General features: G+C 70.0%; 50 protein-coding genes (1 of these 50 running past the window's edge). 26 read left to right on the top strand and 24 right to left on the bottom strand.

Annotation, left to right across the window (positions count from 1 at the left end; translation table 11 throughout):
• Positions 1 to 327: 327 nt before the first annotated feature.
• The 7 genes from J7E96_RS23900 to J7E96_RS23870 all read right to left on the bottom strand — a co-directional run bounded on the left by J7E96_RS23900 (position 328) and on the right by J7E96_RS23870 (position 7,915).
• On the bottom strand, positions 328 to 1,335 hold the full coding sequence (locus tag J7E96_RS23900) for an NEW3 domain-containing protein (protein WP_215133718.1): 1,008 nt from the start codon (positions 1,333 to 1,335) through the stop codon (positions 328 to 330).
• A gap of 28 nt (positions 1,336 to 1,363) precedes the next feature.
• A complete protein-coding gene (locus J7E96_RS23895) occupies positions 1,364 to 2,803 on the bottom strand; it encodes a Gfo/Idh/MocA family protein (protein WP_215133717.1) in 1,440 nt (479 codons plus the stop codon).
• A 218-nt stretch (positions 2,804 to 3,021) separates the two neighbouring features.
• The gene (locus J7E96_RS23890) at positions 3,022 to 3,849 is read right to left on the bottom strand and encodes a VOC family protein (RefSeq protein ID WP_215133716.1); all 828 of its coding nucleotides are present in this window, start codon (positions 3,847 to 3,849) and stop codon (positions 3,022 to 3,024) included.
• A 74-nt stretch (positions 3,850 to 3,923) separates the two neighbouring features.
• A complete protein-coding gene (locus J7E96_RS23885) occupies positions 3,924 to 5,402 on the bottom strand; it encodes an aminotransferase class I/II-fold pyridoxal phosphate-dependent enzyme (RefSeq protein ID WP_215133715.1) in 1,479 nt (492 codons plus the stop codon).
• 47 nt (positions 5,403 to 5,449) lie between these two features.
• The gene (locus tag J7E96_RS23880) at positions 5,450 to 6,907 is read right to left on the bottom strand and encodes a cytochrome P450 (protein ID WP_215133714.1); all 1,458 of its coding nucleotides are present in this window, start codon (positions 6,905 to 6,907) and stop codon (positions 5,450 to 5,452) included.
• Positions 6,908 to 6,935: 28 nt separating this feature from the next.
• Positions 6,936 to 7,409, bottom strand: coding sequence for a Dps family protein (locus J7E96_RS23875; RefSeq protein WP_215133713.1), 474 nt, complete (start codon positions 7,407 to 7,409; stop codon positions 6,936 to 6,938).
• Between the two features lie 95 nt (positions 7,410 to 7,504).
• A complete protein-coding gene (locus tag J7E96_RS23870; protein ID WP_251070321.1) occupies positions 7,505 to 7,915 on the bottom strand; it encodes a DUF6479 family protein in 411 nt (136 codons plus the stop codon).
• A gap of 139 nt (positions 7,916 to 8,054) precedes the next feature.
• Here J7E96_RS23870 and J7E96_RS23865 point away from each other — a divergent pair, with 139 nt between their 5' ends.
• Both J7E96_RS23865 and J7E96_RS23860 read left to right on the top strand, forming a co-directional pair.
• On the top strand, positions 8,055 to 8,576 hold the full coding sequence (locus J7E96_RS23865; protein ID WP_215133712.1) for a SigE family RNA polymerase sigma factor: 522 nt from the start codon (positions 8,055 to 8,057) through the stop codon (positions 8,574 to 8,576).
• Between the two features lie 54 nt (positions 8,577 to 8,630).
• Complete coding sequence (locus J7E96_RS23860; RefSeq protein WP_215133711.1) at positions 8,631 to 9,929, top strand: hypothetical protein; 1,299 nt, start codon at positions 8,631 to 8,633, stop codon at positions 9,927 to 9,929.
• A 23-nt stretch (positions 9,930 to 9,952) separates the two neighbouring features.
• Here the strand turns inward: J7E96_RS23860 and J7E96_RS23855 are convergent, their stop codons facing one another.
• A complete protein-coding gene (locus tag J7E96_RS23855; protein WP_215133710.1) occupies positions 9,953 to 11,644 on the bottom strand; it encodes a bifunctional 3'-5' exonuclease/DNA polymerase in 1,692 nt (563 codons plus the stop codon).
• A 191-nt stretch (positions 11,645 to 11,835) separates the two neighbouring features.
• Positions 11,836 to 12,666, bottom strand: coding sequence for an NAD(P)H-binding protein (locus J7E96_RS23850; RefSeq protein WP_215133709.1), 831 nt, complete (start codon positions 12,664 to 12,666; stop codon positions 11,836 to 11,838).
• Between the two features lie 87 nt (positions 12,667 to 12,753).
• On the opposite strand from J7E96_RS23850, the gene J7E96_RS23845 reads away from it, so the two are divergent.
• Together J7E96_RS23845 and J7E96_RS23840 are read left to right on the top strand one after the other, a co-directional pair.
• Positions 12,754 to 13,167 (top strand): helix-turn-helix domain-containing protein, encoded by a 414-nt coding sequence (locus J7E96_RS23845; RefSeq protein ID WP_215133708.1) that lies wholly within the window; start codon positions 12,754 to 12,756, stop codon positions 13,165 to 13,167.
• Complete coding sequence (locus J7E96_RS23840; protein ID WP_215133707.1) at positions 13,167 to 14,348, top strand: DUF2786 domain-containing protein; 1,182 nt, start codon at positions 13,167 to 13,169, stop codon at positions 14,346 to 14,348. The genes J7E96_RS23845 and J7E96_RS23840 overlap by 1 nt, the downstream gene beginning before the upstream one ends.
• Positions 14,349 to 14,414: 66 nt before the next feature.
• On the opposite strand, the gene J7E96_RS23835 is transcribed toward J7E96_RS23840, so the two are convergent.
• From J7E96_RS23835 to rpmB, 3 genes are read right to left on the bottom strand one after another with little or no spacing between them, the layout of a single operon-like run.
• Positions 14,415 to 14,906: a hypothetical protein gene (locus tag J7E96_RS23835; RefSeq protein WP_215133706.1), complete on the bottom strand. Its 492-nt coding sequence runs from the start codon at positions 14,904 to 14,906 to the stop codon at positions 14,415 to 14,417.
• 38 nt (positions 14,907 to 14,944) lie between these two features.
• Positions 14,945 to 15,250 (bottom strand): 30S ribosomal protein S14, encoded by a 306-nt coding sequence (gene rpsN, locus J7E96_RS23830; protein WP_215133705.1) that lies wholly within the window; start codon positions 15,248 to 15,250, stop codon positions 14,945 to 14,947.
• On the bottom strand, positions 15,250 to 15,486 hold the full coding sequence (rpmB, locus tag J7E96_RS23825; protein ID WP_214973879.1) for a 50S ribosomal protein L28: 237 nt from the start codon (positions 15,484 to 15,486) through the stop codon (positions 15,250 to 15,252). The genes rpsN and rpmB overlap by 1 nt, the downstream gene beginning before the upstream one ends.
• A gap of 50 nt (positions 15,487 to 15,536) precedes the next feature.
• Between rpmB and rpmG the strand changes: the two genes are divergently transcribed.
• From rpmG to J7E96_RS23800, 5 genes are all read left to right on the top strand, one after another.
• Positions 15,537 to 15,701: a 50S ribosomal protein L33 gene (rpmG, locus tag J7E96_RS23820; protein ID WP_069927669.1), complete on the top strand. Its 165-nt coding sequence runs from the start codon at positions 15,537 to 15,539 to the stop codon at positions 15,699 to 15,701.
• 55 nt (positions 15,702 to 15,756) lie between these two features.
• Complete coding sequence (locus tag J7E96_RS23815) at positions 15,757 to 16,002, top strand: type B 50S ribosomal protein L31 (RefSeq protein WP_215133704.1); 246 nt, start codon at positions 15,757 to 15,759, stop codon at positions 16,000 to 16,002.
• Positions 16,002 to 17,150 carry a GTP-binding protein gene (locus tag J7E96_RS23810; protein WP_215133703.1) on the top strand — a complete coding sequence of 383 codons (1,149 nt, stop codon included), beginning with the start codon at positions 16,002 to 16,004 and terminating at the stop codon, positions 17,148 to 17,150. Before J7E96_RS23815 ends, J7E96_RS23810 begins: the two co-directional genes overlap by 1 nt.
• Entirely contained in the window at positions 17,150 to 17,404 is a 255-nt protein-coding gene (gene rpsR / locus J7E96_RS23805) for a 30S ribosomal protein S18 (RefSeq protein WP_215133702.1), read from the top strand. The genes J7E96_RS23810 and rpsR overlap by 1 nt, the downstream gene beginning before the upstream one ends.
• 118 nt (positions 17,405 to 17,522) lie before the next feature.
• Positions 17,523 to 17,765 (top strand): DUF397 domain-containing protein, encoded by a 243-nt coding sequence (locus tag J7E96_RS23800; RefSeq protein ID WP_069927667.1) that lies wholly within the window; start codon positions 17,523 to 17,525, stop codon positions 17,763 to 17,765.
• Between the two features lie 36 nt (positions 17,766 to 17,801).
• On the opposite strand, the gene J7E96_RS23795 is transcribed toward J7E96_RS23800, so the two are convergent.
• Positions 17,802 to 18,311, bottom strand: a complete 510-nt coding sequence (locus J7E96_RS23795; RefSeq protein WP_215133701.1) for an ATP-binding protein — start codon at positions 18,309 to 18,311, stop codon at positions 17,802 to 17,804.
• 342 nt (positions 18,312 to 18,653) lie between these two features.
• Between J7E96_RS23795 and J7E96_RS23790 the strand changes: the two genes are divergently transcribed.
• The 8 genes from J7E96_RS23790 to J7E96_RS23755 all read left to right on the top strand — a co-directional run bounded on the left by J7E96_RS23790 (position 18,654) and on the right by J7E96_RS23755 (position 26,326).
• The gene (locus J7E96_RS23790; protein WP_215133700.1) at positions 18,654 to 19,517 is read left to right on the top strand and encodes a helix-turn-helix transcriptional regulator; all 864 of its coding nucleotides are present in this window, start codon (positions 18,654 to 18,656) and stop codon (positions 19,515 to 19,517) included.
• A gap of 63 nt (positions 19,518 to 19,580) precedes the next feature.
• Entirely contained in the window at positions 19,581 to 21,038 is a 1,458-nt protein-coding gene (locus J7E96_RS23785) for an aldehyde dehydrogenase family protein (RefSeq protein WP_215133699.1), read from the top strand.
• A gap of 88 nt (positions 21,039 to 21,126) precedes the next feature.
• Positions 21,127 to 21,675 (top strand): DinB family protein, encoded by a 549-nt coding sequence (locus J7E96_RS23780; RefSeq protein ID WP_215133698.1) that lies wholly within the window; start codon positions 21,127 to 21,129, stop codon positions 21,673 to 21,675.
• 72 nt (positions 21,676 to 21,747) lie between these two features.
• On the top strand, positions 21,748 to 22,365 hold the full coding sequence (locus J7E96_RS23775; protein WP_215133697.1) for a PadR family transcriptional regulator: 618 nt from the start codon (positions 21,748 to 21,750) through the stop codon (positions 22,363 to 22,365).
• Between the two features lie 78 nt (positions 22,366 to 22,443).
• Positions 22,444 to 23,388 (top strand): ATP-binding cassette domain-containing protein, encoded by a 945-nt coding sequence (locus tag J7E96_RS23770; protein ID WP_251070320.1) that lies wholly within the window; start codon positions 22,444 to 22,446, stop codon positions 23,386 to 23,388.
• The gene (locus J7E96_RS23765; protein WP_215133696.1) at positions 23,385 to 24,182 is read left to right on the top strand and encodes an ABC transporter permease; all 798 of its coding nucleotides are present in this window, start codon (positions 23,385 to 23,387) and stop codon (positions 24,180 to 24,182) included. Before J7E96_RS23770 ends, J7E96_RS23765 begins: the two co-directional genes overlap by 4 nt.
• 109 nt (positions 24,183 to 24,291) lie before the next feature.
• Positions 24,292 to 25,476, top strand: a complete 1,185-nt coding sequence (locus J7E96_RS23760; RefSeq protein WP_251070319.1) for an exo-alpha-sialidase — start codon at positions 24,292 to 24,294, stop codon at positions 25,474 to 25,476.
• 91 nt (positions 25,477 to 25,567) lie between these two features.
• Positions 25,568 to 26,326, top strand: a complete 759-nt coding sequence (locus J7E96_RS23755; RefSeq protein ID WP_215133695.1) for a MerR family transcriptional regulator — start codon at positions 25,568 to 25,570, stop codon at positions 26,324 to 26,326.
• Between the two features lie 66 nt (positions 26,327 to 26,392).
• On the opposite strand, the gene J7E96_RS23750 is transcribed toward J7E96_RS23755, so the two are convergent.
• Positions 26,393 to 26,758, bottom strand: a complete 366-nt coding sequence (locus tag J7E96_RS23750) for a YbjQ family protein (RefSeq protein WP_215133694.1) — start codon at positions 26,756 to 26,758, stop codon at positions 26,393 to 26,395.
• 146 nt (positions 26,759 to 26,904) lie between these two features.
• On the opposite strand from J7E96_RS23750, the gene J7E96_RS23745 reads away from it, so the two are divergent.
• Positions 26,905 to 27,603: a DedA family protein gene (locus J7E96_RS23745; protein WP_215133693.1), complete on the top strand. Its 699-nt coding sequence runs from the start codon at positions 26,905 to 26,907 to the stop codon at positions 27,601 to 27,603.
• A gap of 15 nt (positions 27,604 to 27,618) precedes the next feature.
• On the opposite strand, the gene J7E96_RS23740 is transcribed toward J7E96_RS23745, so the two are convergent.
• Both J7E96_RS23740 and J7E96_RS23735 read right to left on the bottom strand, forming a co-directional pair.
• The gene (locus J7E96_RS23740) at positions 27,619 to 29,361 is read right to left on the bottom strand and encodes a threonine/serine exporter family protein (RefSeq protein WP_215133692.1); all 1,743 of its coding nucleotides are present in this window, start codon (positions 29,359 to 29,361) and stop codon (positions 27,619 to 27,621) included.
• Positions 29,362 to 29,491: 130 nt separating this feature from the next.
• Positions 29,492 to 29,986, bottom strand: coding sequence for an inorganic diphosphatase (locus tag J7E96_RS23735; protein ID WP_069930540.1), 495 nt, complete (start codon positions 29,984 to 29,986; stop codon positions 29,492 to 29,494).
• Between the two features lie 205 nt (positions 29,987 to 30,191).
• On the opposite strand from J7E96_RS23735, the gene dacB reads away from it, so the two are divergent.
• The 6 genes from dacB to folE all read left to right on the top strand — a co-directional run bounded on the left by dacB (position 30,192) and on the right by folE (position 37,508).
• Positions 30,192 to 31,586 (top strand): D-alanyl-D-alanine carboxypeptidase/D-alanyl-D-alanine-endopeptidase, encoded by a 1,395-nt coding sequence (gene dacB, locus J7E96_RS23730; protein ID WP_374196714.1) that lies wholly within the window; start codon positions 30,192 to 30,194, stop codon positions 31,584 to 31,586.
• Between the two features lie 76 nt (positions 31,587 to 31,662).
• The gene (locus J7E96_RS23725; RefSeq protein WP_215133690.1) at positions 31,663 to 32,793 is read left to right on the top strand and encodes a zinc-dependent metalloprotease; all 1,131 of its coding nucleotides are present in this window, start codon (positions 31,663 to 31,665) and stop codon (positions 32,791 to 32,793) included.
• Positions 32,794 to 32,968: 175 nt separating this feature from the next.
• A complete protein-coding gene (gene tilS, locus J7E96_RS23720; protein ID WP_215133689.1) occupies positions 32,969 to 33,994 on the top strand; it encodes a tRNA lysidine(34) synthetase TilS in 1,026 nt (341 codons plus the stop codon).
• 44 nt (positions 33,995 to 34,038) lie between these two features.
• Positions 34,039 to 34,578 (top strand): hypoxanthine phosphoribosyltransferase, encoded by a 540-nt coding sequence (gene hpt / locus J7E96_RS23715; RefSeq protein ID WP_215133727.1) that lies wholly within the window; start codon positions 34,039 to 34,041, stop codon positions 34,576 to 34,578.
• 169 nt (positions 34,579 to 34,747) lie between these two features.
• The gene (gene ftsH / locus J7E96_RS23710) at positions 34,748 to 36,781 is read left to right on the top strand and encodes an ATP-dependent zinc metalloprotease FtsH (RefSeq protein ID WP_215133688.1); all 2,034 of its coding nucleotides are present in this window, start codon (positions 34,748 to 34,750) and stop codon (positions 36,779 to 36,781) included.
• A 121-nt stretch (positions 36,782 to 36,902) separates the two neighbouring features.
• Positions 36,903 to 37,508 carry a GTP cyclohydrolase I FolE gene (gene folE / locus J7E96_RS23705; protein WP_215133687.1) on the top strand — a complete coding sequence of 202 codons (606 nt, stop codon included), beginning with the start codon at positions 36,903 to 36,905 and terminating at the stop codon, positions 37,506 to 37,508.
• A 35-nt stretch (positions 37,509 to 37,543) separates the two neighbouring features.
• Here the strand turns inward: folE and J7E96_RS23700 are convergent, their stop codons facing one another.
• The 6 genes from J7E96_RS23700 to J7E96_RS23675 all read right to left on the bottom strand — a co-directional run bounded on the left by J7E96_RS23700 (position 37,544) and on the right by J7E96_RS23675 (position 41,021).
• Positions 37,544 to 38,032, bottom strand: a complete 489-nt coding sequence (locus J7E96_RS23700) for a DUF3180 domain-containing protein (RefSeq protein ID WP_215133686.1) — start codon at positions 38,030 to 38,032, stop codon at positions 37,544 to 37,546.
• A 54-nt stretch (positions 38,033 to 38,086) separates the two neighbouring features.
• Positions 38,087 to 38,686 carry a 2-amino-4-hydroxy-6-hydroxymethyldihydropteridine diphosphokinase gene (gene folK, locus J7E96_RS23695; RefSeq protein ID WP_215133685.1) on the bottom strand — a complete coding sequence of 200 codons (600 nt, stop codon included), beginning with the start codon at positions 38,684 to 38,686 and terminating at the stop codon, positions 38,087 to 38,089.
• On the bottom strand, positions 38,683 to 39,042 hold the full coding sequence (gene folB / locus J7E96_RS23690) for a dihydroneopterin aldolase (protein ID WP_214973924.1): 360 nt from the start codon (positions 39,040 to 39,042) through the stop codon (positions 38,683 to 38,685). The genes folK and folB overlap by 4 nt, the downstream gene beginning before the upstream one ends.
• A 191-nt stretch (positions 39,043 to 39,233) precedes the next feature.
• The gene (locus J7E96_RS23685) at positions 39,234 to 39,686 is read right to left on the bottom strand and encodes a nuclear transport factor 2 family protein (protein WP_215133684.1); all 453 of its coding nucleotides are present in this window, start codon (positions 39,684 to 39,686) and stop codon (positions 39,234 to 39,236) included.
• Entirely contained in the window at positions 39,683 to 40,552 is an 870-nt protein-coding gene (gene folP / locus J7E96_RS23680) for a dihydropteroate synthase (RefSeq protein ID WP_215133683.1), read from the bottom strand. The genes J7E96_RS23685 and folP overlap by 4 nt, the downstream gene beginning before the upstream one ends.
• Before the next feature lie 16 nt (positions 40,553 to 40,568).
• The gene (locus J7E96_RS23675; protein ID WP_215133682.1) at positions 40,569 to 41,021 is read right to left on the bottom strand and encodes a MarR family winged helix-turn-helix transcriptional regulator; all 453 of its coding nucleotides are present in this window, start codon (positions 41,019 to 41,021) and stop codon (positions 40,569 to 40,571) included.
• A 94-nt stretch (positions 41,022 to 41,115) separates the two neighbouring features.
• On the opposite strand from J7E96_RS23675, the gene J7E96_RS23670 reads away from it, so the two are divergent.
• The gene (locus J7E96_RS23670) at positions 41,116 to 42,039 is read left to right on the top strand and encodes an NADP-dependent oxidoreductase (RefSeq protein WP_215133681.1); all 924 of its coding nucleotides are present in this window, start codon (positions 41,116 to 41,118) and stop codon (positions 42,037 to 42,039) included.
• Here the strand turns inward: J7E96_RS23670 and J7E96_RS23665 are convergent.
• Positions 42,026 to 43,918, bottom strand: coding sequence for a phosphatidylglycerol lysyltransferase domain-containing protein (locus tag J7E96_RS23665; protein ID WP_215133680.1), 1,893 nt, complete (start codon positions 43,916 to 43,918; stop codon positions 42,026 to 42,028). The genes J7E96_RS23670 and J7E96_RS23665 overlap by 14 nt on opposite strands.
• 140 nt (positions 43,919 to 44,058) lie before the next feature.
• On the opposite strand from J7E96_RS23665, the gene J7E96_RS23660 reads away from it, so the two are divergent.
• Positions 44,059 to 45,174 carry an esterase family protein gene (locus tag J7E96_RS23660; RefSeq protein WP_215133679.1) on the top strand — a complete coding sequence of 372 codons (1,116 nt, stop codon included), beginning with the start codon at positions 44,059 to 44,061 and terminating at the stop codon, positions 45,172 to 45,174.
• Here the strand turns inward: J7E96_RS23660 and J7E96_RS23655 are convergent.
• Positions 45,161 to 45,933, bottom strand: the 3' portion of a protein-coding gene (locus J7E96_RS23655) for an ABC transporter ATP-binding protein (RefSeq protein ID WP_215133678.1). 394 nt of this gene lie beyond the right edge of the window; 773 of the gene's 1,167 nt are visible here — the last part of the coding sequence; the start codon falls outside the window, past its right edge — the gene reads right to left on this strand; the stop codon is at positions 45,161 to 45,163. The genes J7E96_RS23660 and J7E96_RS23655 overlap by 14 nt on opposite strands.

Below are 45,933 nucleotides of genomic sequence, written 5' to 3'. Positions count from 1 at the left end.
CCTCCGCGACGCGGGGATCAAGGTTGTCACCGTCTAGGCCCGGACTTCGCGGGTCGGTGAAAGGGTTCGCCGCAGCGGCTCTTCGGCGTCCGAACCCGACCGGATCGGACCGGCATTGCGATCGCCGTTGCGGACCGGACTGAGCGGCGATCGGTCGTGACCAGTTGATCTTCACGATCGGGTGACCTGCGAAGTACGGGTCTAGGTGCGGGGTGCGGGGTGCGGGGTGCGGGGTGCGGGGTGCGGGGTGCGGGCGGGGGTGCCCTGCCCCAGACCCCGTTCCTCAAGCGCCGGAGGGGCTGAAGTGTCCGGCGCTTGAGGACCCGCTCAGGGTGCGATCGCCATGTCGAAGATGTGGACGTTGGCGTTCGCGGGCAGGACCACGAACTCGACCGTCTTGGCCGGGTCCAGCGCGACCGAGTTCGCGAACACGCTGTACTTCACCGTCGCGTTGCCGTATCCGTCCTGCCGGTTGCGGCCGTCGGTCGACTTGACCAGCGTCGCGCCGTGCGCGGTGACCGGGTCGAACGACCAGTTGGGGAAGCCGAACGACCCCGTGCCGGAAGTCCCGTCGGTGTAGTACACCGTGGCGCTGCCCGTCGCCCCGCTGGTGACGCCCGAGCCGAGGAACACCAGCCTGCTGCCCTTGCCGCCCAGCGTGATGGCCTGCCCGGAGCTCGCCACGTTGTCCTTCGTGCCGGCCGGCACGTTCGGCCAGGTCAGCTTGGCGCCGAGGGCGTTGACCGCGGCCCCGGGGGTCAGGCCGACCGCCGCGAGCTTCTGCGCCGAGAAGCTGTTTCCCTCACCGTCGTAATTGCCCGCCTTCGTCGCCGACTCGTCGGTGATCGCCACATTGTTGTACGCCGCCGACAGGCTCGCCTGCGGAGTCCCGGACCGCTCGGAGTGGGTGCCGGTGGCTGTGCCCTCGCCGTCCCCGCCCTGGTACGTCGCGGTCGCCGTGAACGTACGGATCACGAAGCCCGGCCGCTTCTCGGGGACTTGGATCTGGAACGTCGTACTGACCGAGGCGCCCGTCGCGAGGGAGCCGTCCACGGCGCGTACGGACGGCTGGACCGCCCAGCCGACCGGTCCGGCGAACGACACCTTCAGTGAACGCATGCGCTGCGGGCCGGCGTTCTTGACGGTCACCTTCACCGTCGAGATGGCCGGACCGTCGAGGACCACGGGCGAGATGGTCACCTCGGTCCTGGCAGCCGCCGGCGCCTGCGGCCCGGCCGGGGACGCGGCCGCTGCCTGGGCGGGGACGAACATGACCGCGCCCGCCACCGCGACCGCCACGGCTCTGAGCCGATTGATCAGGCGTGCTGATCTCATGACGTGCTCCTTCGAGTGGGCCGACTGGTCAGGAAACGGGGGGCATCTCGCCGGCGCGCGAGTCGAGGCCGGTGCGCAGATTGACCCAGCCGCCGCGCGTGAAGTCCGGTATCGCGACCGGACGGCCCTTGTCCGCCAGGGACATGACGCTCAGCGGAACCGGCGCGCACCAGGCCGCCGAGTCGTATACGTCGATGTCCGGGACCAGCCCCGCGCGCATCAGCTGCACCGTGCGCCACTGCAGGACGTAGTCCATCCCGCCGTGGCCGCCGTTGTTCGCGGCGTCGTCGCCGATCTTCTTCCACAGCCAGTGGTCGAATTCCTTGCGGTACGTGTCGAAGTCGCGCCAGGAGTGGCCGCCGTGGTCCGGCTCGACGTAGATGCGGCCGCCTGTCGTCGACGTACCCGCGTAGTCCTCGAAGATCCCGCGCGACCCGGCGATGGAGTTGATGCGGCTGTAGGGGCGGGGCGAACTCACCTCGTGCTCGGCCCGGATGGTGCGGCCCTTCGCGGTCTCGATCGCGCACGTCACCAGGTCGCCGTTGATGTACGTCTCGTTCCACGACGGGTGCGACTTGGGGACGAAACGCTCCCGGTAGTCGGCGAGGCCCTTCGGAGCGGTCGCGGTGGCCTTCAGCGTCGTCATGCGGTCGCCGCGGTTGATGTCCATGGCCGCCGCGATCGGGGCCAGCCCGTGCATGGCGTAGAAGGACGCGGTGCTGCGGGTGTGCCAGAGCCGGCGCCAGGAGTCGGTGTAGTACGTGTTGGAGAAGAGGAGCGCGCGCAGGTCGTGCAGGTAGCCGCCGTGGCCGTTGGTGATGTCGCCGAAGAGGCCTTCGTGCGCCGCTTTGAGCATCGCGAGCTCGTTGCGGCCGTAGCTGCAGTTCTCGGACAGCATCAGGTTCTTGCGGGTGCGCTCCGAGGTGTCCACGAGGTCCCACAGCTCGCGGAGTTCGGTCGCGATGGGCAGCTCGACGACGACGTGCTTGTCCGCCAGCAGCGCGGCCTTGCCCTGCTCGTAGTGGAACTCCCACGGCGTCGCGATGTACACGAGGTCGATGTCGTCGCGCTTGAGCATCTGTGCGTACGAGTCGGTCGAGCCGCCGTACTCCGCCGGGCGCGGTTTGCCCTTCGCGACCAGCTGGTCGGCGGTGCGCCTGGCGCGGTCGGCGCGGATGTCACAGACGGCGGTCACGACGCAGCCGGGGACCACGGACCAGCCTGTGGTCATTCCGGAACCGCGGTTGCCGAGGCCGATCACGCCGACGCGGACGGTCTTGTAGGGCTCGAAGGGCACGTTGATCATCGACTTCTGACCGGGTCCGCGGCCGGGGGTCGCGGCGGGAGCGGCAGCCGCGGTCACCGCTGACGCGCTCTGGGCCGAGCCGAGGCCGGCTGCGAGCGTCGCTCCGGTGGCCAGCGTTCCTCCGAGTAGCAAGCGACGTGAGACTGCGGGGATTTCGGGCATGGCGACAACGCTCCTCGTGGCGTGAGACGTGAGACGTGTGACATGTGGCGTGACCGGCATCACTTGCGCGTGCGGGTCGACTCTGGCCGTGTCGCCAGTTACATGTCAATAGGTGCTCACGGGAACGCTGTTACGAACAGATTCAAGCATTCGGTGCTCGACGCGCCGGAGTCCAGGTCGGCACTCCATGGCCGGCCTGGACCCTGGAATCCTGGGTGTCAGCCCCTGTCAGAGGCCGGCATCGGCGTGGACGGGGTGAGCAGCACGAAGTCAGCGCCGTTCGGATCGACGCAGACCGCCAGCCGTCCGACGCCCTCGGCATCCTCCGGGCCCATCTGCACGCTGCCGCCGTTGCTGGTGACCTTGGCGACTGTGGCATCGCAGTCCTCGACCGCGAACACGGGGTGCCAGTAGGGCTTTCCGCCGGTCAGTGTGAGTGCGTCCGGCGGGAGTTCCATGAGGCCGCCGTGCATGCGCTCCTCGGGCTGGCCGGCGGGGGTGATCATTGAGTACGTCCCGCCGCCGCCCGGCAGTTCCACGTCCTGGGTGGTCCAGCCGAAGAGGCTGCCGTAGAACTCCTTCGCCGCGGCCGCGTCGGTGGTGTAGAGCTCCGTCCAGCACAGGGTGCCCGGCTGGTCAGCGGCCTCCATGCCCTTGGTCTTGCCCGGCTGCCAGACGGCGAACTGGCCGCCCTGAGGGTCGGTGTACTGAGCCATCCGCCCCTCTTCGGCGGCGTCCATCGGGGCGACCCGCACCTTGCCGCCCAACCGTTCAACGGCGCCGGTGGTGGCGTCGGCGTCCGGGGTGCAGAAGTAGATCATCCAGGCTGACCGGGCCCCTTCCTCGGTGAGCTTCCCGATTCCGGCGATGCTCTTGCCGTCGCGCTTCAGCACGCCGAAGTCATTGGCGTCCGGTGCGTCCGGCGGGCCGTAGCTCTGGAACTCCCAGTCGAAGACCCTTCGGTAGAAGTCGGCCGTGGCGGGGACATCGGGGGCGCCGAGGTCGATCCAGCAGGGCGAACCGGGCACGAAGTCGGTGGTGATCATGACGCTTCCTTCAGTCGAAGATCCTCCTTGAATCCAGCGTGTCACCCACCACTGACAACCGCCCGTCGGCTGCGTCAGGCGCCAGGGCCCCCGTCGGCGATCACGCGTACCGTCTTCAGGCTCGGGTCGGCCGGGTCCGGGACGTTCATGCCCGCGTCCAGGCCCGTGCGCAGATAGCGCAGCACCGGTTCCGTCAGGCGCTCGCCCGGCAGCGCGGCCGGAATCCCCGGCGGATACGGCGTGATCATCTCGGCGGCCACCCGCCCCACCGCCTCCTCCAGCGGTACGTCCTCGGTGTCGCCGAAGTACGCGTCCCGGGGCAGGCACGTCTGCTCCAGCCGCATCTGCGGCCCCGCCGGTACGTCGACGACCGGCACACCCGCCAACTCCTCCGCGTGGTTGGCGAGATCCTTCAGCGCGTCCAGCAGCGGCGCCGTCGTCGCCCGCGAGTCGGCGTGCGTGAGCTGCGCGCCGATCCGGCGATGGTCGATGAGGTGCATGTCGGTACTGCGCCGCTCGCGCAGCCAGTCCCCGGCCCGGTAGCCCGTCGTACCCAGCGCCTGGACGTCGATGATGACGGGCAGCGGGTCGAAGTCGGCGCCCTTCCCCGGACCGGTGAAGTCGTGGCGGTCGTTGACGTGCAGGCCGGGGATCCGCTCGATCTCCGCCCGCACGTGGGAGGCGAGCCGCAGTACGTCGTCCAGCAGCTGGTGGCCCTGCGTCATCATCTGGCGCCGCCAGCCGTCGAGGCCGGCCCAGATGATGACGGAGGGGCTGGTGGTGCCGAGCAGGTCTGCGCGGGACTTCAGCACCTGCGGGTCGATCAGGTCACCCCGCAGATGGAACACCGAGCCCTGTTCGAGGCCGCTGCCCATCTTGTGGATGCTGGTCACGCAGACGTCGGCGCCCGCGTCCATCGCCCACGACGGCAGCCCCTCGTGGAACGGCAGATGAGCGCCCCACGCCTCGTCGACGATCAGTGGGACCGAACGGGCGTGACAGATCTCCGCGATGGCGGACAGCTCGGCGCAAGTACCGTACGGGGTCGGGCTGGTGACCAGCGCACCGCGCGCCTCTGGCTCGCGCTCGAACGCTTCCTCGTAGGCTGCGGCGGACGGCGGATGCGCCAGGTTCAGCTTCGCGTCCCACTGCGGATCGATCCACACGGGCTCGATGCCGGAGAGGATCAGGCCGGAGACGACCGACTTGTGCGCGTCCCTGCCCAGCAGGAGCTTCTGGTGCGGGTGCGCGACCGACAGCATGGCCGCCTTGACGGACAGCGAACTGCCGCAGGTGGAGAAGAAGGTGTGCTCGGCGTGCACGGCGTCCGCCATCAGCTCTTCCGCGCGCCGCAGTACGTTGCCGCTGCTGCGGTGGTCGTCGAGGCCGCCGGTGGCAAGGACGTCGGAGAGGTACACCGCGTCGCCCAGGACCTTCCTGGCGAGCGGATCCGCCCCCCGGGCCTGTTTGTGTCCGGGCGGGGTGAAGGCGAGTTCACCGCGCTCGTGGTAGCGCTCGAGTGCTTCCAGTATCGGGGCGTGGGTGTGGTCCATGGCGTACGAGTCCCTCGAACGGCCCGGTCAATGCCACTCAATGCCACTCATTGCCGCGCGGTCACGCTGAAGCGCAGAGCGAAGTGATTGAAGGTGTACGGCAGCGGGCCGTCGGGGCGCAGCAGCCGGCCAGGATCGCGCAACCGGAAGTCGTGACGCTCCATGAGCGCGGCCACGAGCGTCGACGTGACGAGAAGGACGAGGTCCTCGCCGGGGCACACACCGGGTCCCGCGCTGAACGGCACCAGCTCGGGGCCGGTCTGCGCCGTGCCGTCGAGCCAGATCTCCGGTACGAAGCGGTCACCGTACGGCGCTGAACCGTCCCGGTGGAAGTAGGGGGCGTACACAAGGAAGGCCGTGCCCTCCGGCAGAGTTCCCTCGCCCCACCGCGTCTGCCGGGTGCTCTCACGCAGCAGGAACGGAGTCGTCGGCCACAGCCGTACGGACTCCATGACGGACGCCCGCGTGTAGGGCAGCAGTTGCGGCCGGGTGAGGTCCGGTATGGCCAGCTCGTTGTGTACTTGCTGCTCCTGCGCCGGGTGGGTCGCCAGCAGCGCCAGCGTCCGCGCGGCCGCGACGCCGGCGGCGTCGAACGCGAACATCCAGTGCGGCACCTGCCCCGCCGGGTCGACGCCCGGCTTGGCGGCCGTCTGGGCGAGCGCCTCGGCGAGGCTGCCCGGTTCGGCGCGGTCGAGGTGGGCGCGCAGGCGGCGCTGGAAGCGCTCGCGCGGGCCGGCGGTGACGCGCGGAGGGATCAGGAACGCCCAGTTGCCGAAGCCGCGCAGCCGCGCGAGGAGGCCGGTGAGCGCGGTCTCGTCGCGCGCCCCGTCCCCGAGGACGACGCGGCGTACGATCCGCCACCAGGCCGCGCCGAAGGCGTCCCAGTCCAGCGGTCCGGCTCTCCCGAGCAGTTCGTCGGCCTCCTCGCGGACGGTGCGCACGAAGTGCGGGGCGAGGTGGTGGAGGTGCTGTCCGGCTTCCAGGACGTCCTCGTTGAAGGCCTTGCGTTCCTCGCGGTCCTGGCCCGTGGAGACCAGCACGCCGTGCGGCTGGAAGTGGCCGAGCGCGGCGCGCTTCTCGCGCGCCGCCGGGCTGAACGGCTCCGGAGTCTCCTCCAGTACGCGCTGAGCGTCCTCGGCGGAGAGGGGCAGCGCGACGTCGCGGCCCGCCACGCGCAGGTGCAGGGGGCCGGGACCGTACCGCCCGCGCAGCTCGTTCAGGAGTTTCACCGCGCGGCGGTCCGCGTCGAGGCGGGCGGCGAGCGCCACGCCCTGCTTGCGGCGGAGGACGACGCCGCCCGCGAGGGCGGGCAGGGCCACCAGGGCGGCGACGCGGGCGGTGTCCCGGGCGGACGCGCGGGCGGGGGTCGAGGTCCGGCGTGCGGCTCGACCATTGTGTTCGCCCAGCTCACCCTGCTCACCCTGGTCGCCGAGCCCGGTCAGCTCACCCTGTCTGCCCCGTCCCGTCCCGTCGGTCCATCCGGCGGCTCGTTCGGTCCCGGCCATCGTGCGGCTCCCTCAGTGCAGGTGGGCCTCAGCGCTGGTTTTCGGCCTGGAACATCCAGCGCTGCTTCTCCAGCTCCGCGGTGAGGCCGATGAAGATGTCCTGGGTCACCGGGTCGGGCTTGTCCGTCGCGTCGATCCGCTCCCGCATCCTGAGGCCGATGGTGCCGAGCGCCTCGACGATCAGCGCCACGACGTCGCTGTCCTGGGTCCAGCCGTTCGCGGGTTCGGGAAGCTCACTGGTCTTGGCGACCGTCTCGACACGGCCGTCCGGTGCGACGCCGATGGCCGACGAGCGTTCCGCGATCACGTCGGCGTACGAACGGGCGAACGCGACCACCTCGTCGAGCTGGAGGTGGATGGAGCGGAAGCGCGGGCCCACGATCGTCCAGTGGGCCTGCTTTGCGAGAAGGGACAGGCCGAGCAGGTCCACCAGTGCGCCCTGGAGGGCGTCCGCGGTGGTCTGACGGGCGGCTTCGGGAAGGGTGCTCTTGAGGGCCGTCATGCAGCTTGCTCCTTGTCGACACTCTCGTCTGTCGTCTGTCTTCGTGCTCTGGATTCAGTCTCTGGCCGGATGCCGCTGTTTCGCCTGTCGGCGACCTAGCCGCCGGGACCTCCGCTGCCGAACGCACCACCGGAATTCTCGTCCCACCGGGGCCGGTCCTTCGGATCCGCGTCGCTGTGCCTGCCGGAGGCATTGCCGGTGTTTCTGAGCTCGTGCGGGAGGAGTCGTCCGCGTCCGCCTTCCGGTGGCGTCACCTCGTCGGGTTCCCGGCGCTCGGTGACCTCGGGCGGGCCCGCGTCGTCCGGCCGGTGCGGCTGCTCCTGGGGCGTGGGAGGAGACGGCTCGCGATTCCTGATGCGGATGCCCCACCACACGGCGGCGATCAGAGCAGCCGCGATGGCCAGCCCCGCGATGAACGGCGCGATGCCGATGACCAGGTCACTCGCGGCCAGGGGGTCCGCGAGGCCGGCGAATTCGCTGGTTCTCGTGCTCTGGATTGCGCTCATGCGCGACGAGTACCCACAGGCGCCCGAGTCATGAGCCGCCGCACAGGTGAAACATTTCCTCACCACCACCGCGTCAGTGAGGTGAAGGCGACACCGGACACAGCTGCCGGACACAGACGCCGACGAAGAAGGGGAGGACATGCGCCAGTCCCGCACGGAGGCGTACCGGGAGTTCGCGGCAGGCCGCTCCACCCACCTGTTCCGGTCGGCATGCCTGCTGACCAGCGGCGACACCCACCTCGCCGAGGACCTCGTGCAGGAGACGCTGGGCCGGATGTACCTGCTGTGGGGGCGGGTCTCCCGGATCGGCAACCCGGCGGCGTACGCCCAGACCGTTCTCGTACGCACATTCCTCACGCATCAGCGCCGCCGCTCGTCGGCCGAGCGCCCCCTCGCCGAGCTGCCCGACACCGGCGGTGCGACGGGTGGCTCGTCGGGGGACGACCCGGCCCTGCGGCTGGCGCTGCTCCACGCGCTCGCGCAGCTGGCGCCGAAGGACCGGGCGGTGGTGGTGCTGCGGTACTGGGAGGACCGCAGCGTCGACGAGACCGCCGAAGCGATGAACGTCAGCTCCGCCGCCGTGCGCACCCGATCGGTGCGCGCGCTCGGCAAGCTCCGCGAACAGCTCGGCGGCAGCCTCGCCGAGTTCGCCTCCCACTGACACTTCACTTCACTTCATTCCGTCCAGTACTGAACAGGAAGTGGTGGTTCCACCATGCCCTCAGAACACTCGGATCTCTCAGGTCCCTTCGAGGAAGAACTCAGCGACGCGCTCCGCCGAACCGGCGACGGCTTTTCCAGCGACCGCCCCGCCGGGCTCGTCGACGCCGGTATGGCCCGCGGCCGCCGCGCCGTGCGGCGCCGGCGCATCGCCGCCGTGACCGGCAGCGTGGCCGCGCTCGCGCTGGTGGGCACGGTCGGGGCGTACGCGGGCGGACTGGTGGGCGGTGGCAGCACCGGCGAGGTCTCGGTGGCGGGCCCCGCCCCGGTGAGCCCTGCGGTGCCCCCTGCGCCCTCCCAGGGGCGGACGGGCTCGGGGGCGGTCTCCCCGGACGAGATGATCCAGACGTTCAAGAGCGTGCTGTCCGTCGGCGAGCTGGTCGAGGTGGAAGCGCGCGGCACGGCCGACGAGCTGGGCCCCGCCGTCTTCGGCGTCATCGACGACGGCAAGGGAAAGGCGGCGATCACGCTCAGCCTGAATCGCGTCGACCCCGGCTCGGAGTCCTCCCGCCAGCAGATCGAATGCCCGGACCAGACGTACGTCCCGCACGACGCGTGCAACAGCAAGAAGCTGGACGACGGCTCCACGCTGATGCTCTTCCAGGGGTACGAGTACCCCGACCGCCGCGTGGACACGAAGGTCTGGCGCGCCACGCTCGTCACGCCGCAGGGCTACCTCGTCGACGTGAGCGAATGGAACGCCCCGGCGCAGAAGGACGCGGAGATCAGCCGCCCGAACCCGCCGCTGTCCCCGGCGCAACTGGGCGCCCTGGCCACCTCGCCCAAGTGGCACAAGGCGCTGAACGACCTGCCGGCGGCCGGAAGCGTGGAGGAGCCGGCCGACGTACCGAAGACGGATCCCGCCGAGTTCTCGGCCCTGTTCAAGTCGCTGCTGCCCGAGGGACTGACGACGTCCACCGAAGGCGGCCAGGTCGATTCCGCCTACGTCACGGTGAACGACGGCAAGGGCAAGAGCCTGGTCGAGGTGGGAGTGCAGCGGGGGATGGGGTCCGTGCTGGACGACCTCAAGCAGACCGGTGAGGTCACCACGCTGCCCGACGGGACGACGGTCATCGAGCGCCGTGGCGCGGGCGACAAGGACGTGGCGGGCGCCGTGATGTGGACGGCCGACGTGATGAGGAAGAACGGCGACCGTGTCATGGTCTCCGCGCTCAACTCCGACACGCATCACAACGCCCCCACGCGCTCCGAGCCCGCGCTCAGCATGAAGCAGCTCAGGGCCATCGCGCTCAGCGACAAGTGGTACGACCTGGAAGGCATGCAGGGACGGTGAAGTAGTCATCGCCGTACGGCACTTCACTTCGCGTCGGCGTAGCACTCCACGACCGCCGTCGTGAAGGGGAAGCGCACCGGCGTTTCCCCGAAGGCGATCCGCCCGGCCAGATCACCGGCCGCGCGGATCGCCTCCGCGACTGTCTCCGCCTCTTCGGCGGGGCAGTGCACGATCACTTCGTCGTGCTGGAAGAACACCAGCTCCGCCCGGAGCCCCGCGGCCTTCAGGTTCTGCCGCAGCGCCGCCATCATCAGCAATGCCCAGTCGGCGGCGCTTCCCTGCACGACGAAGTTACGGGTGAAGCGGCCCCGCGCGCGGGCGTTGGACGACGCGTACCCCGGCGTGAACTCGCCGCATGCCGTGGTCTGTTCCGGCTCGTCCTGCGGAATGCCTGCTTCCTCGTCGTCGCCGGAGCCCACCGCCGGCGGACAGGTCCGGCCCAGCCATGTCCGTACGAGCCGTTTCTCCTCGCCCGCGCGCGCCGCGTCGTCCACATACGCGACGGCACGCGGGAAGCGTCTTCGCAGCGCGGCCAGATTCTTCAGACCGTCCCCTGAGGTCTGCCCGTACACAGCGCCGAGCACGGCCAGCTTCGCCATGTCGCGGTCGCCGGCGAACGCCCGGTCCGACACCGCCTTGTAGAGATCGCCGGGCTGCCCCGCCACGTCCATCAGCCCCGGGTCGCGCGAGATCGCGGCCAGCACCCGCGGCTCCATCTGGTCGGCGTCGGCGACCACGAGCCGCCAGCCGTCGTCAGCGATCACCGCGCGCCGGATCACCTTCGGGATCTGGAGCGCGCCGCCGCCATTGGTGACCCACCGGCCGGTGATCGTGCCGCCCGGCAGGTACTGCGGTCTGAACCGGCCCGCGCGCACCCAGTCCTGGAGCCAGCCCCAGCCGTGCGCCGTGTAGATCCGGTACAGCTTTTTGTACGCGATCAGCGGTTCCACCGCCGGATGGTCGACCTCCTCCAGTTCCCATCGCCGCGTGGACTTCACCTTGATCCCGGCCTGTGCGAAGGCCTTGATGACATCGGCGGGCAGCTCGGGCCGTACACGCCTGCCGAACGCCGCCGAGATCTCGTCCGTCAGCTCCGCCATGCGGCGCGGTTCGCCCCCGCCGGCGTACCGCTCGCCGAGCAGCTCGTCCAGCACCGCCCGGTGCACGTCCGCCCGCCACGGCAGCCCCGCGCCGTTCATCTCGGCGGCCACCAGCATTCCCGCCGACTCGGCGGCGGTCAGCAGCCGCATCCGGTCGGGGTGCTCGGCGGCGCCGTGCCTGTGCTGCTGATCGGCGTACACCTCCAGCAGGTCCTCGAAGGGCACGGGGACCGGCTGCGGCTCGAAGAGCGAGGACTGCGAGCCGGGCTCGGCGGGGCGCTGCGGGGGATCGGGCGGTACGGGATGGTTGTGCAGCCGTGCGGAGGCTGCGGCGGCCGAATGGGGCTCGCCGTGCCGGCCTTCGTGGCCGAGGAGCAGTGACTCGGCGTCCTCGATGTCGTAGCACCGCTCGACGCGGACGCCTGCGGCGAGCAGGCGCGGGTAGATCTCGGCGGTGGACCGCCATACCCACCGGCCGACGCTCGGGCGGGAGCCGACCGCTGTCGCGAGGTCGGGCTCTTTGCGCACGTCACCGGCCGGCCGCCCGTCCCGCCCCAGCGGCACGAGCAGCGCCCCACCCCCGTCTGTCGCGGCGACGGCCCAGCGATCGCTCATGGGTGCGAGTCTGGCACCCGGCACTGACAACGGGCGTGGCCCTGGCCCTGTCCCTGGCCCCGCGGGGGCTTTCCCCGACCCGCCCCTTCCCGAACCGGGGCGCTGCCCCAGACCCCGGTCCTCAAACGCCGGACGGGCTGGATCGTGCGGCCGGCTCCAGCCCGTCCGCGTTTGAGTATGGCTGGCCCCGCCTACGCCGGCCCGCCCACCGACTTCACATACACATCCAGCGCCGACCGAGGCGCCCGCCCGAGCAGCCGCGCCAGCTCGCTCGCCTCGGCCTCGCTGCCGTCCATGAAGCCGCCCGCGATCGCGGAGTACGTCCCCACCAGCATCGGCACCTGGAAGGCGGCGGCATTGCCCGCCCCCGCGATCGCCGCCCTGGCCCCGGCCAGGCTCCCCGGCTCGTACGGCACCGACAGAGCCGCCGCCAAGTCCGCGCCGCCCAGCGCCCGTTCCCCGGTCAGCTCGTACGTACGCCCCGCATGCGACGCCGCCGACACCGCGACCCGCGCCGCCACCTCGGCCAGGTCCTCCCGTGCCACGGCGGCGAGCCTGCCGGTGCCCATCGGTGCGGTGATCCGCCCGTCGGGGCCGGGCGCCGCGATGAAGGCCAGGAACTCGGCGTACAGCCCATTGCGCAGCACAGTCCAGTCGAGCCGGCTGCTCCCACGCAGGCGCCGCTCGGTCCAGCGGTGCGCGAGCGCGTACGGAAGATGGTCACCGTCGGACGACAGGCTCGTATAGACGATGTGCCGTACGCCCGCGTCCTCGGCAGCGGAGATCGCCGCCTCGTGACGCGCGATGACGACGTCGTCCTCCCCCTCCCCGGCGGAGATCAGCAGCAGCGTCCCGATCCCGGCGAAGCCCTCGACCAGGGACGCGGGGTCGTCGAAGTCGATACGGCGGCCACCGGGAGCGGGGTTCCTCGTACCCAGAACTACGTCCTCGCGGCCCGCCAGCCGCTGTGAAACGAGCTGCCCGAGACCGCCGGACGCACCGGTGACCAGGATCTTCGACATGGAATGACTCTCCCCGCGTTCGTGGTTCCTCTTGGTAACTGGGACCATCGTCGGTGGCGGCGCGCGATCGCGTAAGGAGGCACATTGATGTCAGTGGGGCACACGGAAGTAACCACCGACCCCGTGATCAGCTGCGGCGAATCGCAGGAGGACTGCGGAATCCGCGACGTACTCGACCGGCTCGGCGACAAGTGGTCGGTCCTGGTCGTGGTCGAACTGGCTGCCGGAATCCGCCGGTTCAGGCAGCTCCAGCGCGCCCTGCCGGGCATCTCGCAGCGCATGCTGACCCTCACCGTCCGCCGCCTGGAGCGTGACGGCCTGCTCTCGCGGACCGTCCACCCGACGATTCCGCCGCAGGTCGAGTACGAGCTGACGCCGATGGGCCACTCCTTCACTCACGTGCTCAAGGCCCTGTCCGTCTGGTCCCTGGACCACCGGGAGGCGATGGCCGACTGCCGCAGCGCATGGGACGCGGCCAACCCGGACTCGGGAATCCGCTGATGGAACAGATCGAGAAGGCCGTCGCGGCAGCGGTGTACGCCGACGACAGCGCCGGCCTGGACCTCGGCGCCTCCCTCATCGCCGCCGCCCCATGGGCCGGAGCGGGCCGCGAACTGCTGCGCCGGGGCGAGGAGTTCGTACGCCGCGCCTGGGAGCGCGGCTGGCAGCCCGCCGATGTCGTACGCATCGTCCGCCGTGACCTCGACGACCGCCACGTGCGCCTGACCACCGACCTGATCGCCGCCGAGAACCGCAGGTACGCCAGCACGGCCCCCCGCTGGGAGGCGCAGCTGCGCGACCTGGAGGCGGCGGGGGTGTGGTGGGGCAGCGACGACCGTTACGCCGACGCGCTCGCGGCCCGCGAGCGGGCGGACCGCTTCTCGCTCGCCACAGCAGTCCTCGAAGTCTTTCGCCTCCTCGTCCGGCTGCCCGCGATCGAGCCGGTGGGCCCGCCCCCGGGCGAGCCCGTGCACGTACGCCCGCACTCACCCACCCCCGACGAGCCGCGCATGCTCACCCGCATCCGCGCGCTGCTGGCGAAGGCTGAGGCGACCGACTATCCGGAGGAGGCGGAAGCCCTCACCACCAAGGCGCAGGAGCTGATGGCGCGCCACAGCATCGACGCCGCGCTGCTCGCCGCCCAGGGGCACACCGGTGACGTGCCGGTCGCGTGCCGGATCGGTGTCGACGCACCGTACGAGACGGCCAAGGCGATCCTGCTCGACGCCGCCGCCTCCGCGAACCGCTGCCGCGCGGTGTGGAACAGCGGCCTCGGGTTCTCCACGGTCGTCGGCTTCGAACCCGACCTGGAATCCGTCGAGCTGCTCTACACCTCGCTCCTCGTGCAGGGCACAGCGGCGATGACCCGCGCGGAGGCGGCCCAGCGGGCGGCCGGCCGCAAGCGTACGAAGGCCTTCCGCCAGGCGTTCCTGACGGCGTACGCCAGCCGGGTCGGCCACCGCCTGTCCGAGGCGACGGAACACGTCACCGAGGAGGCGGGCGGCTCGCTGCTGCCGGTGCTGGCGGCGCGGGACGTGGCGGTGGAGGACCGCGCGGAGCGGATGTTCCCGCAGACGACGTCGACGCGGGTACGGGGCGTCAACGACCACGCGGGCTGGGAACACGGCACGGCCGCCGCGGACCGGGCAACGATGCCGCGCCGCCCCGGCGTGACCCGCTGACTCCCTGGACGACGAAGGGCCGCGGTTCCGTGAGGAAACCGCGGCCCGTGATGCCCGAAACGTCAGTCAGGAGCCCGGCAGCTTGGGCAGGTCCGTGGGAAGGCCCTCCGGCAGCTTGTCGCCGGCGGCGGACTTCTTGTAGGAGTCCACGATCCCGCTGCCCCATTTCACGGTGATCGTGTCGCCGCCGGCGCCCCGCGTGACAACCCCGGTCGTACGGTCGGTGCTGCCGTCGGGGCACTTGAGGTTCAGCGTCACCTTGGCGTCCTTGGCGACCGTGCCGGAGCAGACGTGCTCGCCCGCCACAGCCGCGTCGGAACCCTGGACGACCAGCATGACGATCTTGCCGTCGGTCGTCGCGACCCAGGACCCGGAGACGTCCGCCGACGCCCCCTGGCCCCCGGCGGGCGGAGCGCTGCTCTGCCCGGTGCCGCTGCCGCCCTTGTCCTTGCCCTTGTCGCCGCCCGTGCTGCCGCCGCTGTCGCCGCTGCAGCCGGTCAGTACGAGGGCTGCCGCGACGGCCGCCGCCGAGACGGTGGTACGTACAAGCTCACGCACGCCGGACTCCCAGTTTCGGTAGGTCGGAACGCGCCAAGCTACCAGGAGGACTTGCGTACGCCGGGGAGGAAACCGGCATGCGCCTGTTCCCGCATCCGCACCCTGGACAGCCCGAACTTCCGCAGGTGGCCGCGGGGCCGGCCGTCCACACTGTCCCGGTTTCGTACGCGCGTCGCACTCGCGTCGCGCGGCTGACGGCGCAACTCCGCCAGCGCGGCCGCTCGCTCACTCTCGCCCGTTCCGGGCTTGCGGAGGATTTCCTTCAGCTCCGCCCGCCGCTCGGCGTACCGCTCGACGACGACCTTGCGCCGCTCATTGCGGGCGATCTTGCTCTTCTTCGCCATCAGACCTTCACTCCCCGCGCGCGGATGCGGGCCACGGCCGCCTCGACGCCGATCAGGTCGACGGTCTTGATCGCCCTGGCGCTGAGCACGAGCCGCACATGGCGCCCCTCACTGGCCAGCCAGTAGCGCTTGCGCTGGATGTTCGGGTCGAAGCGGCGCGAGGTGCGCCGGTGCGAGTGGGAGATGTTGTTGCCGAATCCCGGCTGGGCGCCGGTCAGCTGGCAGTGGGCGGACAAGGTCAATCACTCCTCTTTGAAAATGGGAACCATTTCCATATACTAACCACATGGCACGCAACGAAGTCCGCCCGATCATCAAGCTCAGGTCCACGGCGGGGACCGGCTACACGTACGTGACCCGCAAGAACCGCCGCAACGACCCCGACCGCATGACGCTCCGCAAGTTCGACCCGATCGCCCGTCGGCACGTCGACTTCCGCGAAGAGCGCTGACCGGCAACTGCGCGCTGACCGGCAACTGATCAGAACCAGAAAGGGGCATCACTTCATGAAGCCCGGAATCCACCCGTCGTACGGCCCCGTCGTCTTCCGCGACAAGGCCGGCGGCTTCGCCTTCCTCACCCGTTCCACCATGACCAGCGACAAGACGGTGGAGTGGGAGGACGGCCGTACGTACCCCGTCGTCGACGTGGAGATCTCCTCGCAGAGCCACCCCTTCTACACGGGCACGGCGCGTGTACTGGACACGGCGGGCCGCGTGGAGCGCTTCGAACGCCGCTACGGAGCGAAGTAGTGAGCCAGAAGGCGAAGCTGCCGGTCGTCATTGTCGGTGGCCTGCACTCCGACGCCCGCAAGGAGGTCGTGGAGCAGCTGCTGCGCCGGGTCCCCGGCAGCGTTGCCCTGCATCACGACCTCTCGACCGCGGCAGAGGGAACGGTGCGCCGCACCGTCCGCGACACCCTCGGCGAGAGCTCGTCGGGCGACGCGCCGCTCGTCAACGACTGCGCGTGCTGCGCCCTGCGGGAAGACCTGGTGCCGGAGCTGGAGCGGCTGGCCGACAGCGGCCTCACCCGGCTCGCGGTCGTCGAGCTGTGGGACTCGGTCGAGCCCAAGGCGATGGCCGAGGTCGTCGTCGCGCACGGCGGCGACGTACTCGACCTGACCGCCGTCATGACGGCCGTCGACCCCGCGCTGCTCCTGCCCTACCTCGGCTGCGGCGACGATCTGGCCGAGGCCGGACTGGCGGCGGCCGCGACCGACCAGCGCACAGTCGCGGACACCTGGGCGCGGCAGCTGGAGTACGCCCCGGTCCTCGCCGTGGTGGACAGCGAGGAGGCGGACGAGCAGGACGACGCGCTCCTCGCGCAGCTGCATCCGACGGCCCGCCGGGTCCGGGCGGCCTCCGGCGAGCTGGCCGAGGCGGCCTTCGCCGGCTTCGACACAGAGGCCGCGGCGGCCCGCCAGCACCCGGCGTGCGCGCTGCTTCCGCAGGACGCGGACGACAAGGGCGTCGGCACGCTGGTGTGGCACCGAAACCGCCCCTTCCATCCGGAGCGGCTGTACGCGGCGCTGGAGGACCTGACCTGTGCGGCCGCCCGCAGCCGGGGCCGTTTCTGGCTCGCGGACCGGCCGGACACGCTGATGGCGTGGGACGCGGCGGGCGGCGCGCTGTGTGTGGAGAGTGCGGGGCCGTGGCTGGCATCGCTGCCGGACGCCGCGTGGGAAATGGTCCCGCCCGTACGCCGGGCCGCGGCCGCGCTCGACTGGCACCCCGAGCACGGGGACTGCTGCCAGCACCTGGTCTTCACTTCACCGGGACTCGACCGCGGCGGGCTCGAAGAGCTCCTCGAATCCTGCTTGTTGACCGATGCCGAATACGCGGCGGGGCGTGATGCGTGGAAGCTCCTGCCGCCCGTTTTTGATTCCCTTCTGGAGGCCTGATGTCCCGCCTGCCCCGCCCGTCCCGAGGTAAAGATCCTCGTAAGCCCCTCAAGTCCCGGCCCAATCCGCTGGACGAGGCGAAGATTACGTACATTGACTACAAGGACACCGACCTGCTGCGGAAATTCATTTCGGATCGCGGAAAGATCCGGAGCCGTCGTGTGACAAGGGTCTCGGCCCAGCAGCAGCGGCAACTGACCCGGGCCATCAAGAACGCCAGGGAGATGGCCCTGCTGCCGTACTCCTCGCGCTGATCCGGAGTTCTGTAATCAGGGGAGCACCCGGCGTGCACGTGCATCTGCCCATGCATCCGCAAGTGAACAAAGCTATGATCCGGGGCAGTTGACATCTGCACTTTTCCGGGAGCGACCTGTGCACCACGCGTACAACGGCATGGCGGCCACAGAGCTTCACGGGGTGGTCTGGCAGAAGAGCAGGCACAGCAACTCACAGGGGTCCTGTGTGGAGTTTGCCAAATTGCCGGGCGGGAATGTGGCAGTCCGCAATTCACGGCACCCGGAGGGGCCCGCTCTCGTCTACACACCTGCCGAGATCGAGGCGATGCTGCTCGGCATCAAGGACGGCGAGTTCGACCACCTGACAGCAGGCGGCTGACCGGAATCAACCGGTCCGCCACCCGCCTACTCTCCGTTACTGCTGTTCGCTCCCGAGGCGGAACAGCGCCCACACGACCTTGCCGCTCAGCGTCCCGGCGAGCGGGTGCCATCCCCAGCTGTCGCTGAATGAATCCACCAGAAACAAGCCACGCCCGGACTCGGCGGAGAAGTTGTCCGGCTCACGCGTCACCGGGCTCTCGTGGCTGGGGTCGCGCACGGCGCACACCAGACGCGAGGTCCAGCGCATCAGATGCAGCCGTACGGGAGGGTCCTGCTCGCTCGTGCGCGGGGCGTCGGCCGGCAGTGCGTGCCGCAGCGCGTTGGTGACGAGCTCGGAGACGACCAGGGCCACGTCGTCGAAGCACTCGCCGAGCTCCCACTGCGTCAGCGTGGACTTGGTGAACTGGCGGGCCCCGCGCACCGCTTCGTACCTGGGGGGCAGTGCGCAGGAGGCAGAGCTGGAGACCGCTGCGGGGTCGAGGGGGGGAAGCCCCTGCCTTAATGGCTCGAACGGCTCGAGCACGGTCGATCCATTCGTCCCCATGCGAGGCACTCCCGGGATTCGCGGTCGTTGCGATACAGCGGTAGCGATGCGGCGGTAGTACGGCGTCAGCACGAAAGAGCATGCAGGTGCGCGCGGACCATGGTTCCGAATGCGTACGGCAGATGCAAGGGCAGATGCACGTGCACGCGCCGGACCTGTCCGACCCCGTGCCGGTTCCTGGTCATTTCTTCCCGGCACCTCTTTTGGTGACTTGTACAGCTCTTGCCATTTCCGTAATCGGATGAGTACGGGGTGAAGCGTTTTAATGGCAGACTGCGCCTCTCGGAGACCTGGGGGACGGCGCTCCGCTACTGAACTGTCGGACTGGGGAGGGCTGGAGAGGTGACCGCAGGCGAGTCGAGCGGCTCTGTGGTGCGGCGCATCCTGCTGGGATCCCAGCTCAGGCGGCTGCGTGAGTCGCGCGGGGTCACCCGCGAGGCGGCCGGCTACTCGATCCGAGCATCCGAATCGAAGATCAGCCGCATGGAGTTGGGACGGGTGAGCTTCAAGGCCAGGGACGTCGAGGACCTGCTCACGCTCTACGGCGTCACGGACGGCACGGAGCGCGAGTCGCTGCTGAGCCTGGCGCGTGAGGCCAACGTGGCGGGCTGGTGGCACAGTTACGGCGATGTGCTGCCTGGCTGGTTCCAGACGTACATCGGACTCGAAGGTGCCGCCTCCCTCATCCGGATTTACGAAGTCCAGTTCGTTCACGGGCTGTTGCAGACCGAGAGCTACGCGCACGCCGTCGTCTCCCGCGGCATGCCGCAGGCGAGCGCGGCGGAGATCGACCGCAGGGTCGCGCTGCGCCTGGAGCGTCAGAAGGTGCTCGTGTCCGAGCGCGCGCCGCACTTCCACGCCGTACTCGACGAGGCGGCGCTGCGCCGTCCGTACGGTGACCGGGCCGTGATGCGGGGGCAGTTGCAGCACCTCATAGAGGTGTCGGAGCAGCCGAACATCACGCTTCAGGTCATGCCGTTCAGCTTCGGCGGTCACGCGGGCGAGAGCGGCGCGTTCACGATGCTGCAGTTCCCCGAGTCGGATCTCTCGGACCTCGTCTACCTGGAGCAGCTCACCAGCGCGCTCTACCTGGACAAGCGCGAGGAAGTCGCCCAGTACCGGCGGGTGATGGAGCGGCTCCAGAAGGACAGCCCGAGCGCGGCGGAATCCCGGGACGTGCTGCGCGGTCTCCTCCAACTCACGTAACCGGCCAGTAGGATGAGGTTTCATCAGGAGTCCGCACCTGCTCACCCTGCAGTAAGGGATCGCATGTCCTTCTTCACCGACCTGGCCCATCAGTACATCGACGGCGAGTGGCGGACCGGCAGCGGCGCGTGGGACATCATCGACTTCAACCCGTACAACGGGGAGAAGCTCGCCGCGATCACGGTGGCCTCGGTGGACGAGGTCGACGAGGCCTACCTGGCGGCGGAGCGCGCGCAGCCGGCCTGGGCCGCGTCGAGTGCGTACAAGAGGCGGGACGTCCTGGAGCGCGCCCTGCGGATCACGCAGGACCGCGAGGACGAGATCATCGAGGCGATCATCGACGAGCTCGGCGGTACGCGGCTGAAGGCGGCGTACGAGGTCCATCTCGCCAAGGAGTTCCTGCGCGAGGCGATGCAGAGCGCGCTGCGGCCCGAGGGAAGCATCATGCCCTCGCCCGTGGAGGGCAAGGAGAACCGCGTCTACCGGCTGCCGGTCGGTGTCGTCGGTGTCATCAGCCCGTTCAACTTCCCCTTCCTGGTGGCGCTCAAGTCGGTCGCCCCGGCGCTGGCGCTGGGCAACGCGGTCGTGATCAAGCCGAACCAGAACACACCTGTCGTCGGCGGCGGTCTGATAGCCAAGATCTTCGAGGACGCGGGGCTGCCCGCCGGGCTGCTGAATGTGCTGATCACGGACATCGCGGAGATCGGTGACGCGCTGATAGAGCACCGGGTGCCGAAGGTGATCTCCTTCGCGGGCTCCGACAAGGTGGGGCGGCACGTGGCCGCCGTCGCCGCGAGCCACTTCAAGCGCGCGGTGCTCGAACTGAGCGGCAACAGCGCGCTGGTCGTCCTGGACGACGCGGACATCGACTACGCGGTGGACGCCGCGGTCTTCAGCCGCTTCGTGTACCAGGGGCAGGTCTGCATGGCCGCCAACCGCATCCTGGTGGACCGCTCGGTCGAGGCGGAGTTCACGGAGAAGTTCGTCGCGAAGGTACGGTCCCTGGTGACCGGCGACCCGGCCGACGCCAGGACCCACATCGGCCCGGTCATCAACACCTTCCAGGCGGAGGCGCTGACGGGGCTGGTGGAGCAGGCGCTCGCCGAGGGGGCGACGGCGCTCGTACGAGGGGCTACGCGCGGCAATCTGGTCGAGCCGACCGTACTGAGCGGGCTGCCGGCCGACTCGCCGATCCTGACGCAGGAGATTTTCGGTCCGGTGGTCCTGTTGATCCCGTTCGACGGCGAGGAGGCGGCCGTACGGATCGCCAACAACAGCGAGTACGGGCTGAGCGGGGCGGTGCACACGGGGAACCTGGAGCGGGGCGTGCGCTTCGCGAAGCGCGTCGAGACCGGGATGATCCACATCAACGACTCGACGGTCCAGGACGAACCGCAGGTGGCCTTCGGCGGGGAGAAGTCGTCGGGGATCGGGCGGCTGAACGGGGAGTCGGCGGTGGAGGCGTTCACCACGCAGAAGTGGATCTCCGTGCAGCACGGGCGGACGAAGTTCCCGTTCTGAGGGGTGAGTTGCGGACGGTACCTGTCCGCAAGGCTTCGTAGCGTAGCTCTTGTCAGTTCGACGACGAGACGACAAGAGGCAGACAATCATGGTCGTACACGTGAACGCAGAGGCCCACGGCGACGAGCGTGGCGCGCTTCTGGCCTTCCTGGACGCCGAGCGCGGTGGCATCCGCCGGGCGCTGCTCGGGCTGACGGACGAGCAGGCCGCGACGAGGCCGAGCGCGAGCGAGCTGACGCTGTCCGGGCTCCTCAAGCACGTGTCCGAGGTGGAGCAGGGCTGGCTGTCGCGGGCGAAGCAGGTCGCACCGGATGTGCAGCGGTCCGAGGAGACCTGGCGCGAGAGCTTCCGGCTGGTCGGTGACGAGACGGTCGAGAGCCGGCTGGCGTACTGGGAGAAGGTCGCGCGGCAGACCGAGGAGTTCATCCGGTCGGTGCCGAGCCTGGACGACACCTTCCCGCTGCCCAACGAGCCGTGGTTCCCCGACTCGGAGCGGGTCTCCATGCGGTGGCTGCTGCTCCGGCTGATCACCGAGATGTCCCGGCACTCCGGCCATGCCGACATCATCCGCGAGAGCCTGGACGGCAAGACGGCGTTCGAGCTGGTGGCGCTGGAGCGCGGCGAGACCTGGGGCTGACCTTTCCTCCTTGCCGCACCCGTTACTCTCTGATCAAAGTTGAGTAGAAGGTGAAAGGGCGAGGGTGCGGCGATGTCAGCGATCAGGCTGCTGGTCCTAGGCGCCGTCCGTCAGCACGGGCGCGCGCACGGCTACCAGGTACGCAACGACCTGGAGTACTGGGGCGCCCACGAGTGGTCCAACGCCAAGCCCGGCTCGATCTATCACGCGCTGAAGCAGATGGCCAAGCAGGGACTGCTGCACGCCCACGAGATCGCGCCGAGCACGGCCGGCGGCCCGCCCAGGACCGAGTACGAGGTCACGGAGAAGGGCACCGAGGAGTACTTCGGGCTGCTCCGCGAGGCCTTGACGACGTACGACCAGAAGATGGACGTGCTGTCGGCGGGGATCGGCTTCATCGTCGACCTGGAGCGGGCCGAGGCGGTCGAGCTGCTCAAGGAGCGGGTGCGGGGGCTGGAGGGGTGGCGGTCGGCCGTCACCGAGTACTACACGCCGGAGGACGGGCCGGAGTCGGTCGGTCACATCGGCGAAATCATGAACATGTGGGTCCACTCGGCGGACGCCGGGGCCGAGTGGACGCGCGGCCTCATCTCCCGGATCGAAGGCGGGGCGTACACCTTCGCGGGTGAGGGCGGTGAGCCCTTCGTGGGGGTGCTGGCGGAGGGCCAGGAGAATCCGTACGCCAGCTAATCAAGTTTGACGAATGGCGAGGGCGGGTTTAACCTTTGGCCACGTAGTCAAATTTGACTACGTGGCTGGAGGGGATGGATGGCATTGGCTGACGTGGACGCGGCGATCGTCGTCGAAGGAGCGCAGAAGCGGTACGGGGAGAAGCGGGCCCTGGACGGGCTGGACCTGGTGGTGGGGCGCGGCACGGTGCACGGCGTGTTCGGGCCGAACGGTGCGGGCAAGACCACGATCGTCCGGATCATGGCCACGCTGCTGCGGCACGACGCGGGACGGGTCGAGGTGGCCGGGTACGACGTACGGTCGCGGGCCCGCGAGGTGCGGGCGCGGATCGGGCTGCTCGGGCAGCACGCGGCGGTGGACGAGGAGCTGGGCGGGCGGCAGAACCTGGAGATGTTCGGCCGGCTGTACCACCTGGGGGCGCGGCGGGCGGGCGTACGGGCCGACGAGCTGCTTCAGCGGTTCGGGCTCGCGGACGTGGGCCGGAAGCCGGTCGGCAAGTACAGCGGAGGCATGCGGCGGCGGCTGGACCTGGCCGCCTCGCTCATCACCGATCCGCAGGTGCTGTTCCTGGACGAGCCGACGACCGGGCTCGACCCGCGCGGGCGCGCGGAGGTGTGGGGTGCGGTGCGGTCGCTGGTCGGGGGAGGTACGACCGTACTGCTCACGACGCAGTATCTGGAGGAGGCCGACCAGCTGGCCGACCGGATCACGGTGGTCGACCGGGGCAGGGCCGTCGCCGAGGGCACGCCGGACGAGCTGAAGGGCAAGGTCGGCGGAGACAGGATCGACGTGGTGCTGCACGACGCAGGGCAACTGGGCGCGGCGGCCTCGCTGATGGGCCCGGACGCGCAGACGGACGTGGACCGGCGGCGGATCAGCGCGCCGGTGGCGGACCGGATGGCGGCGCTGACCGGGATCGTACGGGCGCTGGAGACGGCGGGGATCGAGGCGGAGGACATCGCGCTGCGCAGGCCGACGCTCGACGAGGCGTTCCTGCACCTCACCAAGGAGGTCGCGGCATGAGCGGCGCGGGCGCGGCTGCGGGGTGGGCGGTCACCGATTCCTGGACGATGACGCGGCGCGAACTCGCCCATTGGGCGCGGCAGCCGGTGCAGGTGGTCGTCGGCCTGGTCTTCCCGGTGATGCTGCTGCTGATGTTCGGCTTCCTGGTCGGTGGCGGCAAGGGGGTGTCGGGTGATTACGTCGACTTCCTGGTGCCCGGCATGCTGGCGCTGACCATGGCCTTCGGGCTGGAGGCGACGATGCTCGCGGTCACCCAGGACCTCAACAAGGGGGTCATCGACCGGTTCCGCTCGATGCCGATGACCTCGGGGGCGGTGCTGGTGGGGCGGGCGGTCGCGGACATGCTCCAGTCGGCGGCCGGGCTGGCGGTCCTGGTCGCCGTGGGCTACGCGATCGGCTGGCGCTGGCACGGCGGGGTGCTCGGATTCCTGGGCGCGATCGGGCTGTTGCTGCTGCTGCGCTTCGCGATGCTGTGGATCGGCATCCAGCTGGCGATGGTCGCGGGCAAGCCGGAGATGGTGCAGGCGGTGCAGATCCTGGTCTGGCCGGTGGGCTTCCTCTCGAACGCCTTCGCGACTCCGGACTCGATGCCGGGCTGGCTCGGAGCCGTCGTCGAATGGAACCCGCTGTCGGCGACGGCCACGGCGGTACGCGACCTCTTCGGCAACCCCGCGGCGGCCGGCAACTCCTGGCCCGCGGAACACGCGGGGCTGTTGGCGGTGGTGTGGCCGGTGGTGCTGGTGGCGGTGTTCTTTCCGCTGGCGGTAAGGCGGTTCGCGAAACTGAGCCATTGAAACTCACGAACTGACGTCTTGAGAAGTGGAACCCGGGCGCGGTCTGCGGTGTACCAGAAGGAGAAGCGGTCCACGGCGACACCGCAGACCGCGAGACCGGGGGAGTGCGATGCGCAAGCCGTTCAGGACAGTCGGGGTGCTGATCGCCGCCGTGCTCATCGCGCTGGCGATGCTGCCGGGATGTTCGAAAACGCCTGATCCGCAACCGAAAGAGGCGTCGCGGGCGCCGATGGTGCCGTCAGGACGGGAACTGCCCGGCTGGGCGCACATGGTGGGCTTGGCAGCCGACGGCAGCGGCTTCGCGCTGCTCGCGCAGTGCGTGGAGGACGTGGAGCGGCCCGAGAACGGGTTCTGCCGCCAGTATGTGGCGGTCCTGGACAAGGGGGCGGCGCAGTGGCGGCTTCGCAAGGCACCACTGACCGAAAAGTCGGGCACGGACGGCATCTCGGCGGACTTGAGGGTGCTCGGCCCCGGCCGCGCATGGATGCAGGACTGGATGGGAGAGGACCGGCACCGCAACTGGTTCACGGCGGACGGCGGGCGGACCTGGCAGGCGCGTGACGTGAAGCGCGCCGGGGAGGCGCGGTCGATCCCGACGGGAGCCGCGCTCTCGACGCTCTGCGGGCCTCCGACGGCCCCCGACGGGCTGGAGTGCCCGAAGGACCGCCTCATGGTGATGTCCCCCGACGACGGAAGGCTTCGGCGACTGAGCACGAGTCCACCGCTGTCCGGGCTTCTGCACCCGGCGACGTACGCCGAGCCGGACGGCTCGTGGTGGGTCTCAGGGGAGGACCCGTCGACGGGGGAGCCGGCGGTCGCCGTGTCCCGTGACGCGGGCCGGACCTGGACAGCGAGCGTGCTGGACGGCCCGGTGAAGAAGCCCGGTTGGGCGGTGCGGGTCTCGGTGGGCGACGGAGTCGTTTACGCGGCGGAGACGGGAGAACTGCCGGCCGGCGAGCCTGTGAAGAATCCGGTACGGGCGATTCACCGCAGCAGGGACGGCGGCCGCACCTGGGAGCGGACCTGGACGACGGGCCCGGACCGCGAGCCGCGCACGCTGATGGGCGTGCTGGTTCCCGGGAAGGGCGACACCCTGCTCCTCCACGCCGAGAGCGGCACCTTCACCAGCCCGGACGGCGGCCGCACCTTCACCCAGACGGGCCGCGGCCCCGGCCTGGGTCACGCGTCGACGGTCCCACTGGGCCGCTTGGTGACGGCCGGAGCCTGCGAGTACCGGATAACGGCAGACGGCGAGCGCTGGACGCAGTTCACGATAGGCACCTGCGAGACCTGACCACACACCAGAAACAAGGCTTGCACCTCACGTGGCGTGAGGGCTCAGGCTGAGTGCGTACCAAGAAAAGGAAGCAGAAGGAGCGGAAGCGATGAGCTATTCCGTGGGACAGGTCGCCGGATTCGCCGGAGTGACGGTGCGCACCCTGCACCACTACGACGAGATCGGACTGCTCTCCCCGGGCGGCCGCAGCCACGCGGGCCACCGGCGTTATGACGACGCCGACCTTGACCGGCTGCAGCAGATCCTGTTCTACCGGGAGCTCGGCTTCCCGCTCGAAGAGGTGGCGGCGCTCCTCGACGACCCGGCCGTGGACCCGCAGGAGCACCTGCGGCGCCAGCACGAACTGCTGTCCGGCCGGATCGCGAAACTTCAGGCGATGGCCGCCGCCGTCGAAACCGCCATGGAGGCACGGAAGATGGGCATCAATCTCACCCCGGAAGAGAAGTTCGAGGTCTTCGGCGACCACGACCCCGAGCAGTACGCCGAGGAGGCCGAGCAGCGCTGGGGCGCCAGTGAGGCGTACAAGGAGTCGCAGCGCAGGACCGCGTCGTACACCAAGGAGGACTGGCTGCGGATCAAGGCGGAGGGTGACGAGAACACCGCCCGCCTGGTCGCCGCCATCGAGGCCGGCGCCGCGCCCGACTCCGTCCGGGCCATGGACCTGGCCGAGGAGCACCGCGCTCTGATCAGCCGCAATCACTACGACTGCGGCTACGACATGCACGTCTGCCTCGCTGAGATGTACGTCACCGACGAGCGCTTCACGACGTCCATCGACGCGGCGAAGCCCGGCCTGGCCGCCTACCTGCGCGAGGCGATCCTGGCCAACGCCGCCCGCCACGCGTAGCCGCGCGGCAGTAGCGAACAGCCCGCCCGGCCCCGGCGGCGCCCCGGAGCCGGACGGGACCTTCGTTCACTCCTTGGAGAGGACGACCGCCGTGCCGTAAGCGCACACCTCAGTGCCCACATCGGCCGCTTCGGTCACATCGAAACGCATCATCAGCACGCCGTTGGCACCACGCGCTTTGGCCTGTTCGACGAGCCGTTCCATCGCCTGATTGCGCGTCTCCACCAGCGTTTTGGTGAGGCCTTTGAGTTCCCCGCCGATCATCGACTTCAGCCCGGCGCCGATCTGGCTGCCCAAGTGCCGTGAGCGGACTGTGAGACCGAACACCTCTCCGATGACGCGATCGACCCGGTATCCGGGCGCGTCGTTCGTAGTGACCACCAGTACGTCGGACTGGGTGCCCTGTCCACCGCCGTAATCCTCGATGCTCATCCGCATCCACCTCCTGCCGCAAAGCTTTGCCCCAGTGCGTCCCCGGCGCATCCCCTTGGGGCCTACTGGAACCAGTGGGCCCCCGTCGGCGTTGATAGCTTTGGGCAGCAAACCCGCAGACGATCCCACCCTGGAGCCCGGTACCCGTGAATACGCTTGCGCTCGGACCGAGCTGGCTGGAGCCGAATTATCTGCTGGAGCAGTTCGGCCTGATCGGCCTGTTGGTCATCGTCTTCGCCGAGTCCGGCCTGCTCATCGGCTTCTTCCTGCCGGGCGACTCGCTGCTGTTCACCACCGGCCTGCTGGTGACCACGGGCGCCCTCGACACCCCGCTGTGGCTGGTCTGCACGTTGGTCGTCCTCGCGGCGATCATCGGCGACCAGGTCGGCTATCTCTTCGGCCGCAAGGTCGGACCCGCCCTCTTCACGCGCCCGGACTCCCGGCTCTTCAAGCAGGAGAACGTCGAGAAGGCTCACGACTTCTTTGAGAAGTACGGCCCGAAGTCGCTGGTCCTGGCCCGCTTCGTGCCGATCGTGCGCACCTTCACGCCGATCATCGCCGGCGTCAGCAGGATGAACTACCGCTCGTTCATCACGTTCAACATCATCGGCGGTGTGCTCTGGGGCGCGGGCGTCACGCTGCTCGGCGCCTCGCTCGGCAAGGTCGATTTCGTACACAAGAACATCGAAGCGATCCTGATTCTGATCGTGCTGGTCTCGGTGCTCCCGATCGTCATCGAGTACCTGCGCGCCCGCGGCAAGAACAAGAAGGCAGCGGCCGCCGAGGGCGGCGGCGAGGCCGACGGCATGCCCCCGGCCTCGCGCGGCCGCCACGCCAAGCGCTGACGCCGAGCAGACGAGTTAGAAGCCGCGCGTCCGCTTGGCCGCGCGGCGGCTCGCCCCACGGCCCGCCCCCGGCATCTTCAGGAACAGCCGCGAGATCTCGCCCCCCAGATTCACCCCGATGGCGATGGCCAGCGACAGGGCCGCCGCGCTCGACAGGGACGCGAGCCCCTTGTTCAGGTCGTTCTGCGCGATGCCCAGCAGTCCGAAGTACGTCGCCGAGCCCGGCAGCAGCGGACCGATCGCGGCCGTGACGTACGGCAGCGCCGAGGCGTACTGGTAGCGCGAGAACAGCTGCCCGAAGAGACCCACAAGGCCGGCCGCGACCGCTGTCGAAGCCACCTGAGAGATCTCTCCGACGTCATGCATCGCGCCGTAGATCAGCCAGGCGACCCCGCCGTTCAGGGTCACGATCAGCACGGTGTTGCGTTGCTGCTGGAGCAGGATCGCGAAGGCGAAACAGAGCAGCATCGACGCCAGGATCTGCGTCACCGGCCGTTCGACGGTCTCCAGCGACGTCGCCGCGTGCAGCTCGGCGTCCAGCTGCACCCCGAGATAGAGCACGGTCAGCACGCCGATGACGATCGCGATGAAGAAGTACATGACTTCGAGCAGGCGCGCCGACGCGGTGATGTAGTAGCCGGTCAGACCGTCCTGTACGCCCGCGACCAGCGCCCGCCCCGGCAGCAGCGCGAACAGCCCACCGGTGATCACGGCGGAGGGCCGGACGTCCCACATCGCCGAAGTCGGTGCCAGCGTGAGCGCCACCCCTATCGCGGCGGGCGGCATCGCCGCCACCACGAACTGGTAGAACTCCGGCAGCCCGCGCCCCGCGCACAGCCACGCCAGCCGGTCGCCGAGCATCGCTCCGATCGCGGCCGCCAGGAACACCACGGGCCCACCGCCGACGAGCACGGAAGCCGCACCGGCCAGCAGCCCGCTGGCCGACGTCAGCGCCCAGCCGGGGTACGGGTGACGGTTGCGGCGCATCTCCGCGAGCGTGCGGTACGCCTCCTCCAGCGTGACGTCGGTGTCCGGCGACGTGATGTCGTCGATGAGGTGGTAGACCGCCGCCAGCCGCGTGTAGTCGGTGCCGCGGCGGCGTACGGTCCTGCTCGCCGTCACCGGGTCCTCGACCAGCGAGGGCTGGTACGAGATCGACAGCAGGGTGAAGGTGACGTTCGGCTCGCAGCGGTCGAGCCCGTACGCCCGGCTCACGCCGAACATCGCCGCCTCGACGTCCTCGGCGCCCTCACCGCCCGCGAGCAGCAGCTCGCCGATACGCAGCGTCAGGTCGAGCACGCGCGGTACGGCGGGCCCGGCCTCGTCGTGGCGCTGCACCGGCTCCGGCACCGGCCGGTCGCCCACCGGCATGCGCAGCAGCGTACGCATCCGGTCCTGCCAGGGCGCCTCCTTGGTCAGCCGGACCATGGGCACCCCGTAGGCAGGGGTGAACGCGGGCGGCGCGCTCCGGGCGCTGTAGGTGCTCGGGGTGTCGAAGGCCGAGGTCTCCGGCGGAATGGGGTGCTCCCCGGTGGTCGTGCCCCGCGGAAGCGCGAACTCTGAGGTCGGACTGTCCTCGTCGGCCGGCTCCGGCTGCTCCACCCCGGCCGGCGGAGTGAAGGCGCTGCGCGCCTCGTCCGACTGCGGCTTGCGGTCCTCGGGGCCCTCACTCTCGGCTCCGCTGCCGCCGCGCTTCGGCTCCGCCACTACTTGCCTCGCTTCGATTCCTTGATTCAGTACGTCCGTACGCCAAGCCATGGCCAAGGCCAGACACACCCAGTATGCGGACGGACACCTTCCCCTCGCGCGCCGCTCAACACACGGCGGGCGGTGCACCCCCAATGGGGGTGCACCGCCCGCCGTGATGTCAGCTGAGCCAAGGGGCTCGTCAGTGGCTGCCGCCCTGCGCCTGGAGGCGCTTGTACGAGGCCTCGACCTCGGCCTCGGCCTCGGTGCGGCCGACCCAGTCGGCGCCCTCTACGGACTTGCCGGGCTCCAGGTCCTTGTAGACCTCGAAGAAGTGCTGGATCTCCAGGCGGTCGAACTCCGACACGTGGTGGATGTCGCGCAGGTGCTCAACCCGCGGGTCCGACGCCGGGACGCACAGCAGCTTGTCGTCGCCGCCGGCCTCGTCGGTCATCCGGAACATGCCGATCGCGCGGCACTTGATGACACAGCCGGGGAAGGTGGGCTCGTCGAGCAGTACGAGCGCGTCCAGCGGGTCGCCGTCCTCGCCGAGGGTGTTCTCGACGAAGCCGTAGTCCGCCGGGTAGCTCGTGGAAGTGAAGAGTCGACGGTCCAGGCGGATCCGGCCGGTCTCGTGGTCCACCTCGTACTTGTTCCGCGAACCCTTCGGAATCTCGATGGTGACGTCGAACTCCACGGGTGGTTCCTCCATGATCAGCACAAACTCCGGATGGCGCTGCGTCCCTCCGGGGGCTGACCCCGGACCGCCGGCCGGTTCGGTAGGCCGGACGAGCCGGGGCGTCATGCTCCCGGCAACACGCAGTGATTAAGTGTCCCTCACGCAGGTGTGTGATCGCGAAAGGGGCTGGTCCGAGGTGCCGGAGCGCAAAACGTGGCAGCTCGTGACGATCACAGCTGTGGCCGGTCTCGCCCTCTCTGCCGGGGCGGTGGCCGCGGCAGGCCCCTGGGACTCCGGTCAGCGTAAGGCCGAGCGGGCGTGGGCCGCCTCTCAAGACCGTAGTGGCGCACATCACGGGGACCCGTCGCGCGACGTACCGGCGCCCGCCCCCAGTGCGGCAGGTGTGCTCACCGTGCTCGGCGCCCCCGTACCGCCGCCCCCCGAGAGCGGCCTCGCGGACGCCCTGGATCCGCTGCTGCGCGACCCCGCGCTCGGCACACTGCATACCGCGTCGGTGATCGACACCGCGACCGGCACGCAGGTGTACGGGAAGGGTGACGCGCAGGCGATGATTCCGGCGTCCACCATCAAGATCGCGACATCGGTCGCCGCGCTCCATGCCCTCGGCCCCGACCACCGCATCGCCACCACCGTCACCGCGTCCCCCGACGGCAGGAAGACCGTGCTCGTCGGCGGCGGCGATCCGACGCTGGACCGGGACGCACTGGCCTCCCTGGCCGACGACACCGCGCGGGCGCTGCGCGACCGGGGCGTCGGCGAGACGCAGCTCGCGTACGACGTCTCGCTCTACTCGGGACCAGAGCTCCACCCGATCAGCCCCAACGCGAACATCAGCCCCGTCACCCCCCTGATGATCGAGGAGGGCCGGCTCGACAACTCCCGCAGCGGCCCCGCCCTGCGCAGCGCCGACCCCGCGCGCGACGCCGCCCGTGCCTTCGCCCAGCTGCTGCGCGAGCGCGGCATCAAGGAGAAGGGCGACCCCGTGGCCGGCAAGGGCCCGGACGACGCGGAGCCGGTGGCCAGGGCCCTCTCCGCGCCCCTGTCCGCCCTCGTCGAGCGCACCCTCACCCACAGCGACAACGACCTCGCGGAGGCCCTGGCCCGCCAGACGGCGCTCGCCTCGGACGAACCGGCCAGTTTCGAAGGCGCGGGCAAGGCCGTCGGGTCCCGGCTGAAGAAGCTCCAACTGCCGCTCTCCGGCGCCCGTTTCTCCGACGGCAGCGGCCTGGACCGCGACAACCGCATGTCCGCCGCCCTGCTGGCCGGCCTCCTCGCCCGCGCCGCCGACCCCGCCCGCCCCGAACTGCGCCCAGTCCTCACCGGCCTGCCAGTGGCCGGATTCAGCGGCACCCTGAAGAGCCGGTACACCGACGACTCACCGGGTACGGGCATGGTCCGCGCCAAGACCGGCACCCTGACCGGCGTGAACACACTGGCCGGAACCGTCGTCGACGCGGACGGCCGGCTCCTGTCCTTCGCCTTCCTCACCTCCGGCACCACAGGCCCCGACGCGGCCCAGTCGGCCCTGGACCGGCTGGCCTCCACGATCGCCAACTGCGGCTGCGAGCCGTCCGCGGGGCGGCCCGGACACACGTGAACCCCGAGGAACCTCAGGGGTACAGGTGGAGCACAACACCTCTCCGCGGGCCGGGTCGACAACGTACGGTTGACGCATGACGAGCATCGGTGGTGCGGAGATGGTCGACTGGAACCTCGCGGTGGCGACCGCGACCCGACTGGTGAGGCCAGGCCCCGACGTGACCCGGGACGAGGCGCGAGCCGTCGTCGCCGAGCTCCGTCGGCACGCCAAGGCCTCCGAGGAACACGTCCGCGGCTTCACGCGGATGATGCCCGAAGGACACACGCCCCAGGACACCCCGGTCCTCGTCGTCGACCGGGCCGGCTGGATCAGGGCGAACGTCGCCGGATTCAGGGAGGTCCTGCGGCCGCTCCTGGACAAGATGCAGGAACGCAGGGGCAGCGGGCCCGGCGGCGCCGTGCTCGGCGCGGTCGGCGGCAAGGTGACCGGCGTGGAGGTCGGCATGCTGCTGTCCTTCCTCGCCTCCCGCGTCCTCGGGCAGTACGAGACGTTCGCCCCGCCCTCCCGCGAGCTCCTGTCCGGCACCGGCGGCGGCCGCCTGCTGCTCGTCGCTCCGAACGTCGTGCACGTCGAGCGGGAGCTCGAAGTCCACCCGCACGACTTCCGGCTCTGGGTCTGCCTGCACGAGGAGACCCACCGCACCCAGTTCACGGCCGTGCCCTGGCTGCGCGACCACCTGGAGGGCGAAATCCAGTCGTTCCTCGCCGAGACCGACGTCGACCCGATGACGGTCCTGGAGCGCCTGCGCGAAGCGGCCCAGTCACTGGCCGGCGGCCGCCCCGAGGGCGAGGCGGGCGAGGACGGCGGCCGCAGCCTCGTCGAGATCGTCCAGACCCCCGCCCAGCGCGAAATCCTCGGCCGCCTGACCGCCGTCATGTCACTGCTCGAAGGCCACGCCGACTTCGTGATGGACGGCGTGGGGCCCGACGTGGTGCCGTCCGTCGCCGAGATCCGCGAGAAGTTCCAGCAGCGCCGGGCCCGCGGCGCCAGCCGCCTGGACCTGGCCCTGCGCAAGCTGCTCGGCCTGGACGCCAAGCTCCGGCAGTACCGTGACGGTGAGCGTTTTGTACGGGCTGTGGTGGAGGAGGTTGGAATGGGCGGCTTCAACCGGGTCTGGACCTCCCCGAACACGCTCCCCACGAAGGCGGAGATCGCCAAACCGGCGGACTGGGTCGCGCGGGTGCACCGTAAGCCAGAGGCATAATCCGGCTGCGGCCGACGGCAGGAGAACGCCCCCCTAATCACCCATCCGAGGGACCGTGAGCGCTGGGTAGGCGTGCGATGCTCGGGGAATGGCCCGGCTCTGTCACCATCGACGCACTCTGAGTGACTGGCTTCTCCTCCCGAAGCACCCACAACTTCACCGAAGGGCACCGGACATGGGTCCCCATCCTGCGGTCGCAGCGATACGCCTGGCGGTCCGCCGCGTACTCCACGACGTACTCAACGACATCACGCTCCCCGACAACCTCACGCCCCTGCACGAGCCGCCGCCCCCGCCGCTCGTGCTGGTGGCGTGCTCCGGCGGCGCCGACTCCATGGCGCTCGCCTCCGCCCTCGCCTTCGAGGCGCCCAAGCTCGGCATCCGGGCCGGTGGCGTCACGGTCGACCACGGCCTCCAGGAAGGCTCCGATACGCGGGCCACCGAGGTCGTCAACCGCCTCGCCGCGCTGCGCCTGGACCCCGTCGAGGCCGTAGCGGTGACCGTCGGCCGCGGCGGCGGCCCCGAAGCGGCCGCCCGCGACGCCCGCTACGCCGCGCTGGACGCCGCCGCCGAGCGCCACGGCGCCGCCGCCGTCCTGCTCGGCCACACCCGCGACGACCAGGCGGAGACGGTCCTCCTCGGCCTCGCCCGCGGCTCCGGCATCCGCTCGCTGTCCGGCATGGCGGCCGTGACCGGCGCGGGGCGCTACCGCAGGCCCTTCCTCCAGCTCGACCGGCAGACCGCGCGCAAGGCCTGCATGGTGCAGTCGCTGCCCGTCTGGGACGACCCGCACAACACCGACCCCGCCTACACCCGCTCCCGGCTGCGCCACGACGGCCTGCCGGCGCTGGAGAAGGCGCTCGGCAAAGGAGTCGTCGAGGCCCTCGCCAGGACCGCGCAGCTCTCCCGCGACGATGCCGACGCCCTGGACGACTGGGCCGCCGAGGCGGACGCGTCCGTACGGGACGAATCGGGCCAGCTGGAGTGCGTCAAGCTCTACGCCCTGCCCCCCGCCGTACGGCGCCGGGTCCTGCGCCGGGCGGCCATCTCCGCCGGCTCACCGGCCGGATCCCTCTTCGCGCGGCACGTCGAAGAGGTCGACCGGCTGATCACCGGCTGGCGCGGGCAGGGGGTCATCAACCTCCCCGGCCGGGTGGAGGCGCAGCGGCAGGGTGGCAGACTGGTCATCCGGCAGGGCTGATGCGCTGAAGCACTACGAAAGTGACCCCGGTGGACGAGAAGGACATGGGCACCGACCTCAAGTCGGTGCTCATCACCAAGGAAGAAATCGACGCGAAGCTGGCCGAGCTGGCCGCGAAGATCGATGCGGAGTACGCGGGCAAGGACCTGCTCATCGTGGGTGTCCTCAAGGGCGCCGTCATGGTGATGGCCGACCTGGCACGGGCGCTGTCCACCCCCGTCACGATGGACTGGATGGCGGTCTCGTCGTACGGCGCGGGCACCCAGTCCTCCGGCGTGGTCCGCATCCTCAAGGACCTCGACACCGACATCAAGGGCAAGCACGTCCTGATCGTCGAGGACATCATCGACTCGGGTCTGACGCTCTCCTGGCTGCTGTCGAACCTCGGATCGCGTGAGCCCGCGTCCCTGAACGTCTGCACGCTGCTGCGCAAGCCCGAGGCGGCGAAGGTCACGCTCGACGTGAAGTGGGTCGGCTTCGACATCCCCAACGAGTTTGTCGTGGGCTACGGCCTGGATTACGCCGAGAAGTACCGGAACCTGCCTTTCGTCGGTACTCTCGCCCCCCACGTCTACGGCGGCTGAGCGGGAACCTCCGCCCGTGCCCCGGCGTTGGAGCATGGGAAGGCAGGTTCGTCAGCCGTCCCCGGCAGCCGCGGGTGACAATGCTGGGGTACCGTCCGAAGAACAGTCTTTTTAAACAGCAGCATTTACCTACGGGCAGGAGGGACGGGGCGACTACCGCCCCGTATGGATGGACGTGAAGCGATACTTCCGTGGGCCGGTCATGTGGATCGTGCTGGCCGTCCTCGCCGTGGTCGTGTTGATGCAGGTTGTCGGCTCGTCCGGCGGCTACAAGACGGTGGACACTGCCGAGGTCGTCCAGGCGATCGACAAGAACCAGGTCAAGCAGGCCAAGCTGACGACCGGTGACGAAAACGTCATCAAGGTCGAGCTGAAGGACGGCCAGAAGGTCAAGGACAGCAGCAAGATCCAGGCGAGCTACATCGGCGACCAGGGCGTCGCGCTCGCCAACAAGCTGCAGTCGAAGTTCGACAGCGGGGACATCGACAAGGGCTACACGGTCTCCCCCTCCAAGCAGAATCCGTTCGTCGGGATCCTGCTCTCCCTGCTCCCCTTTGTCCTCATCGTTGTCGTCTTCCTGTTCCTGATGAATCAGATGCAGGGCGGCGGCTCCCGGGTCATGCAGTTCGGGAAGTCCAAGGCGAAACTCATCACCAAGGACACCCCGAAGACGACGTTCGCCGATGTGGCGGGCGCCGACGAGGCGGTCGAGGAACTCCACGAGATCAAGGAGTTCCTGCAGGAGCCGGCGAAGTTCCAGGCCGTCGGCGCCAAGATCCCCAAGGGTGTGCTGCTGTACGGCCCGCCCGGTACGGGCAAGACGCTGCTCGCGCGCGCTGTCGCGGGCGAGGCCGGCGTCCCGTTCTACTCGATCTCCGGTTCCGACTTCGTCGAGATGTTCGTCGGTGTCGGTGCCTCCCGTGTGCGTGACCTCTTCGAGCAGGCCAAGGCGAACGCCCCGGCGATCGTCTTCGTCGACGAGATCGACGCCGTCGGCCGCCACCGCGGCGCCGGCATGGGCGGCGGTCACGACGAGCGCGAGCAGACGCTGAACCAGCTGCTCGTCGAGATGGACGGCTTCGACGTGAAGGGCGGCGTGATCCTGATCGCCGCCACGAACCGGCCGGACATCCTCGACCCGGCGCTGCTGCGCCCGGGCCGCTTCGACCGGCAGATCGCGGTCGACCGTCCGGACCTCTTGGGCCGTCTCGAAATCCTCAAGGTGCACGCCAAGGGCAAGCCCGTCACGCCGGACGTCGACCTTCGGGCCGTCGCCCGCCGTACGCCCGGCTTCACCGGCGCCGACCTGGCGAACGTGCTGAACGAAGCCGCGTTGCTGACCGCCCGTAGTGACAAGAAGCTGGTCGACAACCACTCCTTGGACGAGGCGATCGACCGCGTCGTGGCCGGACCGCAGAAGCGGACCCGGATCATGAGCGAGAAGGAAAAGAAGATCACCGCGTACCACGAGGGCGGACACGCCCTGGTCGCGGCGGCTTCCCCGAACAGCGACCCGGTGCACAAGGTCACCATCCTGTCCCGCGGGCGTGCCCTCGGTTACACGATGGTGCTCCCGGACGAGGACAAGTACTCGACCACGCGCAACGAGATGCTGGACCAGCTCGCCTACATGATGGGCGGCCGTGCGGCCGAGGAACTGGTGTTCCACGACCCGACCACGGGCGCTTCGAACGACATCGAGAAGGCCACCGCCACGGCCCGCGCGATGGTCACGCAGTACGGCATGACCGAGCGCCTCGGCGCGATCAAGTTCGGCCAGGACGGCTCCGAGCCGTTCCTCGGCCGTGACATGGGTCACCAGCGTGACTACTCGGAAGAGGTCGCCGCGCTGGTCGACGAAGAGGTCAAGAAGCTCATCGAGACCGCGCACAACGAGGCGTGGGAGATCCTCGTCGAGAACCGCGACGTTCTCGACAACCTGGTTCTGGCCCTCCTGGAGAAGGAGACGCTGAACAAGGAGGAGATCGCTGAGATCTTCAGCCCGATCGTGAAGCGCCCGGCCCGCCCCGCGTGGACCGGTTCTTCCCGCCGTATGCCGTCCACGCGGCCGCCGGTGCTTTCCCCGAAGGAGCTCTCCCTCACCAATGGCGCCACTGCCAACGGTGCGACTCCCGCGGTGACAGCCGGCTCCGTGGAAACCCCGGCCACCGAGGCGATCCCCGAGGAGCGCCCCGAAAGCTGATCATTCCGGCCCCAAGGGGCCCGGAATGGATGCCGCGTCCCCCAGGTTTTAGCCTGGGGGACGCGGCATTTTCGTACGTCCGCACGTTTGCGGTACGTGAAAGCACAGGAACGAGGCACAGATGACCGACCCGGTGACGTTGGACGGCGAAGGAACTATCGGCGAGTTCGACGAGAAGCGGGCCGAGAACGCCGTGCGTGAGCTCCTCATCTCGATCGGAGAGGACCCGGACCGGGAAGGGCTGCGGGAGACGCCGGGGCGCGTGGCGCGGGCATACAGGGAGATATTCGCCGGGCTGTGGCAGGAGCCGGAGGAGGTCCTGACGACGACGTTCGACCTGGGTCACGACGAGATGATCCTGGTCAAGGACATCGAGGTCTTCAGCACCTGCGAACATCACCTGGTTCCGTTCCGCGGAGTCGCCCACGTCGGTTACATCCCGGCGACCAGCGGCAAGATCACCGGCCTGTCCAAGCTGGCGCGGCTGGTCGACGTCTACGCCCGCCGCCCGCAGGTGCAGGAGCGGCTCACCACGCAGATCGCCGAATCGCTGATGGAGATCCTGGAGCCGCGCGGGGTGATCGTGGTCATCGAGTGCGAGCACATGTGCATGTCGATGCGAGGCATCCGCAAGCCCGGCGCGAAGACCATCACCTCCGCGGTGCGCGGCCAGCTGAGGGACTCGGCGACGCGCAACGAGGCGATGAGCCTGATCATGGCCCGCTGACCGGCTCGGGCCCGATGGCCGGCTCAGGCTTGGGCTCAGGCGGCGCGGGCCGTGCCGCTGCCGTTGTTGTCGTCCTCGGGGAGCTTGCAGACTCGCTCCAGGAAGAACGCCGTCGCGACGACCCCCGCGCCCGCCAGAACGGCCAGGCCCGCGTAAATGGCCTGATCCCGGCGGGCGGGGACGTCGAGGCTGTTCATCAGCAGATAGACGCCGACGCCGCCGTACATCCCGCAGACCAGCGACGCGACGAGCGCGCTCGCCTGGCCGAAAACCACCGCGCGGGCCGCCATCAGCGGTTCCACGCCCTTCGCGCCCGGCCGGCGCTCGCGCTGGGCGCGCAGCCGGGAGCGGATCGACAGCGCCGTCGCCAGCAGGACGGCCGCGATCACGGCCAGCACGACGGGGGCGGCGAGCGGCACGCTCGGCAGTGTGCCGAACGTGCCCCAGAGCTGGGCGCCGCCCCAGGAGAGGATTCCTGCCACGGCGAAGAGACCGGCCAGTACACCGAGCCGAAGTTGCTTCACCGAGAGCGCCCCTCACATACGGTCGTGATCACTGCCAGTCGGCCACTTTAACGACTACTCGGGCAGTCGGAGTTCCAGATCGGGGCGGGGGAGTACGCCATTGGCGCCGACGCCGTCGAGCAGGTCCGCGACGGGGCCGCGGCCGGGCAGCTGTGCTTCCGGCTCCACGTCGCGCCACGGGGCGAGCACGAAGGCGCGCTCGTGGGCGCGGGGGTGCGGGAGGGTGAGGAGCGGGTCCTCGGAGACCACATCGGCGTACGCCACGATGTCCACGTCGATCGTGCGCGGACCCCAGCGCTCCTGCCGGACCCGGTCGAAGGCTTCCTCGATGGCCTGGCCGCGCTCCAGCAGGGAGGCCGGCGGCAGCGTGGTCTTGATGAGGACGACCGCGTTGAAGTACGACGGCTGGGTGCCGGGGTCGACGCCCCAGGGCTCCGTCTCGTACACCGGGGAGACGGCCTTGACCCGCAGGCCGGGGGTGTCCTCCAGGGCGTCGATCGCGCCCTGGATGGTCTCCAGGCGGTTGCCCAGGTTCGAGCCGAGGGAGATCACGGCGCGTTTCGGGTTGGACAGCGTGATGTCCGCGGCGTCGACCTGTTCCACCACGGAGGCGGGCACCGGCTGCACCGTCGGGTCGCTCTGGGTGGGGTTCATACTCGGCTCCGGGTGATGGTGATGGTCACGTCGTCGAAGGGGACCGTGATCGGGGCGTCCGGCTTGTGGACGCAGACCTCGACCTCCTTCACCCCGTCGTGCTTGAGGCACTGCTGGGCGATCCGCTCGGCGAGCGTCTCGATGAGGTCCACCGGTTCGCCCTGGACGACGTCCACGACTTCCTCCGCCACGACGCCGTAGTGCACGGTCTTCGCCAGGTCGTCGTCGGCCGCCGCGGGGCGGGTGTCGAGGCCGAGAACCAGGTCCACGATGAAGGTCTGGCCTTCCTCACGCTCCCGGGGGAACACGCCGTGGTGCCCACGGGCCTTGAGGCCGCGCAGCGCGACACGATCCACGCGAATCACTCCTGCTGTCGTAGAGAAAACGAGGGCGCTGCCAAGTGCGGTCGGCACGCCACTCTCACCCGAATCTACCTGCGAGCACTGACACCGGGCGCCCACGGGGGCTATGGACAGAAGCTGGTGGGGCTGGTAGCCGCCCCTACCCAGAGGCTCCGGACGCCAACCTTTTCCAGGCCCCTACCCACTCAGGCGGGGGACTCGTCGTCCTCGTCCTCACCGTTTTCGGTCAGAACGGGGGAGCCGTGGTGCGACCACAGTTTCCAGCCGTCCTCTGTGCGACGGAACACATTGGTGGCCACGATGAGCTGGCCGACCAGCGGGCCGAGTTCGCCCGCCTCCTCGGCCGGACCGCCGCTCAGCGTGTTCTCGGTGCACACCACCAGGGCGGTGTCGCCCAGGACGTTCACCTTCACGTCGGTGAGGAAGAACTGGATGTACTCCGTGTTCGCCATGATCAGGGCGTACGAGCGCAGCACCTCGCCGCGCCCCGAAAGCACCGGCCAGCCGGGGTGGACGCAGGAGATCTCGTCGTCCAGCCAGATCACCGACAGCTCTTCGAAGTCGCCGCGTTCCACGGCCTCGTAGAACGCCGTGTTGGCCTGTTCGACCTGCTCTACGTGCGTGCGCGCGTGGCTCACAGGGCTCCTTCTACGGCTCTGGCGACCCGTACGGCGTCGGCGGTCGCCCGTACCTCGTGGACGCGCACCGCCCAGGCGCCCTCGTGGGCGGCGATGGCGGAGACGGCGGCGGTGGCCGCGTCCCGTTCCCGCGCGGGGGGCGGGGTGGCTCCCTCGCCGGCGTCGGCCGCGAGCACGTGGCCGAGGAACCGCTTGCGGGAGGCGGCCACCAGGAGGGGGCGTCCCAGCGCGCGCAGCTCGGCGAGGTGGGCGACCAGGGCCAGGTCGTGCCCGGCCTGCTTGGCGAAGCCGAGGCCCGGGTCGATGACGATGCGCTCGGGGGCGATGCCGCCGGCGATGACGGCCTCCATGCGCGCGCGCAGCTCGGACACGACCTCGCCGACCACATCGGCGTACACAGCGCGGCTGTTCATCTGCTCGCTGAAGCCGCGCCAGTGCATGACGACGAAGGGCGCTCCGGCCGCCGCGACGGCCGGGATCATGGCGGGGTCGGCGAGGCCGCCGCTGACGTCGTTGACCAGGACGGCGCCCGCGGCGACGGCCTGCTCGGCGACGGTGGCGCGCATGGTGTCCACGGAGACGGTGACGCCCTCGGAGGCGAGGCCGCGCACGACGGGGATCACCCGCTTCAGCTCTTCGTCGGCGTCGACGCGGGAGGCGCCCGGGCGGGTCGACTCACCGCCGACGTCGATGAGGTCGGCCCCCTCGGCGACGAGGTCCAGGCCGCGCTTGACGGCGGCGGTCGTGTCGAACCAGCGCCCGCCGTCGGAGAAGGAGTCGGGCGTCACATTGACGACCCCCATCACCGCGCAGCGGTCCCACTCCGGCAGGCCCTCGATCCGGCCACGTGTGCGCAACGTACTCATGCGTCCAGCGTAGGCGTCAGGCGGTGGTGCCAGGACCGCGCGAACCGCAGAAGACACGGCCGAGGAGGTCGTAGAGGGTGGCGCGGTCGGCGTCGTCCAGGGCGTCGAGAGCGGCATGGGTGGCGTTCATACGGGCCCGGATGGCGTCGACCGTCTCTTCGCCCGTGGGGGTGAGGACGACGTTCTTGACGCGGCGGTCGTTGGGGCTGACCTCGCGGCGTACGAGGTCGCGCTTCTCCAGCCGGTCGACGATCCCGGTGATGTTGGAGGCGTCGCAGGCCAGGGTGGTCGCCAGGACGCGCATCGAGGCGGGGGCCGCGCGCAGTACGCCGAGGGTCTTGGCCTGGCTGGCGCTGAGGCCCGCGTCGGCGGCGGCCAGGGAGAAGTCGCCGTAGTAGCCGCTGAAGGCCTCGGCGAGCCGTGCCATGAGCTGGGCCTTCGTGGGGGCCGGCCGGTTTGTCTCTGCCATGCGCTCAGCTTACCGCGCAAAACTTGACGATCTCAAACATTGACGTCTACGGTTCATTTATTGATTGAGATCCTCAAGTAATAGGAGCGGCATCATGAAGGCCATCACCTACCGCGGCTACGGCACGCCGGACGACCTCGACTTCGGCGACGTGCCCGAGCCCAAGCTCGGCCCCGACTCCGTGCTGGTCAGGGTCAGGGCGGCCGCGGTCAACCCGGTCGACTGGAAGATCCAGGCCGGCTACCTCGACTCCGTGCTCGACACGGTGTTCCCCGTAGTACCCGGCTGGGACGTCGCGGGTGTCGTGGAGCGGGTGGGTGGCGGCGTGAGTGAGTTCGCGCCGGGCGACGAGGTGATCGGTTACGTACGCGAGGACTTCGTCTCCCGCGGCACCTTCGCCGAGTACGTCGCGGCGCCCGTGCGCACGCTGGCCCGCAAGCCGGCGAACCTCTCCTTCGAGGAGGCCGCGGGGCTGCCGCTGGCCGGCCTCACCGCGTACCAGGCGCTCGTCCGCCACCTCAGGATCGCCGAGGGCGAGACGCTGCTGGTGCACGCGGCGGCCGGCGGCGTCGGGCTGCTCGCGGCGCAGCTCGCGCGCGCCTTCGGTGTGCGGGTCATCGGCACGGCGAGCGAGCGCAACCACGACTATCTGCGGGCCCTGGGAGTTGTCCCCGTGACGTACGGCGAAGGGCTGGCCGGCCGCGTCCGGGCGCTCGCGCCCGAGGGCGTCGACGCCGTGCTCGACCTGGTGGGCGGCGTGCTGGAGGACTCGGCGGCGCTGCTCGCACCGGGCGGCCGGCTGGCTTCGATAGTCGACGCCGAGGTCACGGCGCTCGGTGGCAGTTATGTCTTCGTACGCCCCGACACGGCCGACCTGACGGCGCTGACCGAGCTGGCCGAGCGCGGCGCGCTGAGCGTCGAGGTGGCCGCCGTCTTCCCGCTGGAGAAGGCGGCCGAGGCGCTGCGGCTGAGCATGGAGGGGCACACCCGCGGCAAGATCGCCATCAGCGTCGGCTGAGCGCCGTGACAGGCCGGGGGACCGGCCGGTCGTACTCGTTCACCCGCACCTGTTCGGGGTGGGCGCACGGGCGCGGCTTCCCGGCCGCCGCGCGGCGGGCGAACGGGCGGGGCAGGGCGAGCGTGACGAAGCCCTCCGCCTGCATCGCGGCGAAGCCGATGCGCGGCAGGTCGCTGGTGGTGCGGAAGACCACGAAACGCGGCTCCCAGCGTGGCCGGAACTTGGCGTTGAACTTGTACAGCGACTCGATCTGGAACCAGCGGGAGAGGAAGATCAGCAGGCCGCGCCACACGCGCAGCACCGGTCCCGCCCCGATCCGCTCGCCGCGCGCGAGCGCCGAGCGGAACATCGCGAAGTTGAGGGAGACGCGTTCGACGCCGAGCCGGGGAGCGGCCTGGAGCGCGGCGACGATCAGCAGTTCGTTCATGCCGGGGTCGGCGGAGCGGTCGCGGCGCATCAGGTCCAGGGACATGCCGTCCGTACCCCACGGGACGAAGTGGAGTACGGCCTTCAGGTCGCCGTACGCCGAAGCCGCCGATGCCGCCGAAGCCGCGGAATTGGCGGAATCTGTCTTGTGGGCGGTCGCGATCACGCAGTCCCCGTCGCCGGGCCCCCCGATGCGGCCGAGCGCCATCGAGAAGCCGCGCTCGGTGTCGGTGCCGCGCCAGTCGGAGGCGGCCCGCCGGATGCGCTCCAGTTCGGCGTCGCCGAGGTCACGGACGCGGCGTACGCGGGTCTCGTAGCCGCCCCGCTCAATGCGCTTGACCATCTGGCGTACGTTCCGCATGGCGCGCCCGGCGAGGGAGAAATCCGGCACGTGCACCACCGCTTCGTCCCCGAGCTCCAGCGCGTCGAGCCCCGTCTCGCGGGTCCACACCTCGCCGCCGGTCTCGCTGCAACCCATCACGGCCGGGGTCCAGGAATGCGCCTTGGCCTCGTCCATGAAGCGCTCGATGGCGCCCGGCCAGGCCTCCACATCGCCGATCGGGTCACCACTGGCGAGCATCACGCCGGAGACCACGCGGTAGGTGACGGCCGCCTTGCCGCTGGGGGAGAAGACGACGGCCTTGTCGTGGCGCAGCGCGAAGTGGCCCAGGGAGTCGCGGCCGCCGTGCCGGGCCAGCAGCTCGCGCAGCCGCCGCTCGTCTTCGGGGGTGAGGCGGGCCGCCGGGTGCTCGGGCCGCAGAGCCAGGTAGACGGTGGTGACGGCGGTGAGCAGGCCCAGGGCGCCGAGGGAGTAGCCGACGGTCCAGGAGACCCGGCCCGCGTAGTCGACGGGACCCTCGAAGCCGAAGAGCCCGTACAGGACGTGCTCCAGACGCTCCGCCACGCTCGGGTTGCCGACGACCCTCGCCGGGTGCGAGCTGACGATGACCAGGCCGAGCCCCAGCGAACCGGCGCCCAGGAGGACGAAGTTCGCGAGCGCCTTCCAGCGGCTGCGCGGATCGGGCAGGGCAGCGAACTCCCCACGGTGGCGCAGCAGGAGACCGAGCAGGGCCAGTGAGAGCAGTACGCCTATGACCGAGTTCCGGTACACGAGCTGCGCCACCGCTCCGGCGGGCAGCAGGACCACTGCGGCCCGCCAGGCGCGGCGCTTGTGGCGCTTGAGGCCGTGCGCGAGAAGCAGCAGCAGTACGCCCGCGCTGATCGCGAGAGCGGCCGCGAACGGGCCGAGCGCCCCCGGAAGCACCTCGGCGACGGAGTGCATCCGGCTGTGCCGGAAGCGCGGAAAGACGCCGGCGGCGATGTCGAGGAGGCCCACGACGGCGCAGGCCGTGCCGACCAGGGAGGGCACGCGCTCGGGGCGCGGGCCCCGGAGGATCCGCCGTGGCCGACCCGGAACCGCACCAGTTTTATCCCCATCTAGCCTGATAGACATCGCTTCCCGTGGCTCCGCGAGAGAATTTCTGTCCTTGGGCCGAAAGCAGCCGGACAATTTGCGCCCTCTAGGACGGCGCATCCGGGGGGCGGGTTCACTCGCTCTCAGGAAATTCTCAGGCAGAAAGCTCGCTCCTCACCATGGGTCTCACCAGTAACACAGTTCTGACGCTCGCCGCCCTACTGGCAGTTGTTCTGTTCGTCGCAACAGTTTTGCTCTGGCCGCGCCTGGCGGCCCGTAACTGGCGCTCCGTACTCGCCCGTGTCGGCCTGCTGCTCGCGACCCAGCTGCTGCTGTTCGCCTCCGTGGGACTCGCCGCCAACAAGTCGTTCCTCTTCTACGGCTCGTGGACCGACCTCTTCGGCCAGGAGACGGAAATGGGCGTGGTCGTCGACCACTCGGCCGGCGCCAAGGACCTCAAAGTCGTCGACACGCAGGGCATGGATGTACCGGGCGGCTCGAAGCCGGCGGTGGGGGGCCAGATACAGAAGGTCGTCATAGCGGGCGAGAAGTCGAAGTTGGCCAGCCAGGCCTACGTCTATCTGCCGCCCGAGTACTTCAGGCCGCAGTACGCCGAGCAGACCTTCCCGGCGGCCCTGGTGCTCACCGGATACCCGGGTACGGCCGAGAACCTGCTCAAGGGGCTGCGCTACCCGCGAACGGCGCACACCCAGGTGAAGGCGGGCAGGATGCAGCCGATGGTCCTGGTGATGCTGCGGCCGACCGTGGCGCCGCCGCGCGACACCGAATGCGTGAACGTGCCCGGCGGCCCGCAGACCGAGACCTTCCTCGCCGGCGACATTCCCAAGGCGGTGTCGGAGTCCTACCGGGTGGGCACCAGGGCGCGGAACTGGGGCGTCATAGGGAATTCCACCGGCGGCTACTGCGCCCTGAAATTCGCCATCCACCACCCGGAGACATTCGGCGCCGGCGCCGGCCTGTCGGCGTACTACAGGGCGGCGGAGGACCCGACGACCGGTGACCTCTTCCACGGCGACAACGGCGAGCGGAAGCGGGCCGACCTGCTGTGGAGCCTGGACCACGTGAAGCCGTCGAAAACGTCGTCGTTCCTGGTGACCAGTTCCAGGGAGGGCGAGGAAAATCTCAAGGAGACGGTGAAGTTCGTCGAGAAGGTGAGGCCGCCCGCACGGGTTTCCTCGATCACGCTGGACAGCGGGGGCCACAACTTCGGCACTTGGCGGCGCGAGATACCGGCCGCCATGGAGTGGATCAGCGACAGGCTCAGGGCGAACTGACGGTCTCCACTTCGACCGCGGTACGGGGAACGGCCTGCGCGTCGGCGTCGATGGAGCGGCGCAGCGCCTCGTGGAGGCGGGCGGGGGTGAGCACGCCGAGGAAGCGTCCGGCGCTGTCCTTGTCGATGACGGCGATCCAGCCCGCGTCATGCTGGAGCATCGTGGAGAAGGCCTGCTTGAGGGAGGCGCCGACGGGCAGCCAGGCCTCCATGCGGCGGGCGTGCTCGCGTACGGTCCCCGTCGCCGTACGGGCCTGCTCGGCGGAGATCCAGCCGTGCAGATCGTCGGCGCCGTCCAGGACGACGGCCCAGCGGGCACCTTCCGCGGTCAGTTTGGCAGCGGCCTTCTTGACCGGGTCGTCGAGATGGACGACGGGCGGCTGTTCCAGGTCGCCGGGCTCGATGGGAGTGACGGAGAGGCGCTTGAGGCCGCGGTCGGCGCCGACGAAATCCGCGACGTACGAGGTGGCGGGCGCGCCGAGGACGGCGGCCGGAGCGTCGAACTGCTCGATCCTGCCCTGCCCGTAGACGGCGATGCGGTCGCCGAGCCGGACGGCCTCCTCGATGTCGTGGGTGACGAAGAGGACGGTCTTGCGCACCTGGGACTGGAGCCGCAGGAACTCGTTCTGGAGGTGTTCGCGGACCACCGGGTCGACCGCGCCGAAGGGCTCGTCCATCAGCAGTACGGGCGGGTCGGCGGCCAGGGCCCGGGCCACGCCGACGCGTTGGCGCTGGCCGCCGGAGAGCTGGTCGGGGTAGC

This window comes from Streptomyces sp. ISL-96, from assembly GCF_018614035.1.
Classification (GTDB): domain Bacteria; phylum Actinomycetota; class Actinomycetes; order Streptomycetales; family Streptomycetaceae; genus Streptomyces.
This window is presented reverse-complemented; position numbering and strand designations above follow the sequence as displayed.

What these genes read in the sequence shown, in the direction of transcription:
- J7E96_RS23855 (WP_215133710.1), bottom strand. Translation starts at nt 11,644, where the DNA reads ATGAGCGATCGCTGGGCCGTCGCCGCGACAGACGGGGGTGGGGCGCTG.
- J7E96_RS23675 (WP_215133682.1), bottom strand. Translation starts at nt 41,021, where the DNA reads ATGGCAGAGACAAACCGGCCGGCCCCCACGAAGGCCCAGCTCATGGCA.
- J7E96_RS23725 (WP_215133690.1), top strand. Translation starts at nt 31,663, where the DNA reads ATGACGAGCATCGGTGGTGCGGAGATGGTCGACTGGAACCTCGCGGTG.
- J7E96_RS23890 (WP_215133716.1), bottom strand. Translation starts at nt 3,849, where the DNA reads ATGATCACCACCGACTTCGTGCCCGGTTCGCCCTGCTGGATCGACCTC.
- rpsR (WP_215133702.1), top strand. Translation starts at nt 17,150, where the DNA reads ATGTCCCGCCTGCCCCGCCCGTCCCGAGGTAAAGATCCTCGTAAGCCC.
- J7E96_RS23795 (WP_215133701.1), bottom strand. Translation starts at nt 18,311, where the DNA reads ATGGGGACGAATGGATCGACCGTGCTCGAGCCGTTCGAGCCATTAAGG.
- folP (WP_215133683.1), bottom strand. Translation starts at nt 40,552, where the DNA reads ATGAGTACGTTGCGCACACGTGGCCGGATCGAGGGCCTGCCGGAGTGG.
- tilS (WP_215133689.1), top strand. Translation starts at nt 32,969, where the DNA reads ATGGGTCCCCATCCTGCGGTCGCAGCGATACGCCTGGCGGTCCGCCGC.
- J7E96_RS23785 (WP_215133699.1), top strand. Translation starts at nt 19,581, where the DNA reads ATGTCCTTCTTCACCGACCTGGCCCATCAGTACATCGACGGCGAGTGG.
- J7E96_RS23670 (WP_215133681.1), top strand. Translation starts at nt 41,116, where the DNA reads ATGAAGGCCATCACCTACCGCGGCTACGGCACGCCGGACGACCTCGAC.
- J7E96_RS23765 (WP_215133696.1), top strand. Translation starts at nt 23,385, where the DNA reads ATGAGCGGCGCGGGCGCGGCTGCGGGGTGGGCGGTCACCGATTCCTGG.
- J7E96_RS23845 (WP_215133708.1), top strand. Translation starts at nt 12,754, where the DNA reads ATGTCAGTGGGGCACACGGAAGTAACCACCGACCCCGTGATCAGCTGC.
- J7E96_RS23750 (WP_215133694.1), bottom strand. Translation starts at nt 26,758, where the DNA reads ATGAGCATCGAGGATTACGGCGGTGGACAGGGCACCCAGTCCGACGTA.
- J7E96_RS23775 (WP_215133697.1), top strand. Translation starts at nt 21,748, where the DNA reads ATGTCAGCGATCAGGCTGCTGGTCCTAGGCGCCGTCCGTCAGCACGGG.
- J7E96_RS23875 (WP_215133713.1), bottom strand. Translation starts at nt 7,409, where the DNA reads ATGACGGCCCTCAAGAGCACCCTTCCCGAAGCCGCCCGTCAGACCACC.
- J7E96_RS23840 (WP_215133707.1), top strand. Translation starts at nt 13,167, where the DNA reads ATGGAACAGATCGAGAAGGCCGTCGCGGCAGCGGTGTACGCCGACGAC.
- J7E96_RS23665 (WP_215133680.1), bottom strand. Translation starts at nt 43,918, where the DNA reads ATGTCTATCAGGCTAGATGGGGATAAAACTGGTGCGGTTCCGGGTCGG.
- J7E96_RS23860 (WP_215133711.1), top strand. Translation starts at nt 8,631, where the DNA reads ATGCCCTCAGAACACTCGGATCTCTCAGGTCCCTTCGAGGAAGAACTC.
- J7E96_RS23660 (WP_215133679.1), top strand. Translation starts at nt 44,059, where the DNA reads ATGGGTCTCACCAGTAACACAGTTCTGACGCTCGCCGCCCTACTGGCA.
- rpmG (WP_069927669.1), top strand. Translation starts at nt 15,537, where the DNA reads ATGGCACGCAACGAAGTCCGCCCGATCATCAAGCTCAGGTCCACGGCG.
- hpt (WP_215133727.1), top strand. Translation starts at nt 34,039, where the DNA reads ATGGGCACCGACCTCAAGTCGGTGCTCATCACCAAGGAAGAAATCGAC.
- J7E96_RS23760 (WP_251070319.1), top strand. Translation starts at nt 24,292, where the DNA reads ATGCGCAAGCCGTTCAGGACAGTCGGGGTGCTGATCGCCGCCGTGCTC.
- ftsH (WP_215133688.1), top strand. Translation starts at nt 34,748, where the DNA reads ATGGACGTGAAGCGATACTTCCGTGGGCCGGTCATGTGGATCGTGCTG.
- J7E96_RS23815 (WP_215133704.1), top strand. Translation starts at nt 15,757, where the DNA reads ATGAAGCCCGGAATCCACCCGTCGTACGGCCCCGTCGTCTTCCGCGAC.
- folK (WP_215133685.1), bottom strand. Translation starts at nt 38,686, where the DNA reads ATGAACCCCACCCAGAGCGACCCGACGGTGCAGCCGGTGCCCGCCTCC.
- J7E96_RS23865 (WP_215133712.1), top strand. Translation starts at nt 8,055, where the DNA reads ATGCGCCAGTCCCGCACGGAGGCGTACCGGGAGTTCGCGGCAGGCCGC.
- folE (WP_215133687.1), top strand. Translation starts at nt 36,903, where the DNA reads ATGACCGACCCGGTGACGTTGGACGGCGAAGGAACTATCGGCGAGTTC.
- J7E96_RS23870 (WP_251070321.1), bottom strand. Translation starts at nt 7,915, where the DNA reads ATGAGCGCAATCCAGAGCACGAGAACCAGCGAATTCGCCGGCCTCGCG.
- J7E96_RS23770 (WP_251070320.1), top strand. Translation starts at nt 22,444, where the DNA reads ATGGCATTGGCTGACGTGGACGCGGCGATCGTCGTCGAAGGAGCGCAG.
- J7E96_RS23885 (WP_215133715.1), bottom strand. Translation starts at nt 5,402, where the DNA reads ATGGACCACACCCACGCCCCGATACTGGAAGCACTCGAGCGCTACCAC.
- J7E96_RS23895 (WP_215133717.1), bottom strand. Translation starts at nt 2,803, where the DNA reads ATGCCCGAAATCCCCGCAGTCTCACGTCGCTTGCTACTCGGAGGAACG.
- rpsN (WP_215133705.1), bottom strand. Translation starts at nt 15,250, where the DNA reads ATGGCGAAGAAGAGCAAGATCGCCCGCAATGAGCGGCGCAAGGTCGTC.
- J7E96_RS23740 (WP_215133692.1), bottom strand. Translation starts at nt 29,361, where the DNA reads ATGGCTTGGCGTACGGACGTACTGAATCAAGGAATCGAAGCGAGGCAA.
- J7E96_RS23880 (WP_215133714.1), bottom strand. Translation starts at nt 6,907, where the DNA reads ATGGCCGGGACCGAACGAGCCGCCGGATGGACCGACGGGACGGGACGG.
- J7E96_RS23900 (WP_215133718.1), bottom strand. Translation starts at nt 1,335, where the DNA reads ATGAGATCAGCACGCCTGATCAATCGGCTCAGAGCCGTGGCGGTCGCG.
- J7E96_RS23780 (WP_215133698.1), top strand. Translation starts at nt 21,127, where the DNA reads ATGGTCGTACACGTGAACGCAGAGGCCCACGGCGACGAGCGTGGCGCG.
- J7E96_RS23850 (WP_215133709.1), bottom strand. Translation starts at nt 12,666, where the DNA reads ATGTCGAAGATCCTGGTCACCGGTGCGTCCGGCGGTCTCGGGCAGCTC.
- J7E96_RS23755 (WP_215133695.1), top strand. Translation starts at nt 25,568, where the DNA reads ATGAGCTATTCCGTGGGACAGGTCGCCGGATTCGCCGGAGTGACGGTG.